At 61.4% G+C, this 57,671-nt stretch carries 48 protein-coding genes and 3 pseudogenes (2 of these 51 cut by a window edge); 25 read left to right on the plus strand and 26 right to left on the minus strand.

Annotation, left to right across the window (positions count from 1 at the left end):
• Positions 1–6: the 3' portion of a hypothetical protein gene (locus NYR97_RS04620; protein WP_316696875.1), read on the plus strand. The gene continues 537 nt to the left of window position 1, outside the view; only the last 6 of its 543 coding nucleotides appear in the window; the start codon falls outside the window, past its left edge; it ends in the stop codon at positions 4–6.
• Positions 7–243: 237 nt separating this feature from the next.
• On the opposite strand, the gene NYR97_RS04625 is transcribed toward NYR97_RS04620, so the two are convergent.
• Positions 244–2,118 (minus strand): GGDEF domain-containing protein, encoded by a 1,875-nt coding sequence (locus NYR97_RS04625; protein WP_316696876.1) that lies wholly within the window; start codon positions 2,116–2,118, stop codon positions 244–246.
• A 382-nt stretch (positions 2,119–2,500) separates the two neighbouring features.
• On the opposite strand from NYR97_RS04625, the gene NYR97_RS04630 reads away from it, so the two are divergent.
• Both NYR97_RS04630 and NYR97_RS04635 read left to right on the plus strand, forming a co-directional pair.
• Complete coding sequence (locus NYR97_RS04630; protein WP_210762878.1) at positions 2,501–3,592, plus strand: DUF1615 domain-containing protein; 1,092 nt, start codon at positions 2,501–2,503, stop codon at positions 3,590–3,592.
• A gap of 160 nt (positions 3,593–3,752) precedes the next feature.
• Positions 3,753–6,077: a S9 family peptidase gene (locus NYR97_RS04635; RefSeq protein WP_316696877.1), complete on the plus strand. Its 2,325-nt coding sequence runs from the start codon at positions 3,753–3,755 to the stop codon at positions 6,075–6,077.
• A gap of 317 nt (positions 6,078–6,394) precedes the next feature.
• Here the strand turns inward: NYR97_RS04635 and NYR97_RS04640 are convergent, their stop codons facing one another.
• Both NYR97_RS04640 and NYR97_RS04645 read right to left on the minus strand, forming a co-directional pair.
• Positions 6,395–8,365, minus strand: a complete 1,971-nt coding sequence (locus tag NYR97_RS04640) for an alpha/beta hydrolase family protein (protein WP_425613035.1) — start codon at positions 8,363–8,365, stop codon at positions 6,395–6,397.
• A 152-nt stretch (positions 8,366–8,517) separates the two neighbouring features.
• Positions 8,518–8,853 carry a DUF3817 domain-containing protein gene (locus NYR97_RS04645; protein WP_316696878.1) on the minus strand — a complete coding sequence of 112 codons (336 nt, stop codon included), beginning with the start codon at positions 8,851–8,853 and terminating at the stop codon, positions 8,518–8,520.
• A gap of 150 nt (positions 8,854–9,003) precedes the next feature.
• On the opposite strand from NYR97_RS04645, the gene NYR97_RS04650 reads away from it, so the two are divergent.
• The 4 genes and pseudogenes from NYR97_RS04650 to NYR97_RS04665 all read left to right on the plus strand — a co-directional run bounded on the left by NYR97_RS04650 (position 9,004) and on the right by NYR97_RS04665 (position 12,595).
• Positions 9,004–9,660, plus strand: coding sequence for a YiiX/YebB-like N1pC/P60 family cysteine hydrolase (locus NYR97_RS04650; protein WP_316696879.1), 657 nt, complete (start codon positions 9,004–9,006; stop codon positions 9,658–9,660).
• Positions 9,608–10,618, plus strand: a pseudogene (locus NYR97_RS04655) (alpha/beta hydrolase). Before NYR97_RS04650 ends, NYR97_RS04655 begins: the two are co-directional and overlap by 53 nt.
• A 251-nt stretch (positions 10,619–10,869) precedes the next feature.
• Complete coding sequence (locus NYR97_RS04660) at positions 10,870–11,811, plus strand: CPBP family intramembrane glutamic endopeptidase (protein WP_316696880.1); 942 nt, start codon at positions 10,870–10,872, stop codon at positions 11,809–11,811.
• Positions 11,812–12,133: 322 nt separating this feature from the next.
• Positions 12,134–12,595 (plus strand): DUF4126 family protein, encoded by a 462-nt coding sequence (locus NYR97_RS04665; protein ID WP_316696881.1) that lies wholly within the window; start codon positions 12,134–12,136, stop codon positions 12,593–12,595.
• A gap of 152 nt (positions 12,596–12,747) precedes the next feature.
• Here NYR97_RS04665 and NYR97_RS04670 read toward each other — a convergent pair.
• The 3 genes and pseudogenes from NYR97_RS04670 to NYR97_RS04680 all read right to left on the minus strand — a co-directional run.
• Positions 12,748–12,852, minus strand: a pseudogene (locus NYR97_RS04670) (VOC family protein); the annotation flags it as partial.
• 91 nt (positions 12,853–12,943) lie between these two features.
• Positions 12,944–13,918, minus strand: coding sequence for a glutathione S-transferase family protein (locus NYR97_RS04675; RefSeq protein ID WP_316696882.1), 975 nt, complete (start codon positions 13,916–13,918; stop codon positions 12,944–12,946).
• Positions 13,919–14,089: 171 nt separating this feature from the next.
• On the minus strand, positions 14,090–14,869 hold the full coding sequence (locus tag NYR97_RS04680) for an SPFH domain-containing protein (protein WP_316698025.1): 780 nt from the start codon (positions 14,867–14,869) through the stop codon (positions 14,090–14,092).
• Between the two features lie 421 nt (positions 14,870–15,290).
• Between NYR97_RS04680 and NYR97_RS04685 the strand changes: the two genes are divergently transcribed.
• From NYR97_RS04685 to NYR97_RS04715, 7 genes are all read left to right on the plus strand, one after another.
• Positions 15,291–16,877: an SDR family oxidoreductase gene (locus tag NYR97_RS04685; protein WP_316696883.1), complete on the plus strand. Its 1,587-nt coding sequence runs from the start codon at positions 15,291–15,293 to the stop codon at positions 16,875–16,877.
• A gap of 135 nt (positions 16,878–17,012) precedes the next feature.
• Positions 17,013–18,038 carry an alpha/beta hydrolase gene (locus NYR97_RS04690; RefSeq protein ID WP_316696884.1) on the plus strand — a complete coding sequence of 342 codons (1,026 nt, stop codon included), beginning with the start codon at positions 17,013–17,015 and terminating at the stop codon, positions 18,036–18,038.
• Between the two features lie 308 nt (positions 18,039–18,346).
• Positions 18,347–18,973, plus strand: coding sequence for a GntR family transcriptional regulator (locus NYR97_RS04695; protein ID WP_316696885.1), 627 nt, complete (start codon positions 18,347–18,349; stop codon positions 18,971–18,973).
• Between the two features lie 260 nt (positions 18,974–19,233).
• Complete coding sequence (locus tag NYR97_RS04700) at positions 19,234–19,374, plus strand: benenodin family lasso peptide (protein ID WP_316696887.1); 141 nt, start codon at positions 19,234–19,236, stop codon at positions 19,372–19,374.
• Positions 19,375–19,422: 48 nt separating this feature from the next.
• Positions 19,423–19,569, plus strand: coding sequence for a benenodin family lasso peptide (locus NYR97_RS04705; protein WP_104533192.1), 147 nt, complete (start codon positions 19,423–19,425; stop codon positions 19,567–19,569).
• Between the two features lie 40 nt (positions 19,570–19,609).
• Complete coding sequence (locus NYR97_RS04710) at positions 19,610–20,350, plus strand: lasso peptide biosynthesis B2 protein (RefSeq protein ID WP_316696888.1); 741 nt, start codon at positions 19,610–19,612, stop codon at positions 20,348–20,350.
• Positions 20,350–22,083, plus strand: a complete 1,734-nt coding sequence (locus NYR97_RS04715) for a lasso peptide isopeptide bond-forming cyclase (RefSeq protein WP_316696889.1) — start codon at positions 20,350–20,352, stop codon at positions 22,081–22,083. Before NYR97_RS04710 ends, NYR97_RS04715 begins: the two co-directional genes overlap by 1 nt.
• Positions 22,084–22,155: 72 nt before the next feature.
• Here the strand turns inward: NYR97_RS04715 and NYR97_RS04720 are convergent, their stop codons facing one another.
• Positions 22,156–24,234 carry an Atxe2 family lasso peptide isopeptidase gene (locus NYR97_RS04720; RefSeq protein WP_316696891.1) on the minus strand — a complete coding sequence of 693 codons (2,079 nt, stop codon included), beginning with the start codon at positions 24,232–24,234 and terminating at the stop codon, positions 22,156–22,158.
• A 69-nt stretch (positions 24,235–24,303) separates the two neighbouring features.
• The gene (locus NYR97_RS04725; protein ID WP_316696892.1) at positions 24,304–26,751 is read right to left on the minus strand and encodes a TonB-dependent receptor plug domain-containing protein; all 2,448 of its coding nucleotides are present in this window, start codon (positions 26,749–26,751) and stop codon (positions 24,304–24,306) included.
• Between the two features lie 440 nt (positions 26,752–27,191).
• Between NYR97_RS04725 and NYR97_RS04730 the strand changes: the two genes are divergently transcribed.
• A complete protein-coding gene (locus NYR97_RS04730; protein WP_316696893.1) occupies positions 27,192–27,452 on the plus strand; it encodes a helix-turn-helix domain-containing protein in 261 nt (86 codons plus the stop codon).
• Positions 27,453–27,563: 111 nt separating this feature from the next.
• On the plus strand, positions 27,564–28,364 hold the full coding sequence (locus tag NYR97_RS04735; RefSeq protein ID WP_316696894.1) for a hypothetical protein: 801 nt from the start codon (positions 27,564–27,566) through the stop codon (positions 28,362–28,364).
• 130 nt (positions 28,365–28,494) lie between these two features.
• Here the strand turns inward: NYR97_RS04735 and NYR97_RS04740 are convergent, their stop codons facing one another.
• The 10 genes and pseudogenes from NYR97_RS04740 to NYR97_RS04785 all read right to left on the minus strand — a co-directional run bounded on the left by NYR97_RS04740 (position 28,495) and on the right by NYR97_RS04785 (position 35,563).
• Positions 28,495–28,899 (minus strand): hypothetical protein, encoded by a 405-nt coding sequence (locus tag NYR97_RS04740; RefSeq protein WP_316696895.1) that lies wholly within the window; start codon positions 28,897–28,899, stop codon positions 28,495–28,497.
• A 76-nt stretch (positions 28,900–28,975) separates the two neighbouring features.
• Entirely contained in the window at positions 28,976–29,974 is a 999-nt protein-coding gene (locus NYR97_RS04745) for an XVIPCD domain-containing protein (RefSeq protein WP_316696896.1), read from the minus strand.
• Between the two features lie 11 nt (positions 29,975–29,985).
• Positions 29,986–30,561, minus strand: a complete 576-nt coding sequence (locus NYR97_RS04750; protein ID WP_316696897.1) for a hypothetical protein — start codon at positions 30,559–30,561, stop codon at positions 29,986–29,988.
• A gap of 307 nt (positions 30,562–30,868) precedes the next feature.
• Positions 30,869–30,937, minus strand: a pseudogene (locus NYR97_RS22385) (SymE family type I addiction module toxin); the annotation flags it as partial.
• 145 nt (positions 30,938–31,082) lie between these two features.
• Positions 31,083–31,571 (minus strand): hypothetical protein, encoded by a 489-nt coding sequence (locus NYR97_RS04760; protein ID WP_316696899.1) that lies wholly within the window; start codon positions 31,569–31,571, stop codon positions 31,083–31,085.
• 664 nt (positions 31,572–32,235) lie between these two features.
• Positions 32,236–32,526, minus strand: coding sequence for a SymE family type I addiction module toxin (locus NYR97_RS04765; protein WP_425613036.1), 291 nt, complete (start codon positions 32,524–32,526; stop codon positions 32,236–32,238).
• Positions 32,527–32,673: 147 nt separating this feature from the next.
• The gene (locus tag NYR97_RS04770; RefSeq protein ID WP_316696900.1) at positions 32,674–34,158 is read right to left on the minus strand and encodes an XVIPCD domain-containing protein; all 1,485 of its coding nucleotides are present in this window, start codon (positions 34,156–34,158) and stop codon (positions 32,674–32,676) included.
• Positions 34,159–34,173: 15 nt separating this feature from the next.
• Complete coding sequence (locus NYR97_RS04775) at positions 34,174–34,791, minus strand: hypothetical protein (RefSeq protein ID WP_316696901.1); 618 nt, start codon at positions 34,789–34,791, stop codon at positions 34,174–34,176.
• Between the two features lie 86 nt (positions 34,792–34,877).
• Complete coding sequence (locus tag NYR97_RS04780) at positions 34,878–35,294, minus strand: SymE family type I addiction module toxin (RefSeq protein ID WP_316696902.1); 417 nt, start codon at positions 35,292–35,294, stop codon at positions 34,878–34,880.
• Positions 35,291–35,563 carry an XAC0095 family protein gene (locus tag NYR97_RS04785; RefSeq protein WP_316696903.1) on the minus strand — a complete coding sequence of 91 codons (273 nt, stop codon included), beginning with the start codon at positions 35,561–35,563 and terminating at the stop codon, positions 35,291–35,293. The genes NYR97_RS04780 and NYR97_RS04785 overlap by 4 nt, the downstream gene beginning before the upstream one ends.
• A 378-nt stretch (positions 35,564–35,941) precedes the next feature.
• On the opposite strand from NYR97_RS04785, the gene NYR97_RS04790 reads away from it, so the two are divergent.
• From NYR97_RS04790 to NYR97_RS04810, 5 genes are all read left to right on the plus strand, one after another.
• Positions 35,942–36,667, plus strand: coding sequence for a hypothetical protein (locus tag NYR97_RS04790; RefSeq protein WP_316696904.1), 726 nt, complete (start codon positions 35,942–35,944; stop codon positions 36,665–36,667).
• Positions 36,668–36,705: 38 nt separating this feature from the next.
• Positions 36,706–37,272, plus strand: a complete 567-nt coding sequence (locus tag NYR97_RS04795) for a hypothetical protein (protein WP_316696905.1) — start codon at positions 36,706–36,708, stop codon at positions 37,270–37,272.
• Complete coding sequence (locus NYR97_RS04800; protein ID WP_316696906.1) at positions 37,265–39,745, plus strand: XVIPCD domain-containing protein; 2,481 nt, start codon at positions 37,265–37,267, stop codon at positions 39,743–39,745. The genes NYR97_RS04795 and NYR97_RS04800 overlap by 8 nt, the downstream gene beginning before the upstream one ends.
• Positions 39,746–40,132: 387 nt before the next feature.
• A complete protein-coding gene (locus NYR97_RS04805; protein WP_316696907.1) occupies positions 40,133–42,115 on the plus strand; it encodes an STM2767 family DEAD/DEAH box helicase in 1,983 nt (660 codons plus the stop codon).
• Entirely contained in the window at positions 42,112–42,765 is a 654-nt protein-coding gene (locus NYR97_RS04810; protein ID WP_486684779.1) for an STM2766 family helicase-associated protein, read from the plus strand. Before NYR97_RS04805 ends, NYR97_RS04810 begins: the two co-directional genes overlap by 4 nt.
• 62 nt (positions 42,766–42,827) lie before the next feature.
• Here NYR97_RS04810 and NYR97_RS04815 read toward each other — a convergent pair whose 3' ends face one another.
• The 7 genes from NYR97_RS04815 to NYR97_RS04845 form a co-directional block, all read right to left on the minus strand.
• On the minus strand, positions 42,828–43,133 hold the full coding sequence (locus NYR97_RS04815; RefSeq protein ID WP_316696909.1) for a DCL family protein: 306 nt from the start codon (positions 43,131–43,133) through the stop codon (positions 42,828–42,830).
• 2 nt (positions 43,134–43,135) lie between these two features.
• Complete coding sequence (locus NYR97_RS04820) at positions 43,136–45,673, minus strand: DEAD/DEAH box helicase (protein WP_316696910.1); 2,538 nt, start codon at positions 45,671–45,673, stop codon at positions 43,136–43,138.
• Positions 45,670–46,641: a HamA C-terminal domain-containing protein gene (locus tag NYR97_RS04825; protein ID WP_316696911.1), complete on the minus strand. Its 972-nt coding sequence runs from the start codon at positions 46,639–46,641 to the stop codon at positions 45,670–45,672. Before NYR97_RS04825 ends, NYR97_RS04820 begins: the two co-directional genes overlap by 4 nt.
• 93 nt (positions 46,642–46,734) lie before the next feature.
• Positions 46,735–49,422: a pyruvate dehydrogenase (acetyl-transferring), homodimeric type gene (aceE, locus tag NYR97_RS04830; protein WP_316696912.1), complete on the minus strand. Its 2,688-nt coding sequence runs from the start codon at positions 49,420–49,422 to the stop codon at positions 46,735–46,737.
• 421 nt (positions 49,423–49,843) lie between these two features.
• Complete coding sequence (locus NYR97_RS04835) at positions 49,844–50,845, minus strand: arabinogalactan endo-1,4-beta-galactosidase (RefSeq protein WP_316696913.1); 1,002 nt, start codon at positions 50,843–50,845, stop codon at positions 49,844–49,846.
• Between the two features lie 618 nt (positions 50,846–51,463).
• Positions 51,464–52,786 (minus strand): XVIPCD domain-containing protein, encoded by a 1,323-nt coding sequence (locus NYR97_RS04840; RefSeq protein ID WP_316696914.1) that lies wholly within the window; start codon positions 52,784–52,786, stop codon positions 51,464–51,466.
• Positions 52,783–53,382: a hypothetical protein gene (locus NYR97_RS04845; protein WP_316696916.1), complete on the minus strand. Its 600-nt coding sequence runs from the start codon at positions 53,380–53,382 to the stop codon at positions 52,783–52,785. Before NYR97_RS04845 ends, NYR97_RS04840 begins: the two co-directional genes overlap by 4 nt.
• A 282-nt stretch (positions 53,383–53,664) precedes the next feature.
• Here NYR97_RS04845 and NYR97_RS04850 point away from each other — a divergent pair, with 282 nt between their 5' ends.
• The 4 genes from NYR97_RS04850 to NYR97_RS04865 all read left to right on the plus strand — a co-directional run bounded on the left by NYR97_RS04850 (position 53,665) and on the right by NYR97_RS04865 (position 57,178).
• Positions 53,665–55,617, plus strand: coding sequence for a SpoIIE family protein phosphatase (locus NYR97_RS04850; protein ID WP_316698032.1), 1,953 nt, complete (start codon positions 53,665–53,667; stop codon positions 55,615–55,617).
• Positions 55,614–56,045 (plus strand): ATP-binding protein, encoded by a 432-nt coding sequence (locus NYR97_RS04855; RefSeq protein WP_023905273.1) that lies wholly within the window; start codon positions 55,614–55,616, stop codon positions 56,043–56,045. Before NYR97_RS04850 ends, NYR97_RS04855 begins: the two co-directional genes overlap by 4 nt.
• Complete coding sequence (locus NYR97_RS04860) at positions 56,042–56,461, plus strand: STAS domain-containing protein (RefSeq protein ID WP_210762859.1); 420 nt, start codon at positions 56,042–56,044, stop codon at positions 56,459–56,461. The genes NYR97_RS04855 and NYR97_RS04860 overlap by 4 nt, the downstream gene beginning before the upstream one ends.
• A 93-nt stretch (positions 56,462–56,554) precedes the next feature.
• Positions 56,555–57,178: an HAD-IA family hydrolase gene (locus NYR97_RS04865; RefSeq protein WP_316696917.1), complete on the plus strand. Its 624-nt coding sequence runs from the start codon at positions 56,555–56,557 to the stop codon at positions 57,176–57,178.
• Between the two features lie 189 nt (positions 57,179–57,367).
• On the opposite strand, the gene NYR97_RS04870 is transcribed toward NYR97_RS04865, so the two are convergent.
• On the minus strand, positions 57,368–57,671 hold the end of the coding sequence (locus NYR97_RS04870) for a GntR family transcriptional regulator (protein WP_316696918.1). Its footprint extends 416 nt past the window's final position; 304 of the gene's 720 nt are visible here — the last part of the coding sequence; its start codon lies off the right edge, out of view; it ends in the stop codon at positions 57,368–57,370.

Consider the following 57,671-nt stretch of genomic DNA (forward strand, 5'->3'; position numbering starts at 1 on the left):
CAGTAAGCACCACGGTATCGTCGGTGGCGCCTTGCGGACCGCGACACGTGGTCCGCAAGGCGCGATCGAGCCTTCTCGCTTCGCTTGACTCCACTGGTCACCTCACACGCGGGTGCACAACGCACTGCGATGAAAAACGTCATGCGGTTTAGAGTGGCATCGTTGCTCGATGCTGCAGCGCGACTGCAGACTCCAGCGATTTAAAAAGTGCGATCCGTAAACACGCGATCGACGCACGCACGCTCAGCACACCGCCCATTGATCGCGCCCTGCAGTCTTGGCTGCATACAACGCAAGATCGGCCTGGCTCAGCAGCACGTCCAGGCCGGTGGCGGCGGTGACACTGACCGCGCCCATGCAGAACCGCACCGGCTGGTCTGCCGGCAGGCCGGGAATCTGGATGGCGGCCACGGCGCTGCGCAGGCGCGCAAACACCGCAGGAATTTCTTCCGCGTTGCAGCCCGGCAATACCAGCAGGAATTCTTCGCCGCCCAGGCGGCCCAGGCGATCCTGCGTGCGCAAGGCCAGCTTCGAGGCGCTGGCGAGCGCCTTGAGCACCGCATCGCCGGTGGCGTGGCCGTGCACATCGTTGATCAGCTTGAAGTGATCCAGATCGATCAAGGCCAGCATGCATGGGATCTGCGAGCGCAACGCTTGCTCGATCTGCTGTTGCGCCTCGGAACGAATGGCGCGGCGATTGGGCAGGCCGGTGAGTTCGTCGCGCATCGCCAGCCGGGACAGCTGACGGCGATGGCGCGCACCGAAGGCCAGCACCACCAAGGCGCCCAGCAACAGCAGGCAGGCCGCACATAGGGCGATCCACAGCGTACGTTGGCCGGCTTCGCGCGCCTGCAAGGCCAGTTGCGCGGTCTCGCTGCGGCGGCGTAGCTCGGCGGTTTCGGCGCCACGGCGGGCATCTTCGTAGCGCGCCTGCAAGCGCAGCATCACGGTGTCGCGTTGGCGGTCCAGGCTTTGCGCGCGCAGCGTGTTGGCGCGTTGCAGTTCTTGATATGCCTCGGCATGGCGGCCTTCCGCTGCCAGCGCCTGGGCAATGGCATCGAGCAGTTGCGCACGCCGGCTCAAGGTCAGGTTCGGGTCATCCGCCGCCCTGGCCGCGACGATCTCGGCCCCCAGGCTGTCTGCCTTCAACACCGTCAATGCCTGCAGCAACACCGCATGACATGAGGCGATACGGCCAACATTGCCTTGTTTCTGCATCAGCGGCAGCGCCTCGCGCGCCATCGCCAATGCCGCATTCGCATCGCTGGTTTCGCTCAGGGCTTCGCTGGCGCTGGTCAATGCTGCGGCCACGCCGGCCTGATCGCCGAGCGCGCGGCTGAGCGCCAGAGCGCGCTTGAAATGCAGCAAGGCGGCCTCGGGTTGCTGCGCGGCCAGCGAAGTGCCGTATTCGTATTCGATCAAGCTGCGCTGGAAGCGTGCCGGCTGCCCGTGCAAGCGCGTCAAGGCATGCTGCAGATAATCTTCGGCTTCGCTGTCTTCTGCCATGCGCCCGCCGACACGGCTGGCCAGCGACCCCAGCTGAGTCAACGCGTCCAGCTCCAGGCTCAAGGTGTGCTCGCGCACCGCACACTGGTAGCTGGCCTGCGCCGCCTTCCATGCCTCATCGCTGCTGCTGGAGGCCAGCATGCTCCACATGTCGACCGCTTCCACTTCGCACAGCAGATCGTTGCGACCCAGTGCCCGCGCCCGCTGACGCAGGTCTTCCAGCCGCGTCACCATGCCGCGGTTGGGATTCTCGCGCACATCGCTCAGTGCCTGCACGGTATCCAGCCACAGCTGCGCCTGCGCGGCGTTGCCATGCAATTGCTCCAACACGGTACGCGCCTGGCTGAGCACCAGCTGGCGATGATCGTTGTCTTCCAGCGAGATCAGGATGCGCGCCTGGGCCAGCAAGGCCCAGAATTGCGCGTCGGCGTCGCCATTGCTGCGCGCCTGCTGCAAAAAGGTCTGGGCGGTCTGCAACGCGGCCTTGGGGTCGTCGATCGCGGCCGATTCGATCGCCTTCCACGGCTGCGGCTGCGCCCACACCACCGCGCTGCTCAGCAGTAATGCGATCCCCGCGAAGACCCGTTGCCAGCGTACCGCAAGGAGGCTCATCGGCGACTCATGACGGCGACAAGGCACAACGCGCCGGGACCGTGACCACGGCGTCACCTCCGACCCGAACCGGGCTTGCTGGTTGCTGTGGCATTTCAGGCACTCCCATGGGTGGACAGCGGTGGAATTGGGCGAGGTCGGCGTCTGCTTGAACGCGACATCGATGCAGCAACCGCTGCAATGATGACCGGCAGGCATGCCAGGCACCGTGATCGCGACGCTCCTGATCGAGCTCGTTATCGGCCTGATCGCACCTGGCTTGAATCGGAGCGACCGACGCAGCGAGCTGCCGGCATCCCGTGTGTGCCGCTGTGTGCCGGTCCCTGTCCGGCAGCGACGTAAACTGCCGCACGGCAGCCGCCGCCCGAGATCTGGAGACGCCGTGACATCCTGCTTGCCCCGCCTGCTCACGTTGCTTGCCGTCGCCTTGCTGGCGGCCTGCGCCACCCAGGCCCCGCGTGCGCCGCAGCGCACTCCGGACGCGGTCAAGGCCGATATCGCCCGGCGCCTGCCGGCCACACTCACCGATCGCGCCGGCTGGGCCAACGATGTGTACGTGGCACTGTCCTCGCAGGGGCTGGACACCAGCCCCGAGCACATCTGCGCGGTGCTGGCGGTGACCGAGCAGGAGTCGACCTATCAGGCCAATCCTGTCGTTCCCAACCTGGGCAAGATTTCACGCGCGGAGATCGACCGCCGCGCCAGTGCGCACCACATTCCCGGCTTCATGGTCGACGCCGCCCTGCGCATCGACTCCCCCGATGGCCGCAGCTATGCCACACGTATTGCCAGCGCGCGCACCGAGCAGGAGCTGAGCAAGATCTTCGAGGACTTCACCGGCAGCGTGCCGTTGGGCGCGCGCCTGTTCGACGGGCTCAATCCGGTGCACACCGCCGGGCCGATGCAGGTGAGCATCGCGTTTGCCGAGCAGCACGCCGAGCGCTATCCGTATCCACCGGGCGACTCGATTCGCCATGAAGTCTTCAGCCGTCGCGGCGGGCTGTGGTTCGGTACCAGACATCTGCTCGGGTATCCGGCCAGTTACGACGCACTGCTGTATCGCTTCGCCGACTTCAACGCCGGTTGGTACGCCAGCCGCAATGCCGCCTTCCAGGCCGCGCTGAGCAAGGCCAGCGGCATCGCGCTCGCACTGGACGGCGACCTGCTCACGCCCGGCGCCAGCCTGGAGGCACCCGGCGGCACCGAACGCGCCGCGCGCGCTCTGGGTAGCCAGCTGGCGATGAGCGACCGCCAACTCCGCCGGGCATTGGAAGCCGGCGATACGGCCGACTTTGAGGACACCGATCTGTATCGCCAGGTGTTCGCGCTGGCCGAGCGCAGCGCCGGCAAACCGTTGCCGCGCGCCATATTGCCGGGTATCACCCTGGAAAGCCCGAAGATCACCCGCACGCTCACCACCGCCTGGTTTGCGCAGCGGGTGAACGAGCGCTGGAAGCGGTGCATGGGCAGGTAGCCGCACCTGCCGCAGGGCGCGCGGCATCCAGCGCACCACGCCTGACACCTTCGTTCCGCGGCAAGGCACGACGTTTGGCAGGGTCGCATGCCCTGCCCGCACACGTAGCATGCGAGGTTGCACCGCCGTTGTCGGCGCGCGCCCTTTTGATGAGGTCCACATGCCCACACCGTTGCCGTTGCGCCACCTGCTCACCGTCCTGTTGTTCGCCCTGCTGCCTGTCGCCGCCAACGCGCAGGCGCCCAGCGTGACCGAGACCGACTACGCGCGTGCCGAACGCCTGATCTACTACGCCGCACAGCCCCTGGTCGATCATGCCGCCACGCGCGTCACCTGGCTGGATGCCACGCATGTGGTGTACGTCGACCACGACGCCAAGGGCGACCGCCTGCTGCAGCTGGACATCGCAACCGGCAAGAGCGCGCCGCTGTTCAAGCCCGCAGCGCTGGCCGCCTCGCTCAACACCCTGCTCAAGACCGGCGACAAACCGCTCAAGGCCGCCACGCTTGCGCCCAAGGTCAGCCTCAGCGCCGATGGCCGCTACCGCTTCAGCCTGCGCGACACCGCGGTGCTGTGCGATGCGCGTGCGCGCTGCAGCAAGCTCTATGCGAAGGACAAGGCAGAGCCGGGCGTGCTGTCGCCGGACAAGACCCGCGAAGCGTTCATCCGCAACTGGAACCTGTGGGTGCGCGAGCTGGCTACCGGCAAGGAGACCCAGCTGACCCGCGACGGCGTGGAAAACTTCGGCTACGCCACCGACAACGCCGGCTGGCAGCACAGCGACAACGCCATCGTTGCGTGGTCGCCGGACTCGCGCAAGATCGCCACCTTCCAGCAGGACCAGCGCAAGACCGGCGACATGTACCTGGTCAGCACCAAGCTCGGGCATCCGGAACTGCAGTCCTGGAAATACCCGATGGCCGGCGACAAGGACGTGACCATGATCGAGCGCGTCATCATCGACGTGCCCAGCGCCAGCGTGGTGCGGCTGAAGATGCCCGCCGACCAGCACCGCTCCACGCTGTGCGACGACGTGAGCTGCTCGCCGGGCCTGTGGGACGATGTGAAATGGGCGCCGGACAGCAAGACCCTGGCGTTCGCCTCGACCTCGCGCTTCCACAAGCAGGTCTGGCTGCGCATCGCCGATGCCGGCACCGGCGCCGTGCGCACCGCCTTCGACGAAACCGCCAAGACCTATTACGAAAGCGGCCAGGTCGCCGCCAACTGGGCCTACCTGCCCGGCAGCAACGAGGCGGTGTGGTTCTCCGAACGCAGCGACTGGGGCCAGCTGTACCTGTACGACCTGGCCACCGGCAAACCCAGGCGCGCCATCACCAGCGGCGAAGGCAACGTCACCGAACTGCTGCGCGTGGATCCGGTGACGCGCACTGCGTGGTTTGTCGGCGTGGGCCGCACGCCGGGCGTGGACCCGTATTACCAGCAGCTGTGGAAGGTGAGCCTGGACGGCGGCGAGCCGGTGCTGCTCACGCCCGAGGTCGCCGACCACAGCATCGCGCTGGCGCCCGATGGCAAGCGCTTCGTCGACACCTATTCCACCTCGGTCACGTCGCCGGTGAGCGTGCTGCGCGATGCCGCCGACGGGCGCACGCTCAGCACCATCGCCACCGCCGACATCAGCCGCCTCAAGGCCGCCGGCTGGGTGCCGCCGGAACCGATCACGGTCAAGGCGCGCGACGGCAAGACCACGCTGTATGGCCTGATGTTCAAGCCGACAAACTTCGATCCCGCGCGTAAGTACCCGGTGATCGACTACGTCTACCCCGGCCCGCAGACCGGCTCGGTGCGCGGCCGCAGCTTCCTGGCCGGCCACGGCGACAATCAATCGTTGGCCGAGCTGGGCTTCATCGTGATCGCCATCGACGGCATGGGCACGCCGTGGCGCTCCAAGACCTTCCACGACACCTGGTACGCCAACATGGGCGACAACACCTTGCCCGACCAGGTGGCCGCAGTGAAGGAACTCGGCCAGCGCTACCCGTGGTTCGACACCAGCCGCGTGGGCATCTGGGGCCATTCCGGCGGCGGCAACGCCTCCACCGCCGCGATGCTGCGCTACCCGGAGCTGTTCAAGGTGGCCTGGTCGGAAAGCGGCAATCACGACAACCGCGGCTACGAGGACGACTGGGCCGAGAAGTATCACGGCGAACACATCGTCAACAAGGATGGCACGTCCAACTACGACGACCAGGCCAACGCCACCCACGCCAGCAAGCTCAAGGGCCGGCTGATGCTGGTGCACGGCACGCTGGACGACAACGTGTCGCCGCATCTCACGTTGCTGGTCGCCGATGCGCTGATCAAGGCCAACAAGGACTTCGACATGCTGATGCTGCCCAACGCCAAACACGGCTACGGCGAGCTCACCCCCTACGTCGCCCGCCGCCGCTGGGACTACTTCGTGCAGCACCTGCTCGGCGCCACCCCACCGGCGCAGTATCAAATGAAGCCGATGCCGGAGAAGTAAGCGACGCTGCAAGCGGCATCGTCGGCCATCGACGGTGCCGCGCTATCGCGCAGTTGAACCGGGAGTGCAGAGAAAGCGGCGGCGCAGGCAGCCTGCGCCGTCGTACAGCATCGGTCCTGGGCAACACCAGACCTCCAAGAACCGTAGGAGCGGACCCGGCCGCGACGCCTTACCCGCGCACGCAAACGCCGCAACATCGCATCGCAAAAGATGCAGGCGCGCACACCGCAGTTGACGCATCAAGCTGCATGCATCATCACTGCAGGCACGCTCGATCACGCGTTCCATCAGGCAACACCCGATGAAACCTACCCCCCTTACTTCGCGGTCCCGCCACCCAGCTGCTTGCTCAAGAACGCCAGCAAGCGCGTGTAGTACTCGCGTCGATGCGCCTCGGTGTAGAAGCCGTGGCCCTCGTTGGAGAAGTACAGCGACTCCACCGGTACGCCGACCCCCTTCAAGGCGCGCTCCATGGCCTTGGTATGTTCGATCGGCGCGCGCTCGTCCTTGCCGCCGGCCGCCAGAAACACCGGCACCTTGATCTGCCGTGCCAGCGTCACCGGCGAGCGCGCGGCCAGGGTGTCGCGTGCGCCCAGCCAATCGACCGTCCAGTTCCTGGCCCAGCGCGCGGAGCGCCCGGTATCGCGCGCCATCATGTCCAGATCGTAGACACCCACATAGCCGGCCGCGCAGCGATACAGCGCCGGCTCCTTGGCCACGCCCATCAGCGCCGCATACCCGCCGTAGCTGGCGCCATAGATGCAGATGCGCGATGCGTCGGCAATGCCTTCGCCGATGGCCCAGCGGGTGGCATCGGTGACATCGTCCTGCATGCGTCCGCCCCACTCTTTGGCACCGGCCTGGGTGAACGCGTAGCCATAGTTGGCCGAGCCACGGTAGTTGACGCGCAGCACCGCGTAACCGGCTGCCGCCAGCAGCTGGGTGTCGTCATCGAATTCCCACTTGTCGAAGATCCCGAACGGACCACCATGCGGCATCACGATCAACGGTCGCGGCGTGCCGGCTTGCACATGCAATGGCTGGGTGAGATATCCATGCAGCAACAGGCCATCGCGCGCGTTGAAGCTCACCTGCCTGGTCGCCGGCACGCCATCGGGCGCAAACCATTCGCGGCGACTGAACACCCGGTCGGCCTTCTTGCTGACCGTGTCGAACAGGTAATAGTCACCGTTGTTGCGATCGCTCCACACGTACACCAGCACCAGGCGGCGGTCGCTGGTGGCCGAGGTGATGTAAACCGCGTTGCCGTCGAAGGCTTTTTCCAGGCTGCGGTACAGCCTGGCGGTGGGCGTTGTTTCGTCGAAGAAACGATTGCGCACGCGATCGCTCATGTACGACGCACCGATCGGCGTGGTGCCATCCAGATCGCGCAGGATGTGGTACGGGTCCACGGTATCGTCGTGCAGGAGCGGTGTCGTCTTGCTGGTTGCCGGGTCCCACGCCACCAGCACATCGGTGCCGGCGGCCTGCTCCACCTGCAGGTAGGCGCGGTTGCCATCGGCGGAAAACCCCAGCGGAAACTGGCGCTGTTTGCTGGTGGCGGCATCGTTGATCAGCCGCCACGGCGCATCGTCGCTGTCGCGGTAATACAGCTTGCTGACGTTGCTGATGTCCAGACCGTTGGCAAAGCGAATATGCCCCTGCTGGTCGGTCACAAACCCCGCCCGGCGTACCGGCGAGGTAGCCACGGTCGTGCGCCGGCCGGTCTGGATGTCCAGCTTGTCGATGCGGACGTTGGGATCGCCCACGAACGGAACCGCCGACACCAGGATGTTGCGCGCGTCGCCTGGCAAGGTATCCAGCATGTGGGTGGCCGGGTCCAGTTCCATCTTCAACTGCGCGCCGTTGATGTCCGGATTGGTGCCGTACGGACTGGCCAGCAGGCGGCCGTTCTTGCCGTTGGCGTCAATGGCATGCAGCTGGCCGATCGCCACCGGCTCGTCGCGCGAGCCCAGCCGCTGCGCCATCGACACCACGATGCGCTCATCGCTGGCCCACCAGAAATCGTCCACCACGCTGTTGACGCCGCCGGTGACCTTGGCCGTGGCCACCTTGTCCTGCCGCCGCACGATGCCCAACACGGTGCGATCTTCCAGCGGCATGGTCAGTGCGAAGTACGCACCGGACGGCGAGATCTTGATCCGCTCGAACTGGTCGCTCTTGAGATACGGCGCCAGATCCACGGTTTCCGGCGCGCTCTGCGCGTATCCCGGGCTCGCCACTCCCCACGCCAGCACACTCAGCACGCCCATCATCCAGTCACGCATATCGCCCCTACGATCTGTCCTTGAGAGGCGCATGGTGGCAAACGAGCGCTGCCGCGTCCATGCCCCCATCATCGCAATCGGCGATGGGGCATGCCTGCGATTGGCTGGCGTGATGCGCTCGACCCTGCTGCGGCCGATGCGCATGCACCACCTCAACCTACGGACGGCGGCCGCTGGCCAAGCAAACCGATGCGCCGGAACCATAGTTCCAGCGGCACCGTGACCAGCGGCGGCAGCGCGGCCAGCAGGCTCAGCGCCCACGCCCACCACGGCCAGCGTAGCCGCAACGCGGCAAGCACGCTGACCGCCACATAGAACAGGAAGGCCGCGCCATGCAGGCGCCCGAACAGCCACACCACCAGCTCGGTGGTATGGGTGCCGTACTTGAGCAACATGCCGAGCAACAGTCCGGCCCAGGTCAGCCCCTCGAAAAACGCAGCCACGGCAAACAGCCGACCCATCGGCGACAACGCAGAAGAAACACGCATGCAAGACTCCAGACGGACAAGGATTGCCGCGACGCGATGGCGGCGGCGACGCCCGCTGGCAGCTGCATTCTACAGAGCGATCAACGCATCGGCAGCGCGCCGCCGTTCTTGGCGATAATGGTCGCCCCTTGCACCACCTGCCGGCCTCCCATGCGCACCCTCTTCCTGCTTGCCGTGCTTGGACTGGCACTGCTGCCCGCAACCTCTATCGCAGTGCAGCTACAGGATGGCGATCTGCTGTTCGTCACTGCGGCCCGCACCGGCCTGAGTGGCGCCATTGACGATGCCACCGCCAGACAGGATGCACCCAGCTTCGATCATGTGGCGCTGGTCGCCCATCAAGGCCACACGCAAGTGGTGCTGCATGCCGACGACAAAGGCTCGCGGCAGCAAGCACTGAGCGACTTCGTCGACGAAGCCAACGCCAAGCATCGGCAGATCAGCGTGTATCGGCTCACCGAGCCCTATCGCGCTGCGATCCCCGACGCCATTGCCCAGGCACGGCGCATGCTCGGCAAGCCATACAACGAGACTTACGTGCAGGTCGACAACAGCTACTACTGCTCGGACTTCATCGAACGCGCGTTCCGTGCACATCACGTCTTTGCACTGCAGCCGATGAACTTCAAGAACCTGCAAACCGGCAAGATTTCAACCTATTGGACGGAGTTCTATCGCAGCAAAGGCATGGCGGTTCCGCAGGGCTTGCCCGGCACCAATCCCAACGACATGGCGAGCGCGTCCGCGCTGACTGATGTTGGCCGCCTGCAAGACGGCCAAGTGCGGCCAGGAGACCACGTTGAGTAAGTTACTGCTGACAGGACTATTCACCCTATTGCTCGTTGGCTGCACCGATGCGCCGCAGACGCCGCCGGCCAAGGTTGTGGAGCAGCAACCAACACCAGCTCCCGCAGCCGCTGCAAAAGCCGCGATTCCAGGCGGGTAACGTGGTGAAGGCAAGCCGTATGAAATGGTCGACAGTCAGGTCTGGGATGTCCCGGATCCGGCCTCCGGACGCAACTACCAAGTGTTCGTCGCGCTGCCTCGCGGCTACGCGGACAACCTGGGCCGTCGCTATCCAGTGCTTTAGGCGACCGACGGCGACTACGCGTTTCCGGTGGTGCGACAGATCGCACGCCGCTTGAATGGCGAAGGCCCGGCGATCGAAGATTTCATTCTGGTCGGGCTGTCGTACGCGGTCGGCGATGAGCCGATGCCCAGCCGCCGGCGCGATTACACGCCCACACCCGAGGATGGTGAAGGCGCTCCACCCGCTGCGACACATGGCAAAAGCGCCGCCTACATCGCCTACCTGCGTAATCACGTGCTGCCGTTCGTTGCCAAACGCTATCGCACCGACGAGCACAAGCGCCTGTACTACGGCCACTCCTACGGCGGCTTGCTGAGCACGCAGATCCTGCTCCAATCGCCCAAGATGTTTTCCGGCTACCTCCTCGGCAGCCCGTCCTATTGGTACGGCGAGCACGCGATGATGGCGTTGGAGGCCGCATCCGCAGCCAAGCGCAAGGATCTCCCCGCGCAGGTCTATCTGTATGTGGGCCAGTACGAGCAACGGCGTTACCACCAGAACTACGACATGGTCACCGATGCACAGGCCATGGTGCGGCGCTTGCGCGCACGCGGCTATGCATCCTTGCAGATCGAACTGGAGGTGCTCAACGACGAAGATCACCTGAGCGTTGCGCCACGCGGCATCACGCATGGGCTGAAGCATCTGTTGCGTGACAGCGTCTCACCCACCTGAAACCGGGCGCCGACGCGCGCGAACGTATCGTGGTGCTGACAGCCAAGGCCAGAAAGATGATCCCCGCATTGCAACGGCAATGGGCCGCGACAAATGCCGCAGCCGCGCAGCTCGATGCAGAGCTGTCGGTTCCACTCTCCAGCCTCCGCGGCCAAGCGATCGCCGCCGTGCATCAATGCCCGTTTTCGGCACGCATTGACGCGGCAACCGCCGCCCTGCTCCGCCCACCCACTCTCTAGCAACCACACCACATGGAGTCGTACATGCACGCACCACTGCAACCGGTTGCCGGCCGTTCCTTGATCGGGAACGGACCCACGACGCACCAGATCGAACTGGGTGATCGCAAGTTTCTGCACCCCGGGCGCCTGCGTTGGCTCCGGGCGATTGGCTGGGCGGTGGCATTGCTTGTCGTGGTTGCCACGCTGGCGCCCATGGCCGGCAGGTCCGTCGGCGGCCTGTTCCGCAAGGACTCCGGCCCCTTGCAGTTGGTCGCCAGCCTTGTCGGTATCGCGGTCGGGCTGGGTGTCTATGTGCTTGCGGTGCGCCTGGCGGAGGGGCGGCGCGCCAGCGAGCTCGCCGTGCGACCGATGCTGCCCCAGCTGATCGTCGGCCTGCTGATCGGTGCGGCCATGTTCGCCACGGTCATGGGCATCATGGCGGTGTTCGGGCTGTACGACATCCAGGCACTGGGCATGGCGCCGGCATGGACGGCAGTCCGCAAGGCCTTGCAGGCGGGCGTGATCGAAGAGTTGATGTTCCGCGCCATTTTCCTGCGCCTGATCTGGCGTGCGTTCGGCCCCTGGATCGCCTTCGCCGCGTCTGCCGCGCTGTTCGGCTTCGGCCATATCGCCAATCCGCACGCCACGGCCTTTGCTGCGATCTGCATCGCGCTGGAAGCCGGCATCCTGCTCGGTGCGTTCTACGCCTTGACCGGCCGGGTCTGGATGTCGATCGGCGTGCATATCGCCTGGAATTTCACTCAAGGCTATGTCTTCGGTGCAGCCGTGTCGGGCACCGACATGGGCCCGGCGATTGCCCGTAGCACCGCTCGCCCTGGCATCGCCGAATGGCTCACCGGCGGCCCCTTCGGCCCGGAAGCATCGCTGCCGGGCGTGCTGGTGTGCCTTGCCGTAGGCGTCACGGTCCTGTGGATGGCGTGGCGTGCGGGCAAGCTTGCAAAGCAACCGTAAGTGCGGAATGCACCCATCATGCCGCCTTGCTCACCAACTGGCGGTACGGCCGCCGTCAGTTTCGGTCAGCGCCAAGAGGCTCAAGACCCGGGCGTGTCCCTATCGGTCTGATCGCGCTGCCTGAGCGTCCGCGACCACTCCCACGCATCGCGTGACGCCAAGGCCGGCACTGCATGCCCTGCCCGGGTGCCTGCACATTGCAGGTACCACCTTGCCATCTCGCACACATGTGACGTCCTAGGCTTTGCGCTTCCACTCACGTCAGCGCTGGCTGCAGGATCCCAACCTGCACCGACTGAAGCGCATCACTGCAGAGGTCCACATGTCCCTGATTCATTCGATCCTGATGGGCGCGGTTGCAGGCATGCGCTCGATGACCCCGCTGGCTGCGGTCGCCAATGCGGCCCGCACCGGCAACCTCCCCGCCAACAACGGCGCACCGAAGCTGCTTGCCAATCCGCTCGCATCGGCCGGCATGCTCGCGCTCGCCGGTGGCGAGCTGGCCGGCGACAAGATGAAGACCGCACCCGACCGCATCGTGCTCCCCGGCATGATTGCCCGCATCGCCACCGGCGTGATCGTCGGCACGGCGCTGGCGCCACGCGAGCAACGCGGCATCGCCGCACTGCTCGGTGCCACCACTGCCGTCGCTGCGGCCTATCTCACCTTCAACGCACGCATGCGCGCAATCGAACGCTATGGCCAGACCAGCACCGGCGTGGTGGAAGACGCCATCTCGGTGGGTGCGGCAACGTTGATCGTGCGTAGCGCTGCCAAACGCTGAGCATTTGGCCGTAGGCAGTACATACGGTTTTGCCGCGACCGCGCTTCGGTCAACGCGGTTGCGGCCATGCTGACGCGTAACCCTCCCACCGCTAGAGCGACTCAAGCAGGCCGGTAGATCGCACACAGCTTGTGTTGCCATCTGGATCACGCATTGACCAGCGGCGCGGGAGCACCGAAGACGCCGCCGAGTACCGCATCGTAGAACTGCATGGATCGCGCAATATCGTTCGATCCCACCATCACATGATTGAGCACGCATCGCTCCTGCTCGTATACAAGGCGCGCAGCTTGGTGCAAGCCACGCGGCAGCGTGCCTGAGTGCGGCGGCGCGCGGCTGGGAGATACATCAACCACCACGCCCATGCGGCGCATCCAGATCCAGCACCGGCCCCATCGGAACGATGCCGGTGGGATTGATCATGTCGTGGCTCTGGTAGTAGTGATTCTTGATGTGCTGAAAGTCGACCGTGTCGGCGATACCGGGCAGCTGGTACAGCTCGCGCAGAAAACCGGACAACTGCGGATAGTCGGCAATGCGCCGCAGATTGCATTTGAAGTGCCCCACATACACCGGATCGAAACGCACCAGCGTGGTGAACAGGCGCCAGTCTGCTTCGGTAAGTTGGTCGCCGCACAGATAGCGTTGCTGGCTCAAACGCGTCTCAAGCCAATCCAATGTCTCGAACAACGACACCACCGCCTCTTCGTACGCAGCCTGCGTGGTCGCAAAGCCTGCCTTGTACACGCCATTGTTGACGGTGTCGTACACGCGCGCATTGACTGCATCGATCTGCTCGCGCAACGGCTCGGGGTAGAAGTCGCCGTCTGCAGCGCCAACCTCGTCGAACGCGCTGTTGAACATGCGGATGATGTCGGCCGACTCGTTACTGACCACCGTATTGCGCTCGCGGTCCCACAGCACCGGCACGGTCACGCGCCCTGAGTAGTGAGGATCGGCTTTGAGATAGACCTCGTACAGATGCTGCGCATGATCAATCGCATCGCCCACCACACCCGGGCCCTGCGCGAAGGTCCAGCCGTGCTTGCCCATCAGCCAATGCACCACGGAGACGTCGATCATCGCCTCCAGGCCTTTCAGCCGACGAAAGATCAACGTGCGGTGCGCCCAAGGGCAGGCCAGCGACACATACAGGTGGTAGCGCCCAGGAGCGGCCCGAAAGCCGCCCTCGCCGTGCGGACCCGCACTGCCATCGCGTGTCACCCAGTTACGAAATCGCGACTGCGACCGTTCGAAACGCCCCTCGCTCTTGTCGGTGTCGTACCAGCCGTCTTGCCACTTGCCGTCGACCAACAGGCCCATGGTGTCTTCTCCCACAACAACAGTAAGAAGCAACCCTAGCTCACCCGATTTGGAGAGTGCGTGAGCAGCCTTGCTGGCTTGGGCAAACGCACCAAGCCATGCGCTGTTGAATATCGAAGACACGCAGCAAGGCAACAAGCGCGTTGGCTTGCCGTCTATCAGTACCGCACGCTATTTAGCAATCACAGATGTGCCGGACGGCACCATGTAACACGCCTGCGCCTTTTTGCAGGCCTCTGCATTGAGCTCGGCGATCTGGCTGGCGAGGTACTGCTCAGGCGTCAGCCCCATGCGATTGCGGTAGGCGTTGTCGGCATCCGCCTTGGCGACCTGTTCCTGCTCGCGCTGCCGTTCTGCAGTCGTCGCCTCGACCAGGGTTTTGACTCGCTGCTGCTGCGCAGCGGTGAGATTCATCTGCTGCAACACATCCGGATTGGGACGCGCACGGCCAAGCGTGATGTTCTGAATCTGGATCGGCAGGCCTTGTTGCTTGACCAACGCACTCACGTTCTGTGTGACCGCGTCGTCTATCTTTTTGGCGGTGTCCGGATCGCTCATCATCTTGGTCATGTCGTAGCGCTTGACCTGATCGCGCACGATGGAGGCGTACTGGCTGGCGACATTGTTCTTGAACCAATCCTGCCCGAAACCGGACAACAGCAATGCTGGTGCCGTGATTCGATACTGGATCTGGGTAGAGAAGTCCAACAAGATGTTGTCGCTTGAAGAAAAATCATCGAATGCCACCTGCACGGTTTGCGGCGTCACATCGATATACGAAGCAGAGGTGGTCAACCAGGTATAGGTCCGGCCAGGATCGCGCACGTCGTCCAGGCGGATGCCGCCCTTGCCGAAGAACATGGGTTTGTCCACCAATACAGCCTGCTGCCCCGGATCGGGTGAGACGACGGTACAGGCGCACAACAAGCCAGCTAGCGCAGCGGCCAGCACAACATTTTTCATCGATGTCCCCTTGAACGGTCGGGCGTCAATGCCCTTCCGGTGTGATGCGAAAGATTATCCATTCTTCGACGCGACCGCATCCAGGCTGCACTCGATCCCCACGCGCTGCCGAAGGCGGCCCTGGCAGACGAATGCAATGCTCGCCAGGGCGCCCGCAAGCAGCGTGGCAAGTTGCCCCAACCGGTCAGATGCACCAACAGCACCGGTTGCGTCGACAACTGCAGTCTGGCCTGGCACCCCATTGGCGTCGACACCCCAGGATCGGCGAAAATAGCCGCCAGCCGGGCGCTCCGGCCTGCTGCAGCAGGGTCCCGGGCCGTCGCGGTCGCTGGTCCAGCTGTCCATCGCGGTCCGCCATCAGCTGCCCGCTGCGTTCGCTTCGCTTTCTGCCGCTCTTTTCGGATCCATCTTGAACACCAACGCCCCGCCCCTGCCCGCCGACGACCTGCCCCTCACCGACCGCCTGCGCGTGGCGCTGGACCTGCTGGAGGCCATCGAAGCCGACCGCAGCGTGCTCGACGCGCTACCCGAGGCCGACCGCGTGCGCCTGCACCAGGTGGTGGCCAAGGTCTATCACCCCGAGCCGAAGGCGCGGCGGCAGCTGCTCAAGCAGCGCGAGCGCGAGCGGCATCAGGAGAAGGTGCGCAAGGCCGAGGCATTGCTCGAACAACGCGGCATCCGCGCACTGCGACGCAAACCGGTGTTCAGCACGCCAAACGTCTTCCCGCCACATGCCGCCGGTCTGCACGACGCGCACAACGGCGAGAACGCAACCGCCACGCCGGAGCCGATGCATTCGCCCGAGCTGCGTCATTGCTACGTGTGCAAGCAGAAGTTCACCCAGCTGCATCACTTCTACGACCAGATGTGCCCGGCTTGCGCAGAGCTCAACTTCTTCAAGCGCACCGAAACCGCCGACCTGCGCGGCCGTGTGGCACTGCTCACCGGCGGACGGGTCAAGATCGGCTATCAGGCTGGCTTGAAGTTGTTACGCGCCGGGGCCGAGCTGATCGTCACCACGCGCTTCCCACGCGATTCGGCCGCGCGTTATGCGGAAGAGCCGGATTTTGCGCAGTGGGGCCATCGCCTGCAGGTATTCGGCCTGGACCTGCGCCACACCCCCAGCGTGGAAGCGTTCTGCAGCCAGCTGCTGGCCACCCGCGAAAGGCTGGATTTCATCATCAACAACGCCTGCCAGACCGTGCGCCGCCCGCCGCAGTTCTACGCGCACATGATGGCCAACGAGACCGCCGCGCTGGATGCCCTGCCCGACACCGTACAAAAGCTCGTTGGCCATTACGAAGGCCTGCGCACGCCCGAGCTATTGCGCGAAGCCTCGGCCACCGCGCTGCCGGCCGTGCACGGGCGCGGCCTCGCCGATGCCGATGGCCTCACCCGCGCCGCCGAGCTGTCGCAGGTCGCGTTGCTGGACGACGAGCTGGTGGGCCAGGAACATCTGTTCCCCGAAGGCCGTCTCGATCAGGATCTGCAGCAGGTCGATCTGCGCGGCCGCAATTCCTGGCGCCTGCTGATGGCCGAAGTGCCATCGGTCGAGCTGCTGGAAACGCAACTGGTCAACGCCATCGCGCCCTTCATCATCAACGCGCGACTCAAGCCGCTGATGCTGCGCACACCCGAGCGCGACAAACACATCGTCAATGTCTCGGCGATGGAAGGCCAGTTCTACCGCAACTTCAAGACCACCCGTCACCCGCATACCAACATGGCCAAGGCCGCGTTGAACATGATGACGCGCACCTCGGCGGCCGATTATCAAAACGACGGCATCCACATGAACAGCGTCGACACCGGCTGGGTCACCGATGAAGATCCGGCCGACATCGCCGCGCTCAAGGTGCAGCAGGAACGCTTCCACCCGCCGCTGGACATCGTCGACGGCGCCGCGCGCATCGTCGACCCGATCATCCACGGCGCCAACACCGGCGAGCATGTGTGGGGGCAGTTCCTCAAGGACTACGCGCCGACGGATTGGTGAGGGCTTTCAGTCGCCAGGCGCCTGGACCGGTGCCTGACGCAAATGTTGCCGCCATGTGCACAACGGCCGAGTTCCCTTGCCATCGCATTGACCGTGTCACCGATAGCGTCGGGGCCAATCAACCGAGACGCACACATGACAGAGCACGGCAAGCCAAACCCGATCATCGACACCATTTCCAACGTCATCGGCGCCATCCGTGCCGACGACGATATGCATGAGTTGGCCAAGGCCCACGATGCGCTCGAACCCAAGGCCATCGAGAAACTGACGCCTGCCGAAGCGCGGCAACAGCCGACGATCGCAGACGCGGTCAAGAAGCTCCTGCAGGACCAGGGCAAGACCGCCGACCCCGAGGTGCTGGTGCCCGGCGTCAAGCGCACCTCTCACACTCTGGAAACGCCAACAGGCAATCTTCCCGCGTTTGTCTACACCCCACAGGGTGGCGCTGCACTGCCGGTCATCGTCTACTTTCATGGCGGCGGTTGGGTGATCGCCAATGCCGAGGTCTACGACGGTGGCGCGCGCGGGCTCGCCAAGGAAACCGGCGCCATCGTGGTCTCGGTCGATTATCGCCAGGCACCCGAACACACGTTCCCCGCCGCCTGGGACGACGCACTCGCCGCCTACGAATGGGTGCTGGCAAACGCGGCAAGCATCGGCGGTAATCCGCAGCGCGTGGCGCTTGCAGGCGAAAGCGCTGGCGGCAACCTGGCGATCGCCACCGCTGTGGCTGCACGCGACAAGGGACTGCAGGCACCGACGCATATCCTTGCGGTCTACCCGGTCGGGCAGACCGGCAGCCTGCATACCGAGTCCTATATCGAAAACGCCATTGCCAAGCCCTTGAACAAGGCCATGATCGAATGGTTCGTAGGGCACCTGATTCGCAGCGACGCCGACAAGCAAGACACGCGCCTGGACCTGGTGAACGCAAACCTGCACGGCCTGGCACCGGTGACCATCATCAACGCCACCATCGACCCGCTGCGCAGCGACGGCGCCAAGCTGGAAGACGCACTCAAGGACGCCAATGTGCCGGTCGAACGCGAGGTTTACACCGGCGTGACGCATGAGTTCTTCGGCTGCGCGGCAGTGATTGCCAAGGCGAAGGCAGCGCAAGAATACGCAGGCAAGCGGCTACGCGAGTCGTTTCGCTAAACAAGGTACAGCGTTAAACAAGGCACAGCGTTGGGTACGGCGGTTGTGCGTCGCGATGGCAAGGACAGATAACGTAAAAACCCGAGGGCCGCCCTGGCATACCAGGCGGCCCTCGGGTTTTTGGGTCTCAGTTTGTGCGTTATTAAAACTATTACTGTCGGGACAGGGTATTGGCTCGAAGCCTGCCTCGTGCGCGGCACGATGCGACAAGCCTGGGACTGAAAGGACCACTGCAGCAACTTCCTGCTGCTGCGATTGCATGTACGATCCAGCCAGGGGAGGAGTCGCGGCCAGACAAGGAGTTCGTCATGAGTGAAGTTCACTCCAAACGTGCAGTTGCCTATGCGCAGGTCAGGCGCGCACTGCAATCCGGGCGGTATCCGCCCGGCCAGCGCATCGACCCGGCAAAGCTGGCCACCGAGTTAAAGATCAGCCCCACGCCGGTACGCTTTGCGTTGTATCGCCTGGTCGGCGAAGGCCTGGTCATCGATCACGCACGCTATGGCTTGCAGGTGCCGCTGCTCACCGAGGTCGCGCTGCGGGATCTTTACGACTGGATGGATCGCCTGTTGCTGATGGCCTGCGATATCGGCTTTGCATCGACGCCGCATGCCCCTGGCGAGTTGGAGCCCAACACCGCACCTGCGGACGTGGTCAAGCAGACCTGGAAGCTCTTCGACGCCATCGCCCATGCCACTGCGTATTGGTCGCTGCATCATGCCGTCAGGCAGACCAACGACAGGTTGGCACCGGTGCGACGTGCCAAACATGGCCTGCTCGACTCTCTCGAAGAAGAACTGGCAGAGCTCACGCTGCACTGGCAGCAGCGCGACCTTGCCGCGCTACGCATAGCGCTACACGCCTATCACGCGCGCCGCATCCAGGCCGTGCCGCGCATCGTGGCGGTCATGCATGAGCGCAGCCGTCAGGTTTGACAGCCCGGCCACGGACTGTCGCCAGCACCAGGCCTTGTAAGATCCACATGCTGTGCTGGCGCACCGCCGGCAGCGTGCGTCTGATGTGGCTTGAACGGCGCGATGCGACGTCACCGCCAAGCTTGCACGGTCATCTTCGATGGCGGTCACACGGTGAATTTAATTATGACGGTGTCACGACTTAATCATTTGAAAATCAACAAGCCCGTTTCCTAACGTGTCTGCGTCATGGAGCCCCATGACGCAACCAGGAGACAGCGATGAACAGCAACGACACCATCCACAGCGATGCATCCAACGAGACCACGGTGCTTGGCGTTGCCAGCACCGACACCAAAGGCGGCCCGCTCGCTGGCGAAGAGATCGGCGGCTTCAATGTGCCTGGCATTTCCGAAGAGTGAACCCGAGGCGTGCCTGAGTGCACGCCTCTCCCACCAGGAGTAGAGACCATGGATACCAGCAACAACGACGCGCACACCACGACGTTTGGCCAGGATCTCATCGTGCTTGGGATCGCAAGCCTGGACACACAGGGCGGGCCATTGGCAGGCGAAGAAATGGGTGGCATCACCACGCTAGGCATCAGCCAGGACTAGGCACTGCCAACGCGCGGCAGTCGCCACTCGGCAAGTGCCGATGAGCACTTCCCAGGCCATGGGGCGCACTCCAACGGTGCGCCCCTTCTCTCTCCAGGACAACGCCATGCGCCGCTACATGTTGCGCGACGACCTATCGTTCTGCCGCATTGGCGAGCGCCTGGTGTTCCTGGATGTCGGCAACGACCGCTACTTCCGTCTGCCCAGTGCACAAGAACACTCCCTGCTCGCCTACCTGGCGCAAGACCCGGTGTCGGAGCTGGAGATCGACGACCTTGTCGAACGGGGACTGCTGGTGGAACGGTCGCAGGCCACCGCCGGCCCGCAGCCTTCCGTCATACCTGTTGCACGTAGCGCGATGGAAATGTCCATACCAGCGCAACGACCACACCTGTCTGACAAGCTCGAGGTGCTGGCACTTGTGCTGTCCACACGCCTGGTATTGAAGCGCAGCCCGCTTAGCAGGGTACTTGGCAGCCTCTCCGCTGGAGCGCAGCGCAAGCGGGCGCAGCAAAGCTCGGTCGCCCCGCTCGAGCAACGGCTCACTGATGCGGCATCGGTCTTCAGGCACGCACGCGTGTGGGTGCCGGTCGAGATGCGCTGCCTGCTCGATTCGGTCGCGCTGGCAAGATTCCTGCGTAGGCGCCAGCTCGATGCCCGGATTGTCTTCGGCGTCGCACTCGATCCGTTTTCGGCGCATTGCTGGGTGCAGGCTGGCGATCTGGTCTTGAACGACACGGTGGGCAACGTCCACGCGCATACCCCCATCCGGGTGGTGTGATGTACCGCTACATCGCCTTGCTCAATCATCCGCAGACACACCACGATGGCGACCGCGCCGGTGTCGATGAGGCGCTGCGACAGATCGGGTTACTGCCACGGCTACGCACTGAATGCATCGATCTGTATGCATCAGACGACACGTCCGTGCTCGACCTGCCTGGTGGCGGCGCACTGATCGGCCATGTCTTTTCGCGGCGCGACAACGCCCCCTTGGTGGACGGCGCATCGTTGCATGGGTTGTCCGCAGCACAGCGGACGCGGCACCTGATCGACACGCACTGGGGCGAGTACCTGCTGTTGCATGCACCGCACGCGGATCCGAGCGCCATCACCGTCATGCGCGAGCCTTCCGGCGGCGTGGCATGCGTCTACGCGCTACAGCATGGCTTCATCACTTCAGACATCTCGATCGCCACGCATGCGGGTGTGTACACGCGTGAGATCGACTTGGACGCCATCGCCCATCATCTGCACTACCCGCACCTCAAGACCGAGCGCACCGGGCTTGTCGGCGTACGCGAATTGCTGCCGGGCAGCCAGCTGTGTCTGCATTCCAACCGCAACAGTGTCGAACAGGTCTGGAACCCCTGGGATTTCGTCGCAGCATCGCAGCGCCGGCATGACCCGTTCGACGCACAGGCACAGGTGCGTCAGGCGGTTGCCTCCAGCGTCACCTGTTGGGCGCGGACCGATGCGTCCGTGCTGCTGGAGCTCTCTGGCGGCCTGGATTCTTCCATCCTCGCCGCATGCCTGAAAGACACCACCGCGCGCGTGGCATGCTGCAATCTGGTCACGCCGGTGCCTGGTGCCGACGAGCGGCACTATGCCCGGCAGATGAGCGATCTGTTGGGCACCGAGCTGATCGTGCGGACACTCGGGTTCGACGCTGCACCCGTCGATTTCGCACCGCCGGCACATGCCGTCGCCCCCAGCACCTGGTTTTTGCAGCATGCCTCCAACGCATTGAAAGAGACCATCGCCGAGCAGCTCGCCGTCAGCAGTTTCTTTTCCGGCGGTGGTGGCGACACCGTGTTCTGCTACACCAGAACCGCAGCACCAGCTGCAGACGCCTTCCGAGCGCGCGGCCTACGCGCCGGCATGCGTGCAATCCACGATCTCGCCGAACTCCATCAATGCACGCTCTGGAAAGCAGGCAGGTTGACGATGAAGAAACTCCTCGCCAAGGCCGGCCCGCCGCGCAAGCCGGAGCGATCGTTTCTGCCGAGCACGCAGGCTGAGGTTCGGTTGCAATCGCATCCCTGGTTCGATGCCCCGCCCGGCAGCCTGCCCGGTGACCGCGAACGTATCTTCGATCTGGCCGGCACCCAGGTGTTCCGCGATGGACTGGCGCGCAGTGCATCGTGGCACCTACGCATGCCGCTGCTGTCGCAACCGGTGGTGGAAGCCTGCCTGACAGTGCCGAGCTGGATGTGGATCGCTGGCGGCCGCAATCGCGCCGTCGCACGCGATGCGTTTGCCGATGTGCTGCCTGCGCAGATCCTGCATCGTCGCAGCAAGGGCACCTTCATGAACTACTCCGGCGCGGTCTATCGTCAGGGCAGGCAGCAGATCCGCGATTATCTGCTGCATGGTCGACTCGAAGGCCAGGGGCTGCTGGATGCCGATGCGCTGCGCCACCATTTCGACCACACACTGGCCGACGGCGACCACAGCGTCATGCGCATCTTCGACCTGTGTGCGGTCGAGAACTGGGTCCGTCATCAAGGCTGATGTTGCCTGCGCTGCGTGGAAGCATGCCGTGTGCGTGGCAACGTATGCCACGCGCAAGCGGCATCACGCACGCTAATCGCCACGTGCCGGCAGTGCCGCCTTGATTGCACGCCAGCGCGCGTACTGCGCGGCCTTTTCCGGCGCAGCGTCCTGGTAATCCTGCAGCCAGAAGCGGAACCAATCTACATTGCGCGCATACACCGCCAACTTGTGCTGCGGCTGAAACTTCTGGTGCGGCTCGTTCGGAAACACATACAGCTCGGCACGTTGCGCACGCAGCAGCGGAATAACGTAATCCAGTGCGTACAGATACTCCTGCTCGGAATGCTGGAACAGGATGGGCGCGCGAATCCGCTCCAGCTTGAACGCCGGCGACAGCGCCTTCCACCGCTCGGGCGTCTGCTCCGGTGCGCCCAGGCCCCACATCTCGCGTAGTCCCTTGAGGAAGGGCTCGCCCTTCATGCTGCCGAACAGGTAGTACGTCGGCGACACCACCGGGTTGGCGACCGAGGCGGCGGCCAGCAGGTTCGATTCGGTGGCCGTCCACAAGGTCACCGCACCACCGAAGCTCAGCCCGCCCATGCCCACGCGCATGGGATCGATACCAGCCTGCGCTGACAACAACGCCACCGCACTTTCCACTGCCGCCAGCCCCTCGCCGTGCCGTTCCACCGCATCCATGGTGTAGCCGGGCAACTGGTTGATGCACAGCGCTGCGATGCCCAGCTGCGCCAACGCGGCCAGCGGCCACTCGTCGCCCATGCCACCGCGCACGAAGCCCGGGCAGCTGTAGTAGGTGACGAACAACGGCAGCTTGCCCGCGCCGGTACCGTGTGCCGCGAAGAACTGGCCGCTGTACTGCCGCCCACGTGCATCGCGCCACTGCAACAGCCGTGCGGGCGTGGCACGCGCCATGTCTGCCGCAAGCTCCGCATTGGGATCGAACAGCACCTGCCGCGCGCCATCGTCCAGGCCGATGCGCTCCAGACGCGGCGGGCGATCGGCGTCGGCGGTCACGCACACCAACGCAGCGGCCGATGCACCGCAGTGTGTGGAGGAATCGCGTCCGCCATTGATCAGACCACGCCCCTGCACCACCGCATGTACCTGCCCGGTGGCCGGATTCCAGCGCTGGATGGATTGCGCCAGGCCCAGCGCAGGATCGGTGATGGTGAACAGCACCTCCGCGCTGCCCGGGCGCCACAGCACTGCAGTGATCGCCTTGCCCACGCAGGCCGCCGCCGTGCAGCGCACGGCCTTGCGCGCATGTGCACCGGGCAACACCGACAGCGCCACCTGCGGACGGAATAGCAGGCCTTTGCCATCACCCACACGCGACAGCACCGCCACAGCCCCTCCAGGCGCACGCACGGATTGCCACACATCACCGTCGATACCGCGCAGCACACTGACGGGCGGTTCCTCCGCGGGCACCTGCGCGGCAGCGAGTGGCAGCGTAGTTGCCGTCGCCAGATCCAGCGCCACCCAGTGCTCCGGCACATCCGCCGACAACCCGGTGCGATCGAACCACACCGTGCCGAAGCGCTGCGTGGCCAGGCGTCCTTCCACATTGCCCGAGCGGAACAGGCCTTGCCCGAGCGGCACCGTCTCGTCGATGCGGATGCCCTGCGCATACTCGTCCTGTTCGGCCGCCATCACCTGCGCGCGCGTGGCACCGACGCGGTAACGCAGCACCCGCCCCTGCGCGTCCAACGCAAACTCGCGCACGTCCGCCGCATCGCGCGTCACCGCGTACGCGCCGGAGCCGTCCGCCGCCGCACGCCACACCGCAATCACCCCATCGCTTAAAGCGCGGTAGTACAGCCAGCGGCCATCCGGCGACCACAGCACCTTTGCAGGCAACGCGCCACCTGCCGAATCGCGCAGCGGCACGCCGCCATCGGCAACGCGTCTGGGCGCAGCATCCTGCAGGCCCTGCACATACCAGGCGCTGTCGTAGGTATTGCGCTGCACCGATGCCTGCTCGGTGCGAAAGGCCACGCTGCGGCCATCCGGCGACAGCGTGGGGCTGCCGATATCCACTACCTCCAGCAATCGCTGCGGCGATACCGTCTGCGCGTGGCCAACGCACGTACCCGCCGCCATCAGCACGCCTGCAAGCAGCAGGCGCCATGGTTTGTGATTCGTCACGCATGCACTCCTCTCAGCAACGCTCAAGGACCATCGCCTGCACATCGGCTGCCGCTGGCAGCCGATGCATCACCAGTGCTTGGACACCGACACGCTCACGAAGCGACCAATCGCCGAATAGTTGGTGGAGTCGTACGGCGCCACGTACAGCGGCGAGGTCACCCGATACAACGGCGGATCGCGGTCGAAGGCGTTGTCCACCGACACCCCGAATTCCAGCCCGGCCCACGCATCGCGGCGTGCGCCGGTGGCGTAGCGCAACGCCATATCGAATGTGGTGAACGATGCCGACTCCACCCCATCGGCGCGGTTGCGCACCCCGCTGCGGTAGTTGCCGAACAGCGAGGCAGTGAGCCCGCCCTGCTTCCACACCGCGCCCACGCGGCTGCTCAGCGTGGGCGGGTTGAACAGCGTGCCGGCCAGATCGAACGCCGCTTGCGTGGGCAAGGTCTGCTGCGTGCTGTCCAGCCAACTCGCCGAGCCGCGCAAGGTCAGCGCGCCGCGCGCCAACGCCACCCGGTAGCTGCCGCTCAGGTCCACACCCTCGATGTCCTGCTGCGCCACGTTGGCGTACTGCGTATAGATGATCGCCGCCACCCGGCTCGGGTCGTAGGCGACGCCGGCAAAGTTGGAGAACCGGCTGGCGAGGGCGATCACATCGGCCTGCGCCTGCGGCGTCGGCGTGCGGTCCACGAACGGCGCGTAGATCGCATTGCGTAGAGCCTGGCTGGCATTGGCGATCGGCTGCAGCACGCGGTTGCTGTAGTCCACCCCGAACCAGGTCAGCTCCGCCTCCAGGCCATCCAGCGCCTCGGGATGCCAGGCCAGCGAGACCGAGCGGGTGATGGCGCGCTCCGGCTGCAGATCCTGGTTGCCTCCATCGGCCACCAGCACCGTGGTCCCGGCGGGAAAGCCCACCCCGCCGAACGCGCCCGGCTGGAACAGCCACGCCTCCTGCACGTAGTTGCGCTCGAACAGCGTGGGCGCCTTGAACGACTTGCCCCACGAGGCCTTGAGCGTCACATCGCTGCCAGGCGCATACAGCACACCGAACTTGGGCGTGGTCACCCCGCCGAAGCTGCTGTAGTCCTCCCCGCGCACCGCCGCCGTCAGCGTCAGTCGCTGCACACCGGGCACGCCCTGCGCCGGGCCCACCACTGGCAGGTTCACCTCCGCATAGGCGAAGCGCGCGCTTTCGCTGCCGTCGATCGTCTCCACGCCATTGACGTGGTTGACGTTGCGGAACGTGTTGCTGCGATACCCCACCCCGGCGGCCAGGCGCGCATCGCCCGCCGGCAGCGCGAACAGCGGCCCTTCGGCGCCCAGTTCGTAGCTGCGGCTGTCGTTGCAGTAGCACAGGTCGGTCACGCTTACCGCACCGCTGGCCAGCGCCGTTTCCTGGCGGTATTGATCGTGCTTGCTGTTGCCGTTGGTGGCACCTAGCGTCAGCGTCCAGTCGCGGGGCAACCACACCACCAGGCTCGGCGACAGCAGCAGGCTGGTGGTGGTCGGCGTGACCCGGCTGTTGCGGCCACTGACCGCGTAGAGATGCAGCTGGTCACGCTCGCTGCGTAACGCGTCCAGGCGCAGCTCCGCGTTATCGCCCAGCGCCTGGTACGCGCTGAGCAGGCCGCTGCGCAGATCGCTGCCGGGATACAGCGTGGATGGGTCGGTGAGTTGCGTGGTGTAGCTGCGCTGCCGGCTGTAGATCGGGTCTGCCGAGACGTCCTGGTAGGTAGCGATCAGCCCACCACTGCGCCAGGTGGTGCCGGCAGTGACGCTGTATTGCCGAGAGGTGAGCCCGCCTTGCGTGGCCCGCCCGAAACGCGTGCCGACGGTGACCCCGTCGTAGTCGCACTTGAGGATCACATTGCCAACGCCACCCACCGCGTCCGAGCCGTAGATCGCCGACGCACCGTCGGCCACGATCTCCAGCCGCTCCACCGCCTCCACAGGGATCGCACTGATGTCCACCGCCTGGGTGAACCCGCCATAGGCCAGCCGGCGCCCGTTGAGCAGCGTGAGCGTGGCATCGGCGCCCAGGCCGCGCAGGTTGAGGCTCGCGCCGCCGGTCATGTTCTGGTTCGCGTTGCCGGCCCCGGCCAGATTGCCGCTCAGCACCCCCGGATTCTGCCCACCGGAGAAGTTCTGCGGCACGCTGCGGATCACCTCGCCCAGATCGCCGAAATCCTCTTCGCGGATGCGCGCCGCATCGATCGCCATCACCGGCGAGGGCACCGCACCGCCCTTGATGCGTGTACCAGTGACTTCGATGGTCTCCAACTCGGTGGCGGCTGCTGGCGTCGGTGGAATCGCCGCAGGTGCCGGTTCGGGAGAGGTGGCAGCCGCCGGGTCGCTGGTGCTCGCCGACGCGGGCGCCGGAATGCCGGCCGCAGCTGTCCGATCTGTTGCCGCTGCCTGCGGTGCCGCGGCCTGTGCCGTCGCCGCACCTGCCGCCCCGCTGCTCACAGCGAACAGGGCGAGAGAAATGGCGTCGCGTAACGTGCGTGTCTTCATGGAGCGTCCTTTGGCTTGCCTGGGTTGGCCCCGCCGACAGCGCACTCCGGTCGACCCCGGAGCGCGCAGCCAGCCGAGCAAGATCGGTCCTGCACCTGACTGCCGAAACAAAGCGCCGCCATGCCAGCGGGCAATGATTAGTATTGCTAACTGTTTGTCATACGATCAATCATCGCGCACGCAAAGCACCTCGGTGCCCACCCGGGCCCGACACGTCATCACTGCGCAAGTTGTTGCACTTCCCCTACTGCCTGCTGTGCTCCCGACGCTCTACGTCAGCGCCGTCAGCGCCACTGCAGGCATTGCCACAGCTACGTTTAACGTAGCCATCACGCCAAGACTACGTTTACCGTAGTATCGAAGTCAAGCCCGCTTTCGGAAGCTTCCGTGCATCGAAGTCCGGGACGCGCACACTCTTGGTTGAGAAACGACAGCTCCCCGTGTACAGCCGCCGGCTACGCGAGGCGCGCCAGGTCTACGGCCTGTCGCAGCGCAACCTGGGCATCAAGGCCGGCCTGGACGACTTCGTCGCCAGCACCCGCGTCAATCGCTACGAAACCGGCGTCCACCAGCCCGACCTGCAGACCATCCAGCGGCTGGCAAACGCCCTCGACGTACCGGTGGCCTACTTCTATGCCGAAGAAGACGATCTGGCGCAGATGATTCTGGAGTACCAGCGGCAGGGCAAACCCGCACCCTGAAACGGGTGGATATGGGCCAGAAGAATGGCCGCGGGTGTGCCGGGCGCGGGATCTTCAGGCAACTAGGCATTCTCCGTCACCCCGTGTCCTCCAGGAAGCCAGAGCAGACGCATGGATCGGAAGAACAAACTCCCACGTCTGGCGAAGGCATGGCTGGCATGTGCGGCACTTGCCACAACGCTATGCCCGGCGCAGCCGCACGCCAGCGTGCCCGGCTCCGCGCCGATCTCGGACAACCCCGCAGCAAGCGTCGCTCTTGCGCCCGGCGAATACATCACGGAAAAGGGATGGGGGCATCTGCTGCTAACCAAGCGCAATGGATCGCTATGGTTCTCTTTGGAAAGCACCACTGGCCAATCCATGTGCTTTCTGGAAGGCGTGATCGATGGACGCCAAGGTATTGCCATAAGCGACACGGGCCCCACGGACTGCAGAGTGCAGTTCGCAGAGACTGCCGAAGGTATCGACGTGACAAGCCCCACGCCGGTCGAGTGCAAGTCACTCTGCGGCTATAACGGCGGTTTCGAAGCACCTTACCTGCGGGCCAAAGAAGGCTGCGGCCGCAACGCCCTGGCACGCATGCGTGCGGCATTTCAGCAGCGATACGACCGCAAGGACTACAAGACGGCATTGACCACCCTGTCTCCGGTACTGGCGCAGTGCGCGCCGACACTGGAATGGGGAGAAGAGGGAGATATCCGCAATGACCTGGCAATCACGCAGTACAAGAACGCGCTGTATGCGCAGTGCCTGGAAACCTTGAATGCCTATGCCGAAGACGCAGCAGCAGAAGACGACGCAGTGATGGAGAACTGGCCACCGGTGCTTGCGGATCGCTATCTGACAATCGTGCGCGCAGCGCGAACCAATCTTGCGTTATGCAGGAAAGGGTTGGACAGGCAAAAAAACTAGAGCATTGAACTTCAAATTCAACCGATAACACGTGGCGTGCGGCTCAGCTCATCGCGATGCAAACATGCTCCCTGCGCAACCTCACGTCTGGCGTCCGCAGATTCGCAAAGTCGACCACACCTCAGCCTCCCTAGGCCGCCTTCTGAAACTCGATAGGCCCTTGGTAGCCCGGATACTTCTTCTTGATCAGGATGTGATCGGATGGCGTGACACAGCTATCTTCCAGGGAATTGGCCACATGTGCCTCATCCACGAAGAACTCCTCGTAAGGCAACGGCAGCACGGACGTTTCCCCGCCGCGATCAAATTTTAGCAGCAGGCTGTCATCGCGCTCGAAGCACAGCGTCTTCCAAGGGAAATCGGTCAACTTGCCGGCTTCGACGACCGCCGAGTCCTTGCCGGCCAGCAGCGTCACAACATGTTCGGAGAACTGCTTCTTTGAAATCGGCGGCTCGGTCATGGCGCATCCTGCAAAGGTGGCAACGACCACTGCGGCCGATGCCGAAACGTAAGAACGGAAGATAGCGAATGGCATACGGCGCGGCTCCTTCCTGCGGTAGAGCGATGTTTTACCAAAAGCACGCTGCGTACGTATACCGGCGTATCAGACCTCACACCATCCGAGGCGGCGGAGTGATCGACTGGTCGCGTTGCTGCTCTTGCTGCTGGGACTGTTGCTGCCGCTGCGTTTCACCCAAGGACTGCAATTGCGCCAGAGACTGCTCTACCGGCTGGGCGATAGCGTCGTTCGTCTTCATGTGCGCCATCTTGTGTGCGGGATCGTTCAACGCGCCTTCCACAACGAACACGTTCTCGCCTTGTCTTACGGACTTATAGCTCTCGCTCAGGACGACATGATCGATTCGAGACAGCCCGTTCTCTTTGGCTAAATACGCGCTGCTCGCTGCCAGCCGGGCGCTGTTGTCGTCATACTCGCGGCCGAGGCCTTGCTCGAGGCGGCGAACGGCCTGTTCTGCTTGGTGATGCAGCGGATCTGTTGGCAGCACTCTCGCAAGCTGCGCGGCTTCCTGTAGCGGAGATACCTGCTCACCGGGTGGCTGCGCTTCACCAATCACCTTCTGCCACCATTGCTGCTCAGGCTTCGGGTTGCTGTGCTCCTTATTCAACTCGCTCTTAGGCATGGGAGCAGGAATACTCTTGATGTCATCTACATTATCTACGGGGCTGAGATTTCCCTCAAAATCCCTATCGAATCCGTCTTTTGTCTTACGGTGCAGCCCAGCCTTATTGAGCGCATCCCAGGTGAAATCGATGCAGCTATTCTTATCACCGTGATACTCCATATTAAATCCGTGCTTAGCCGGATCCTTGCCAAATTCCTTAAGCTTTTCGTATTGCTCCTTATCGATCTCTATCGTTCTTGAATAGTAAGGATCCCTGTAGTTCTTAACATCATCGCCAGTAACCTTCCCCGGCCCAACGGATTCGCCATGCCTTGCTGGGGCGAATCCATAGCTATTAGAACTTGTGCCATCATCGATCGCGTAATAAACATGGCCCGCAACAGAGGGTTCTTTATCATATAGGAGCGGCGTCCCAGCGGCAGCCACATAGATGGTAACCGTATAGTGTTTTCCATGATGCTCCATGCCACCTCTCCTTACTTTCCTTTGTTGATGTAAGCAATCAGAAGTTGCGCATTTGTCTTAGCTAGCTCCTCAGCATTACGAGTAATGTGTAATTTTAGTCGGTAGCGTCCTGCCTGAAGTGAAGTACTGTAAGCAAAGGCAAGCTCCTCAGACGGCACCTCCAAAGAGGCCAGACCAGCCTCCTCCATGGTGGCAAAGTCCGCATCCATTGAGAATAGGCGGGGAGACAACCCATCTGCGGCAAGAGCAACAGATGTTTCCTCGCCCCTTCCGACACGCTGACCGCGTTCCAATGGCACTATCGCTGACCCGGCGGGTTGAACACGTTCCAAGCGCACTACTGCCGCGACATCGGCGCGCTTCAGCCGATCGGCGATGTCAGCTACCGCGCCTGGATCATTTCCATTCAGTAGAATTCCTATGAAGACCGGAGGGGTTGCATCGTCCGATTGCGCAGGCACGTCAAATTCGAGTTCCACCTCCCCATTATCAAATTGGGCAAGGCTTCGCACTAATGGTATTGCGGTTCGCATATCTGCTTGCTCCTTCGCAAGGTGCGTATTCGCGGTAGCGGTAGATGACTGCATGTTGCAACCTGCGCTAAGCCCTACGATGAGTGACATGAGCAGAGTGCGTATTCTGTGCTTCGCGATGAACACTGTATCTCTCCCGTGCAAGCTGCAGCAGTTGGTGGCCAAGGGTAACGCCGCCCATACTCCATGTCATGCTCAACATTTTACGATCACAGGAGCAGTCGGCGAGCGCTCGTTCCGCGCTGGCCTGAGTGCGACGCAAGTGACATCCGGCGCCCGGGTCAATGTACGCCTGCCGTGTTGCGCCCAGTTACCTACGCGATCTGCCCGATGCCGGAGACACCTCTACCGGTGCCACCACCTACATCAACAGCTGCCCCTCGCTGGCGGTGATATGCCGCTTGGTGCCGATCGCAAAGCCCAGCCATAGCCAATCGTGGCCCGAACATCACCGACATCCTGGGAGCGCGCGTGCAAGCTTTCTGTGAGCTTCACCAGATCGCCAGTGAGCGCGTTGTATTGCTCTTGGGTGAGCACGCGATAGTCGATAGGCATCACCGATCTCCTATCCAAAACTACATTAAATTAGAGTAATCCCCGATCTGATTGCAGATCTCTGCTGGCGGATTACCCACCTTCACGACTCTCCGCTTTCCCTCTGCGGCCTTGTCCTTCGGCGCGACGATACGGTAAACAAGATACAGCCCTTGCTGCGCCTCCCAGAGGCCGAATGTTGACATCTCCGAGAAGCGATAACTTGCCCCATCCGACTGGGCCGCCTCAAAGCTACATTCCGCATACGAGCCCCATCCACAACTAGCATCCAAGCGCTGCAACCCACCGCGCCCACCCAGATCAAAGCGATAGGACCGCCCGTTATCGTCTTCGGAGACCTGTGCATTGACTTGTATAGCACGGGTCGCACCTGCACTCCCCCATCCACGTGACTGCTCACAAAGCGCGTCGCCGGATAGAGCACTGATGTCCGCGCCAGCGGATACCGCCGCACATCCTGTGATGAAGAAGAGCGCGAGCGTCACGCAGCCAACAGACTTTATTTTCATGAGAATTCCTTGCGTACGAAGAAAACCATACAGCAATCGACCGTTAGCACCGACAGCCACGTAAGGTCTTGGGGCGACTAGAGCACTAGAAGATCTGAGCTTTCATTCCCATCCGACATGATGGCCTCCCTGCTCCCGCCGACCTAGCTAGATCATTTACACCTACGATACTGTCTGACTAATTCGCCGTCGGAAATGACCAGATGCTCGCCCTTCAAGACGTACAAATTATCAGCTCTTGTCTCTGGCGCGACATCTGTGGTTGCGGCAATAGCCCAAGCATGCGGATTGGTAGAAACCAGCCTGACTGAGACTGGCGTCTCCTGGTGCTCGTACCCAAGCAATCGGGCGGTCTCGATGTGTATGGGCGAATCCGAATCAGGATTTACAGGCAGCTTGCAGGATTGTGGGCCCAGGTTCCATACCCCATGGAGTTCTGTGGGATATGCAACAGGTTGACGCGCCTTCGTAGCAGGCACCGCGCTACAGCTAAGCACGGGAAGTGCTACTGAAAGGAAAGCAATCAACATCCGCCTATCTGGCCCACCCCGTGGCCATGTAAGGCCCGAGTTTTCATCTTCCTTCGCGTCGTTATCATGAAGCTTCCTTGGTCGGGACGGTTGGCGTGTTGCACCACGATACCGTGCCTGCGACTTCGTTCCAGCTACCGTCGCGCCCTGCGCGATGCGGCAGGCACCCCCACCGGCGCCAAGACCTCCATCAACAACTGCCCTTCGCTTGCAGTGATACGCAGCTTACTGCCGATAGCGAAGCCCAGTTGCTCCAGCCATAGGCCGCTGAGGCGGACGTGGGGCACGTGCTGGTCGCCGGCGTGGTCATAGGCGCCGCGGTAAAGGGTGTAGCTGACGGTGCATTGGCGCGGGCGGCGGGCGCGGCGGGGTGCATGCAAACGGCCGGGGCCTTGCGGCGTTGTGTCCGGCTCGGGCGGCAGCATCGGTGGCGGCTTGGTGCGGTGGGGTTCGGCGATGATCTACTGCACCGGCTTGGGTGCCACGGGGAGCGGACGGGCGCAAAAGCAATTAAAAGAAATCATCTTTTCCGTGAATTGATCAGTCCTCTGCAAGCACGTCCGCGAGTGATTTCAACGCGTCATCGTTGGCCCAGGCGGAGTGACTGCCTGTTGCGATTGCTCAGGCGCTTGCTGCTGCTCTCGCGCTTGGGATTGGGTTTGATTGATCGATTGCACCCGCTCGAACGACTGGCTTTCAGGCGTTTGTACCGCAAGCACAGTGGCCATGTCGGCACGGTGGTGCGCTGGGTCGCTCTGGGTGCCCTGGACCAGAAACACTTTTTCTCCGGCCGCCAGCTTGTCTGTCGGGTTATTGAGCAGCACATGGTCAACACGCGAAAGGCCTTCTTCCTTCGCCAGCACGAGCAAGCTGGCCGTCATGCGCTGACTTGACGCATCCCACTCCCGGCCGTGCTGCGCGTCGAGTTTCTCCACGCCACCTTTGATCTGCTGATACAGCGCGTGATCCTCGTGACCAGCATGCGAGGGGGAAAGCTGAGCAGATGGCGCCTGCAATGGCGCTTGCGGGTCGCGCTCCCGCAACTCCTGTTCCAGTTCGCGCGCGGTGATCGGCGAGACGTGCAGATGGGTGTCTTTACTGTGCTGAAACAACCCAGCCTTAGGTGGCTGGGAACTACTATCGAGGTAAGGCATCGGGCGGGTATCGCTACCCAGGTCGATACCATTCCACTCCAGCACATCTTCTTTAAGTTTAAGACGCTGCAGATTGAAAATCATCGGTTGCTCAGGCGTTCCTGGTGGCGTCTTGTTGTAATGGCGCTCATAGATGGCTGCGGTACCGATGACCCAAGGGCCATAATGGTTGGGGTAATCAGAGAGACCGTCCTGCCCGATCTGGGTGTCCTGCGCAGACTTATCAAAGTAGTTGGTTCCCATCGCCTCTACGTTCGCCGGGGTGGCTGACATGGTCAGATCCTGGTTCAACGACAGGTTGGGCTTCAAGGTATAGACAAGACCTTGGCTTCCAGAACTAGTGTCAATGAAGTCACGCATTCTTCCCGGGGCAGCGCGATAAATATCTTCCAAGGTTGGCTGCGGCACGCTACCCTTGACTCTGCTCACTGTCGCATTCCAGCCTGCAATCTCCGCACGTGACTCATCCTCCCGATTGGTGGAGAGCACCTTCTCAGCAGCAGCCGTGTAGTCATGGGTACTGCGTGCAATTGTGCGGGCTTCGCTCATGAACTGCTGTCTTGCGCCCTCCGCTTTTGAGCTGAAAGCACCATGCTGCAACTCGTGCCCAAGCACGAACGTCAGATCGCCGCTCGCCTGGGCGGGAACTCCTGATGGAGTTGCCAGTTTTGCCAATGGCACCTGGATGGAGTGGCCTAAAGGGTCGAATGATCCTCCCATGTGAGGATCGGTAAGGGGCTGGAAACTGGAAACAAGCTTTTGATCGACAGCCTCATTGAGTTGGCGCGCGAGCTCCGGCGAATCAGCGAACAGCTTTTTCAGCTGATCAACGTGCACCTTGGTGACGCCGGGTGCATGTCCGAAATCATCTACAACCTTCAACGCATCAGGACTGAGTGCCATGTCCGCTCCCTGGAGTTATCGGATGTAGACCCATTCGACACACTTGTGCGCCACCAACTCCTGAGGTTCGGCAGCTTCGCCCCGCGGGAAAACCTCGATGCGCATCCCTGGGCGGGTGAAAAAGTCGCTCATCCACCTGCCGTCTTCCACGACGTTGCGCTCTCGCGCGAACCCCATTTTTTCCAATTGCCTGGTAAAGCTGTCGAAGTCGAGACGGCATATCTCGGTCATCGGCGGTGAAGCGCCAGCCGTATTGCGATCAAACCGAAACTCGAACCATCGCCCATCGAGCTTGGTCTCCTCCAAGCCAAAGCCATAGCTCCAGTCATTCGTCAGCACGCCGAACGCGCGGTAACGGCGATCGTCGTCCTTCACGTTGTGAACCGCCTGCCCCATCGTCGACGAAAGGTACTCCGGCGTTAGGTCGGAGATGGTTTTGCTCCCTTTGATCAACTCCAGCAATCGGGAAAGCAAACCTTCTGCAGTGGGTGCGGCCGACGACGCGTGGGTGGGACTGGAAGAAGTCATGGCATGTGTCTCCGTGACGGTTGCCGGGGCGGGGGTGGCCGCCGTGTGGGCGCATGCGCCCAGAGCGAGGGTGGCGAGCAAGGCGTAGAGAGGCCGCGCGATCATGAAGCGTCCGTTGTGCGCTGGTGTGGCTGCGACGCTAGTGGCATCCGGCATCGAGGTCAATCGCAAGGTCTCTGGCGGCCGTAGCGTCACCGCCGCACGCTGCGCGCCTTGGCCGGCACCTCCACCGGCGCCACCACCTCGATCACTAATTGCCCCTCGCTTGCACTAATCCGCAGCTTGCTGCCGATGGCAAAGCCCAACTGCTCTAGCCACAGGCCACTGAGGCGGACGTGGGGCACGTGCTGGTCGCCGGCGTGGTCGTGGGCGCCGGGGTAGAGGGTGTAGCTGACGGTGCATTGGCGCGGGCGGCGGGCGCGGCGGGGTGCATGCAAACGGCCGGGGCCTTGCGGCGTGGTGTCCGGCGCGGGCGGAAGCATCGGCGGCAGCTGGGTGCGCTCGGGTTCGACGATGACCCACTGCACCCGCTTGGGTGGCGCGGGGCGCGCACGTTGACGGGTGGGCCGTGCGGTGGCGGACGCGTTGGGTGGGCGGCGCCGTGTCATGGCGCCTCCGGGTGGCGAGTGTTGGTGGCGGGTGCAGCGACGCACTGCTGCAGCGCCACGTCGATGCGCGCGGCCAGGCTATGCAAGGCCTGCGACAACACACCGGGTTGGCTGAGCAACTGCTGCGCGGGATCGTCACTGGCCTGCTCAGTAACTGCGCGTGCGGCCAGCCGCCGCAGCACCTCTCCTACATCCCACAGCAAGCCGTGTGCGGAGGCTGGCAACAAATAACCCGGCATAGATGCCGGCATGGATGGTGCGGTAGACATGGCAACGCCCTCCTGGAACAACCCAAGAACCGCCGCCAACGGCGACGGGATGTCGGGAGGTTCGAAACCGCTCATAGCCGGCGGGCGTATTCCCCTTGCGGGTGTTGTATTAGCCGCCCTCCCGACGCAGGCATCGCATCGGCTTGTACCTGTAGGATGCAGGCACAAAAAACCCACCGGTTTGACGGAGGTGGGTACCGCTATGAGGGGAGTTTCGACGCTCCTTGGGCCTAGATTGCGAGTGCAGCGTGTGCGTGTCAATAGCAATTGAGGAGGATGTTTGACGCGTTTGAGTAGCGTGCTGCCACACCATCGGCAGCTGAGGAATACTGACGATCACAGCCGTTGGTTGAATGCGCGATCCCCGAGGGAAGCTAGATGAGTTCAATGGATGAAGTAGCGGCGGAACACAGCGTCGACACCGATAGAGAAGCGATCAAGCTCACAGACCCGAGCTTTCCATCGCTCTCTGCGGCAATGGCCCATTACGCACAGGTGACTGAGCAGAGCCGCGCCGGCCCAGTCGAGCGGTGGAGCTTGGCGATCGGCTTGATCGGTGCGGGCGTTGGGATCTTGGCCGGCACATTGCTGAGCGGCAAGGTAGGTGTGTACTTAGCCGCCACGGGCCTGGCGGTTGAGTTGGCAGGTTTTCTGGTCTATGGCGTGCTCTCGTTCAAACGCGAGTGGCCGAGCTTCCGCCGCCCCTACGCGGATCACGCAGAACTGATGGAGCGGGAGTTCCACCAGTATCAATTGATCGTCGCGTCGCTTAGGAGCTTCCCACTGGAACAACGGCGTCGGCGCGAGGCATTCATGCGTGATCGTCGCACCAACATGCACGACCGCTTGGGATTATTCACCGGTGGCATGGAGAAGCTGGGCTTCATGCCTGTCCTGCTTGCCCTCTATCTGCAGCTGAAAGACTGGCGTTTAGGCGACTGGACGGTACTGAGCAAGATCACCCTAATCCAGGGCGTGCTGGCCTTAACGCTGCTGTTTGCCTTTGCGATGTCATGGCATCTCATTCGCCTACGTATACGCGTGCAGTCGTACGAGCAATTATTGGCTGAGGCAAACCGGCAAGATGGCGCGTCCAGCAATTAAGCGGCCGCCAAGCACGACATGCCACTTGTGGTGCAATAATGAGCGACCATGTCGTACCGACACCGCACCCTTCGTGGCTTGCCCTTGGCACCGGTGCAGCAAAACGAAAATTACCTATTGATTCCTTCGACAAGCCGCATCACCTACGACCTAACAAGAAAGGATTTGATATGTCATCGACATTTGAATGGGTAGATTTCCCCGAGGGTCGGGCACGTTTTTCTGGAGGAATCCGTGGATTTGATGAGCTAGGCCATGAAACATTCTCAGTAGAGATTGATCAGGCTGAGGTTTTTGGAGAGCTGGACCAGAAGTGGCTGGAGGATAAAGTCCACTTCAACATTCACATCATTAGCTTTGGATATCTAGATGAGTTACAGGTTGGCATGCCGCTCCCCTCTTTTTCAACCAGGGCGTTCACACTCGACCAGCTAGAAACGGTCAAGCTTTTGGTCAACAGGCTAATAGCGGCAGGTTTGCAGTTCGAAGACAGGCCGTCCGTGCTGAGGGAGTCAAAGAAGTCATTCTTTACCGGCAAGGTTATTTTCGAGCAAGATTGGGCCCTAGTGGATTCGGCTGCTTCGTTAGGACTCAGCAATGAGTGACTATAAAACCGATGTGGAACTGATTAAGCAATCCAATAGCCTGGAAGAAATAGCAAGCATTGCTAGAAAATACGCTGCCACAGCAGAAAGCGAAGGCGGAATCCTCTACAGCAGGAAAATTGGCGAAGTTTCCTCTGAAATCGCAGCTGTTGAATTATCCAAAAATACCGGACTTCCCGTAATAAATGACACACCACGCGCGCAATTTCTGTCTGACAGACAAGTCCTTACTGCAATCAAAGATAAAACCCAAGATATCTTTGAAGATCTGGGCCAGGATGCGACAGTAGCGAAGAACTCCGCAAGCTCATTTTTATACGGAGATCCTGACGTCCCATCGCAGAACCCGACATCACTGTCAAGGTGCCTATGGGGTGAAGCATCCCACGAGTTCGCGAGTTCGTTGCGTGGCGATATCAAAGTCGTTGCTTCTGCTGCCAACCTCGAGCGCGTCTTTGGACAGGTCGAAGTACCGGCCGTGCTGAATAACCCTAATGTCACTTCGCTAGGCGGAGAACCCATTCCCAAGTTGCAGGCGCTGTACGCACAGGGTGGCGCAGGCGCTGTGCTGCCGGAGGTGCAAACGCATTTTATCCAGGCTGTGCCCAAAGGCATCTTTGTTACGCCTGAGAGCATCGGAACAGACATCAAGGATGTCACTTTCTCCCGGGAATTCGCAGAAAGCTTTGAATTGAAGCAAACACACTTCAAGCCCTCCGCAGAACTCAGTGCCTCCGGCATGGTCCGCGCACCGACCGGGCTTGATGTGCCAGCCGCGAGCCTTGCGGAAACAGCGCTTACCGCAGAAGCAGCAGCGTCACGCAGGCTCTCTCCCGGCACCGTCCGTGGGCTGGGCGTTGTGGGCGCAGCGGCGGCGGTCTACGACCTGGGCGGTACGGCAAGGAACACCGAGCGGCTGGACGCGCAGGGCAACAGCACTGCGGCCGATGCAGAGGTCACTCGCTACGCCACGCGCAATGTGGGTGCCGTCGGCGGGGCTGTGCTTGGCAGTAGCGTAGGTGCAGCGTTAGGCGTGGAGTCTGGCCCGGGTTTGCTGGTCACGGGTGCGATCGGCGGCATCGTTGGCGCGGTGGGCGGCGACAAGCTGGCCGATGTGATCAATGACCATCGCATTTCCCACCAACAAGATGCACAAGGCAATACGTGGCACCTTGAGAATCACCAAACCGGAGAACGGTGGGCGCGTGACATCAGCACTGGCGAGGTCGATCCCGCTGCAATCGCCTTTGGCGAGGCCGGCGTGCCGCTCTTCAAGACGCGGACCGAAGTTGCCACGCCGGAAGTCGCGGACTTACTGACCTTCAAAGCATCTCGTACGTCTATCGAGCTGGCACTCGGCTCGCCGCCGCAGAATAAAGATCCCTACACCCAACCCGCCAACGAGCACGACACGCGCAGCCTGCGCGAGTCACCGTGGATGCACAACGCGAATACGCAGCAGTGGACGCGCAAGGTAGCCGATGGCCTGATCGATCGCACCATGAGCACACACACCGAAACGGCGAGCCCTCAGCGTGCGTCGCAACTCGATGAAGCTTCGCAGCAAATCATCAAGCAGAACGCGATGCACACGCCAGCAGCGATGGCCGCGCACTACAAGGAGACCTACGAGCAGAATGGCTGGGAGCGTCACGCCTACATGCCCGCCGCAGTCCATGACGCACTGAAGCATCCCGGCCGGATCGTCGGCTCAGACGGCGACCTCTACGAACGTGGCAAAGATGGTCAGTGGACCCATGACGGTATGCTCTGGGACAGCCACGCCAAGGGAAATTTAAAGCAAGAGCTTGATGGAACCTACGCAGCCCAGACACTGGGCACACAGCGTACGGCTGCACAGCCGGTGGCACAGACTGCTGACGAACCGATCAAAACGCTAGAGACGGTCCATGTCACTGCGCCGCGGACGCAAAGCCACGACAACGCGGACACCTCTTCGAAGAAGACTCAGGAAGACACAGATGTACGCGGCCATAGCGCCCCCGCACGGCCGCAAGCCTCGGGCCCACAAGATCCGGATCATCCCGATCACGCCATGTTGAAGCAGATCCGCGAAGGCGTGGCCAAGGTCGATGAGAGCGTGGGCAAGCCGTATGACGAAATGAGCGAGCGCGTCAGCCGCTGCCTGCTGGCCGCGTGCAAGGACAATCGCGAGCGCTATCCAGAAGCAGGCAACACCTCGCTGGCTGCGAACGCGCTGCAACGTGTGGATCACGTACTGATGGGCCAGAACGGCAACCTCGTCGCGATTGAAGGACGCGTCGACGACCCAACACACAAGCGCGCAGCTGTCTCTATCGACCAAGCAATTCATATGCCTCTAGAGCAATCGGATGCAAAGCTACAGGCGGCCAATCAAGCGATCGCCCAAGAGCAAACGCAGACACGACAACAGGAATTGGTACGAAGCCAGCAGCAAGATGCCCAGCAATCGCCACGTATCAGCGTCTGAGCACTGCGCACCACATCTAATTGTTACCGGCAAAGAATCCTAAGTCTTGTCATTTTGCTCCCATGTCATCATGACTGCCGCCTATGCGCGGACTCTGCAGTTCCCCCCACTTCCACACATGAGTGAATCTACAGCCCTTTAGAAAAATGACTCTGACGTTCTTTTAGAGCCCTGCTTCATTCGGCGCCCCAAAATTTCCGTTGCTCGCGCATGACGCCAATCCCCTCGCGCGGTTCCACAAACCACGAATTGACGCTAATCTGCACCGACACCTGCTAGGAGCCACCAGTACTTGCCAGTCCCGCTCGCATAAGAAGCGAACCATAAACTAGCTTAAATACTGATACTCCACAGCAGAGCCTTCAATCAAATTAAACGAGCTACATCATGAGTGATTACTGCTTTTACGCCCCCGACGCTCAGGACTTGGTTGAACGCGCCGGACTTGGAGCGCACATAGAAGAATTTGCGACGCGACATAAGAAACAGACTTATGTTCTTCGTAAGCCGCTATCTAAAGACGATGCCACGTATGAATATGATCACGCCGTGATCATATTTTCGGCCGGGATGCACCCGTGCTTTATCGACCTCAAACATGACCAAGAAGCCCTGGAAGAATATGCCGATGATGTATTCGAAGACATATCGTTCCTATCAGAGAAATTTAGATATAGAGAAAAAATAGGACGGAAGAAGTCATGGTCGCCTTTATTCCATTATAGAAATAGTGACAATGTAGACTTGCATGAACTAATTATTGAAAAACCGACAGATGCAAGAGTTGTCGATCTCATAACATCCCTGGTTGTTGGTAGCATCAACGATATTAGCAGAATAAATCTTGAGGCTCGCGATCTCTTAGAGGTGGTGAAGTCTAAAATCATCCTATTCGACACAGATCAAACCAGTTTTGTTTTTAGATCTGGGGGAAGCAAAAGACTTTCCATTCAAGGCCTTGCCGGATCCGGCAAGACTGAATTACTGCTCCACAAGATTAAAGAAATTTATTCCAGAGACAGCGAGGCCAGAATAGCATTCACATGCTTTAATAAGATTCTAGCCTCGTCCATGAGGAGAAGAATTCCTGATTTCTTCGATTTCATGAGAGTTGAACGTCAGATTGAGTGGAACAAGAAACTATTTTGTTTTCACTCATGGGGGAGCGGAAAAGAGCCTCTTTCTGGAATGTACCGCTACATCTGTCACACTTACGGAATCCCATTTGGAAGCCTCAGCGCCGGTCCGTTTGATTCGCTTTGCAAGCAGGCCATAGTAGACATTAAGGCTGCAAACAGCGATAACAAGAAGATCTTTGATTATGTATTTATTGACGAGAGCCAGGACTTCGGCAGTAGCTTCCTTGAGTTATGCGAGTTAGTCACGGCAAAGAAAATTTTCGTCGCTGGAGATGTATTTCAGAATATTTTTCGACCGATTGACGACCGTGTTCATCGCGCGGATATGGTTCTAAAAAAATGCTACCGAACAGACCCTACTAACCTTATGTTTTCACATTCGCTGGGGATGGGGCTTTTTGAGCATCCGGTATTGCGCTGGCTAAAACCAGACGAATGGGATGCATGCGGCTATGACTACCGAGGGCTGGGAGAGAGAGCATATCTGTCACGAGATCCATTGCGACGATTCGAGGATATCCCGTCTGGCTTTAGGAGCACTGAGATTCATCAACTGCCTCGCAATGCCACGATTTCGTTAGAGATTCTAGGACTGATTGACCAAATTAGGGAGAGACACCCGACGACAGAAGAAGGTGACATTGCCGTAATTTTTCTCGATAAAGATAGTTACATTTATGATGTTATCTCCGAGCTGAAGGTTCATGTTTTTCGCAAATTCGGGTGGGATCCAAACGTCTCATTTGAGACAAAAGAGACTGATCCAACTAGATTCTTCATATCCAATGTAAATAATGCGAAGGGCCTAGAATTCCCCTTTGTCATCTGTGTTGCAAGGGACTTAAATAGACATCCATCGTTTAGAAATGCACTTTACACGATGATGGCTCGGTCCTTTCTAGAAAGCCACCTTGTAATCACCAGCTTTGCAGATCCCGTAACCGTAGAATCTTTGAAACGCGGCCTCAACTCTCTGTATGATAATGGCTACCTAGATGTACGAATCCCTACAGAAAATGAGATGGCACAGCAAAAGGACTTCTTGGTACTCGAAGAGCAAGCATCGATTGAAGATATAGTGCGTCGGTTTTGCGTAGGACGAAATGCAAGCCCCCGTTTGATAGGTAAGCTCACGAGTCGGATGAACATGATTCTCGCAGAATCCGATTACGATGAGGATTACGTCAACAGCTTGCTCGAAGTTGAATACTCTAGGCACAGACAACTATGACATCGTTCTTCTTTAAGGAAATTCCGACTTACCACTTGACTAAATTCCGCGCAGTACGACATGCCCTCGATAACATAGAAAACCTCATCAACCTTGCAGAAATAATTAACACGTGCTCCCACTGCAGATGTGAGTCCGACGACGAAAACTATGATCTAGCGATATTTTCCGGAAATTTTCGTCGTACCTTGATCAGAAGTGGCAACGGCTATTTTTCAATGGCCATTCCATTTCAGATTATTGACGATGGTGCGTCAATATCTTTTAATTTTGACTTAATATCAGAACCAGTCAGCGGGCGTCTTGTTTCTTTTTTGAGGAACGCCAGTTTGACTTGGCGGGAGAATCCAACTCCGGATGATGTCTCGCTATCACTTTGCGACAGTTTCGGCATCGATTTCTTGGAGGCAATAAATTATTGCAATGCGTTTATTTTTCTACTAACCGAGGATCATGGTTATTTTAGATTTGATGATGATCCAGTCAACGAAAATGGACATATACATCCACGCTTTCATTATGACTTCTTCTATACAAACTCAGCCTCCGTGAAGATTGGCAGTCCAAAACCCAGCGATGTCGTTTCGTTTTATTCCCTGTGTGACGCGTCAATCGCCAAAAGATATCTTCGAGATCACGGAGCCGATTGATGATGCGATATATATTTGGAAAATCACGGTACTAGCAAGATAACCGCGCAGCCCATGTCATCCTAATCCCATTTTCCCGTTATACAGCGCTTGTAGCTAAACCCAATCTGCTGGCCGTCCAACCGCACGACGCCAAAGCATCTGGAGCCCTCTTCAGATCTCATGACTACGAAATGCTCGATCCCGGGCCCTATTTTCTTTATTACGTCTCGATGCATGCCTAATAAAGCATTAACGTCGCCTGCGTCAGCATCAGACAGCTTTTCGTCAACTTTGTAACGCCAGAGTATCTTTGAAAAGAATTCAAGAGCATCACCTTGCTTCTCGAAATTATGAATGCCGACGGTTACTGGCTTTTTAACTCCCATCCCTAAACCTCCGACGTAATTGTTGCTCGCAGCTCTGCGACTTCACGGGCAATGACTGGGGAAAATCTAAGCAGAGAAAGATCAAGAATTGCAATCTCATTCTTGGCTAGAGGCACTGTCAGCTCAGAGTTCGGATGCAGCTCCGCTAGCGCAGCGGCAGCAATTCTTGAGAGACCTATCTCTACAAAGGAACGGGCAGTGAGGCTTGAGACCCCTAACTCAAGAGCCAGTGAGAAGTCGTGTATCTGAGATCGTAGGTCCACAGGCGCAACATGTCGAATAATATCGACGTAAGCGCGACCGAGCTGGACCCATTTAAACCTCAGTTCGTCCTCAATGAATTCAAAAGCCGTCCTAACGTATCCGTCGACGCTTGCTTTTTTACGGGTCGCCTTAGAACGCTTACTTTTCACCCATTTCGAAACCAGGACCGGATATGGAACACCACGCATCCATTGCAATGCATAGTTGGCTACGAAAAGACCGTACTTCTCTACCTTGTAGCCTAAGACTTTATCGGCCATAAGATTAAATATTCTTGAGTAAGTTTTAAAAGCACGCTCCTCGCCCGGGTCACAAGGAATGTAGCGCTCTAGGTCCCCTGCATCTTTTAGAGAGTCCAGCGAGCAACGCAAGCGCGCCATACCATGCGGGTCAACCGTCCAGTTTGCTTCAATAATTGATGCTGGCAAGTTAATTAAGTTAATAGAACTAGAGCCAGCATCGGCGAGTCTCTTCTGAGTATCAATGCTCAGGCCGGAAACACGTCCTAGCAACTCAACGAGCGTTCCTTTTGCAGATCGTGCAATGATGTAGCCGGCCGCCGCTCGGATGCTCGCGTCGTCTTCAGCACTTATGCTCTGGAATGGCTCACCCTTCACAGCCAGTTCGACATTTTCGGCATGCTGGCCGATAGTGTCAGAGAGAGCTGACGTTACGCGAACCCTCACCATGTTATCGAGAGGGCTGGTTTCCCAAGAATTGTAATCAACCAAAAATACATTGCCGACGACATCCTGATTGAGTCGCCCGGCCCTTCCTGCGAAATTCCATATCAACGCCGGATCTAACTGAACCCCTTTTCCGCGAGTTGGAGTGTTCATAAAAACATTCCTAGCAGGTAGATTCACCCCTTGGAACAAGGTAGTTGTACAAACCAAGAATTTTATTGCTCCACTTTGGAAAGCAGACTCAATTGCCTCACGCAGCAACGCAGGCATCTTTCCATAGTGAAATGCAACTCCGTGGCGCACCATGTCAGCGAGTCCGTACTCGGAATGGATATGCTCTCTGATAAAAGCATCTAACTCAATTAGCTCATTAGAATTGCTTTCATTTAGTCCGATGGCCAAACTTCTTGCAAGCCTCTCCGCATCTGCCGGACCAGTTGCGTACACCAAATTCCCACCCTCTGATCCAAACTCCAACGCAACTGCTGCCAACCTTGTTTTTGCCGAGGTGACACCTCGAGTTATTCGCGCGCGGCCTAAACTTATTTGCTTTCCATCTTCAAGCAGACCTAGTTCCAACTCGTGAGAGTTTCCCGGTACCGCCGTCACAACTATGCGGTTTTGAAGCACGGGTGAAAGAGCCGTCTCATTAACTGCTACATCGCTTATACCTGTAGTCTCCATCGCCGCCTCGAATCCCGTAGCCCCCGGAGACAGCAGTAGGACTTGACAGGATGGAGAGCGATCTCGAACACGTTGGATGCAATCCTGAAGAATCATTCCGCGAGAGCCGTCGGCCAGATTCTGCGCTTCATCTACAATGAGCACGTTCGGCGATATCGAGCTTACTGATAGGAGCGCCGACAAGCGTTCCTGTGTCAAGATATAAATTTGCTTTGGACGCCCACTTGCGTCCGCTGCAGGTACCGTGGATACAGCAACATCTTGATGCCCCCCAAGGCGGGACATCAACTTACGACTTACCTCTGCAAGCAATGCTCTCGTAGGTGCAACGTAGACGATCAAAGTCGAATCAGACTTTTTCACTCGATCACATAAGTACTCAAGCACAACAAAAGACTTACCTGCCGACGTGGGAGCAGATATCGAAGCAGTCCGCAGGTAAGGGAGCATGCTCCACACTCGCATCTGAAAATCAGTCAGAGCTTTACGGGAATCAGAGGCACTTACAGTGTTCAGTTCAGCAAGGAGATGAATCTGCAGCTGATTGGCCAAGGATAGATAATCGACAGGCCTGCTACGACTTATATAATTGACGCCAGGAAAGTTTCCAATCTGGGAAAGAATGGCAAGGGATGCGGAAAAATTTTCTTCTGATTTACTAACAAAAAGAGCACTCAATGCGATTGCTTGTGCACGCGAAAGTGAAATCTCGTCACTAGCTTGAGCAAAGACAGAAGCGCAGTAAAGAAGGCGATTCACGGCCTCCTCGTGGATTACCATGTCTAAGGAAAAATCTGCGCCGTGCATTGAGCCGCGAGCACCGGCAGCTCTAATGTCATTAAAGTCACTCCAGAACTCTGGATGCTGAACTATTCTCTCCGTCAGTTGGTCTGCGAATTCGGTCATACCGAAACCCCTTCGACGAACATTTTTCTTAAGGCATTCTTGTCTGGAACAGCGACCAGACAAACCCTACAATCCGATGGTGCCAGCCCGTAGCTACTAAGCTTCTCAGCCAAGTCTTTTTGATACTTCGCATGCTTTCCTGAGAATTTTGACGCAAAAAAAGCTTCATGCTGAGACGGAGCAGTCGAGTCAGACTTTGGAAGCTTCTGGTTGAATTCTTTCTCGGGATAGCAAATCACGCCTACTGATCGCTCGATTCTTTGAGACTTCTTACTGCCGTAGACATCGAAGTAATCGAGCGCCAAATCCCTCTCTTCCTTGTCAAGTGAGTCAAGGTTACTGAGATCGGTGACTATGCTGTATTCCAGGAGGTACTGCTTTCGCTTTGGCGCAAACTGAGCAGCTGAGTCACAGTAGGCACTCATGCCGGCTGCTGCAGTCTCTGAGAGCTTGGATTCGAGAAAATATAAAATTAGAACCCCATCTTCGAATCGCGCATGTATACCATCGAGACCGTGTACGGGCATGTTCGCGCTGGTTTTCAAAGCCATCTTCGATGCGACTTGGAAAGCTCCGAGCCATTCTTGAGCGACCAAAAATGCTAGGAGCTCCCCTATCTCGCTCGCGCGCCCTGGATGCGCGGAATCAAATTCGATAAACTTTTGGCGCGCTTCAAGGACCAATCTATGCAGGGGAGAGAAATCAGAATCACCCGCTGCCGCAAGTGCGGACCTTCGCTTTTTAAGGGGTATTACATAATTAACAATTTGGGTCGCTAGAAATTCGGCAAGTGCCTCAAGATCGGCTGAGTCTTCTCGAAACCTGGCGAATAACAAGTCTACCTTTGGGTGACTTTCGCCCGCGGCTCCGCAATCGCACTTGGCTAAGAAATTCGAGACATTAGAACTTTGCTCCAACTTCTTTAGCGCGGCCTCTAGCTTATCAACGTCGTCAATGCTACTTCCCACGGCGGCTCTCTCCCTGATGCACGCACTCTATTCGAATTTACAGATTGGAAGTAAGAAAAGGCGGCTTAAAAGCCGCCTTTTCTTCTCAATCCATCAAACCCCAACAGGATTCGCCTTCTCCGTATCAATCTTGTACTGCTTGATCGCCCGGGCCACATCCTTCCCGGTCATCTTGCCATCCTTCGCCAGCGCGGCAATGGCCGCATGCGCGATGTAGTAACGGTCCACTTCGAAGAACCGGCGCAGATTCGCACGCGTGTCCGAGCGACCGAACCCGTCCGTGCCGAGCACGGTGTAGGTCATCGGGACGAAGGCGCGGATCTGGTCGGCGAAGGCGCGCACGTAATCGGTTGCGGCGATGGCCGGGCCCTGGCGGCCTTCCAGCAGCTGGGTGACGTAGGGCTTGCGCTGTTCCGCCTCCGGATGCAGGCGGTTCCAGCGTTCTACGGCGTAGCCGTCGCGGCGCACTTCGTTGAAGCTGGGGCAGGACCAGATGTCGGCGGTGACGCCGAAGTCCTTGTCCAGCAGCTCGGCCGCGGCAATGGCCTCGCGCAGGATGGTGCCGCTGCCCAGCAGCTGCACGCGCAGCTCGCCCTTCTTGGGCTTGCCGGCGTCGGTGAGCAGGTACATGCCCTTGATGATGCCCTCGGCTGCGCCGTCCGGCATGCCGGGGTGGGCGTAGTTCTCGTTCATCAGGGTGATGTAGTAGTACTCGTCGATCTGGTCTTCCATCATCGCCTTCATGCCGTGCTGCATGATGACGGTGACTTCGAAGCCGAAGGTCGGGTCGTAGCTACGCACGTTCGGGATGGAGCCGGCGATGACCTGGCTGAAGCCGTCTTCGTGCTGCAGGCCTTCGCCATTGAGCGTGGTGCGGCCGGCGGTGCCGCCAAGCAGGAAGCCACGCGTGCGCATGTCCGCTGCCTGCCAGGCGATGTCGCCCACGCGCTGGAAGCCGAACATGGAGTAGTAGATGTAGAACGGCAGCATCGGCACGTCGGAGACCGAGTAGCTGGTGCCGGCGGCCATCCACGAGGCGATGGCGCCCGGCTCGCTGATGCCCTGCTGCAGCACCTGGCCGGTCTGGTCTTCGCGGTAGTACATCAGCTGGTCGGCATCGACCGGCTTGTACTTCTGGCCGAACGGGGCATAGATGCCGATCTGGCGGAACATGCCTTCCATACCGAAGGTGCGCGCCTCATCGGCCACGATCGGCACGATGCGCGGGCCCAGTTCCTTGTCGCGCAGGGCGATGTTGAGGCTCTGCACGAACGACATGGTGGTGGAATAGCTGCGCTCGCCGCTGTCCTTGAGCAGGCGCTCGAACTTGTCGAGCGTGGGCGCCACGAACGACTTGCTGGCCTTGGGGCGGCGCTGCGGCAGGAAGCCGCCGAGCACGTTGCGGCGTTCCTTGAGGTACTGCACTTCCGGGGAGTCTTCGCCGGGGTGGTAGAACGGCACCTGGCCGTCTTCCAGCTGGGCGTCGGTCACCGGAATGTTGAAGCGGTCGCGGAAGTGCTTGACCGCCGCGTCGTCCAGCTTCTTGGTCTGGTGGGTGGGGTTGAGCGCCTCACCGGCCGAGCCCATGCCGTAGCCCTTGACCGTCTTGGCCAGGATCACGGTGGGCATGCCCTTGGTGTTCACGGCCTGGTGGTAGGCGGCGTACACCTTGTGCGGGTCGTGGCCGCCACGGTTCAGGCGCCAGATGTCGTCGTCGGACAGGCCGGCGACCATGGCCGCGGTCTCCGGGTACTTGCCGAAGAAATTCTCGCGGGTGTAGGCGCCGCCGAAGGCCTTGCAGTTCTGGTATTCGCCGTCAACGGTTTCCATCATCAGCTTGGTCAGGACGCCATTGGTGTCCTTGGCCAGCAGGGCGTCCCAGTAGCCGCCCCAGAGCAGCTTGATGACGTTCCAGCCGCCGCCACGGAACACGCCTTCCAGTTCCTGGATGATCTTGCCGTTGCCGCGCACCGGGCCGTCCAGGCGCTGCAGGTTGCAGTTGACCACGAAGATCAGGTTGTCCAGGCCTTCGCGGCCGGCCAGGGCGATGGCGCCGAGGGTTTCTGGCTCATCAGACTCGCCGTCGCCGATGAAGCACCACACCTTACGGTCGGACTTCTCGATCAGGCCGCGGTTTTCCAGGTAGCGCATGAACTGCGCCTGGTAGATGGCGGCCAGCGGGCCCAGGCCCATCGACACGGTGGGGGTCTGCCAGAACTCGGGCATCAGCCACGGGTGCGGGTAGGAGGAGATGCCCTGGCCGTCCACTTCCATGCGGAAGTTGTCCAGCTGGTCCTGGCTGATGCGGCCTTCCAGGAAGGCGCGGGCGTAGATGCCCGGGGCGCTATGGCCCTGGACGAACAGCAGGTCGCCCGGGTGGGTGTCCGAGGGCGCGCGCCAGAAGTGGTTGAAGCCCACGTCGTACAGCGTGGCGCTGGAAGCGAACGAGGCGATGTGGCCGCCCAGGTCGCCCGGCTTGCGGTTTGCCCGCACGACGGTGGCCATGGCGTTCCAGCGGATGATCGAGCGGATCTTCCACTCCAGCGCGGAGTCGCCGGGGTTCTTGGCCTCGTTGGCCGGTGCGATGGTGTTGACGTACTCGGTGGTGGGCGAGAACGGCAGGTAAGCGCCGGCGCGGCGGGTCTGTTCGACCATGCCTTCCAGCAGCTGATGGGCGCGCTCAGGGCCTTCGACGTCGATGACGGCCTTGATCGATTCGAGCCACTCCTGCGTCTCGAGCGGGTTCGGATCGTTGTGCAGCACTTCGTTCAACCAGTTCATTAGCGCTCCCGGGGGGACACACCCCGCGGGTGTGTCGACATCGTGAATTCGTGAACCCCCAAGTGTACCGCACGCACCTGTTGCCATTCCTCGCTACGGGGGCGTATGGAATGGGACGGTGTCGTGCGGTGAATGCGTTGGTGGCGGATGCCACGCATGCGGCCGCTACTGGTGTACGACCAAAGGATGAGGGTCGCCACGCGGCGGAGCCGCCGCATGCCCCCTTCTCCCATCGGGAGAAGGTGCCCCGCAGGGGCGGATGAGGGTACGGGGCGAAGCCTGGTGGAGGTTGGGTGCACGAGGGCTTCGCCCCGTACCCTCACCCCAACCCCTCTCCCGACGGGAGAGGGGCTTTATCACCGGCGCCGTTGGTATGCGAGGCGGCGGATGAGGCGGCGAGTGGGTAAGCAAACGAGGCAGGTCAAAACGCCTGCAGCGCGTCGGTCAGCTGGCCGTTGTTGTTGACCGCGCCCATGGTGTAGCCCTGCCAGCCGGGGTAGGCGTTGGGTTCCCAATAAAACACGCCGAGCACCCGCGAGCCGATGGCGTTGCTGCGGCTGAGCAGGTTGGTGAGCATGGCGCGGGTAGTGGCGGCCTGCTGCCAGTCCATGCCGACCTCGGCTACCACCACGTCGCTGCCGTAGCGGGAGATCATGTCGCGCATGTTGGTGTCCAGGCGGTTGTTGTAGTCCTGCCAGCTGCCGACCGGGGGGTAATGCGACATGCCGATGACGTCCCACTTGCCGCCGGCCGAGCGCAGGTTGTCGAAGAACCAGCGGAAGTTGGCGTTGTCGTAGCCGTTGGCCAGATGCACGATGACCTTGGCGTTGGGGTACACCGCCTTGGTGGCGTTGTAGCCGCTGTTGATGAACTGGCCCAGGTTGGCGAAGTTGGGCGTCTTGCCCTCGTTCCACAGCATGCCGCTGTTGATCTCGTTGCCCACCTGCACCCAGCTGACGGTGATGCCGTTGTCCTTGAGGTACTTGAGGATGCCCTGGGTGTGGCTATAGACATCGGTGTTGAGCTGGGCGACGGAGTGGCCCGCCCAGGCGGCCGGCTTGGTCTGCTTGCCCGGGTCGGCCCAGCTGTCGCTGTAGTGGAAGTCGATCATGATGCGCATGCCCTGCGCGGCGGCGCGCTTGGCCTTGTCGAGCGTGTCGCGGCCGTCGTTCCAGCCGCCGGACGGGTTGACCCACACGCGCAGGCGAATGGCATTGCCGCCCACGTCCTTGAACAGCTTGATGAAGTCGGTGGTGTTGCCGGACGCATCGCGAAACACCTGCGGCGGGTTGGCCGCGGCCTGCTGGTTGAGCCAGCTGACATCGGCGCCCTTGGCGATGCCTTGCGCGCCTGCACTGGCACTGACGAAGCCCAGCAGCAGTACCAACAGCAAGCGGCTATAACCCTGACGAAACATGCTCATGAAACCCTCTCCCTTGATCGATGGATGTCGCGCCACGCGGCGCCTTGCCTGATCCCCCTGAATCTCACTGCGTGCTGTGCAGCGAAGCGGGCAATGCCGCGACAGCCACGCACGTTGCGAAACGGTGGGGATTCAAACACGGCACTGCAACGCGGTTGCGCTCGCTATAGGTGCTGGGCGATTGCGGCATAGTTCGCGGCGGAAAAAACCTTGCGCCAGCGAACTGGCACTATTTTCGCCAGCGCGATGTTGTGCGGGTGCAACAGAAAAACGGCGCGGTACTGCGCGAGGCATCTGATGCTGGCGCTCTGTCGCCGCAACGACACGCATGGCCGACCGTCTGCGACCGCAATGACCCTGAGCCTGATCAGACGCGGCAACGCGCAGGCCTGCCGGCAATAGGGCACGCTGCCGGAAGCGCAACTCCTGATGCCCTGCTTGTTCGGCGCACTCAACAAGCGCTCGCCGGAGGATCGTAGCGATCCAACAAAAAACGCCGGGCAAGCCGGCGTTTTTGGTGCAACGTGCGATGGAAGCAGTGGCAGGTTGAAGCGGCACTGCGTCACGCAGGCCGGTTGGGCGAATGAACACCACCGGGCCGCCAACGCATGACCGCACTCAACTCATCGCGCGGGCGCCCTGCTGCTGTTGCTGGGTCTGCGACTGCTGTTGTTCCAATGCCACAGACTGGCGTGCGGCATTTTCTGCAACGCGCTGGCTGCTCTGCTCCAGCGGGGTGTTGATGGCGCTCATCGTTTCGACGCTGACACGCAGCTGCGCGGGGTCGTCGGCACGGCCCTGCACGGCGAAGGTGCGCGCTGCATCGGGGCTCATTACCACCTCGTCGATGCGCTTGCCGCCGATGGCATGCATTTCCGATGCGAGCGAGCCGGACAACTGGGCGCTGTGCTGATCGGGCGTGCGCCCGGCACGCGCGTCCTGCGCATGCACGCCACGCTGCGCATCCTGGAACAAGGCGTTGCCCACATGCCCGGGCTGATCGATGCGCAGCGAGGTGTGGTCGTTGCCGTGTTCGCGCGCGTCGCGCTTGGCGGGCTCGCCCGGGGCGAGCGGGCCGCGGATGGCGTCCACCGCATCCTGGCCGAGGCCGCGCGCGCTACGCGTCAAGATGGTGGTGCCGGTGCGCAGCCCATCCACATCGTTGCGGTATTCGTCGATCATCCGCGCGTTCTTTTCGGCCAGCGGGCGCGCGTTGGGATCGGTGAGCGCCGAATGCTCGCCCAGGAAGTTGCCCAGCTTGTGCGCGCCCAGCGAGTTGCCGGCCGCCACCAGCGGGTAGTCCGGAATCAGGAAGTTGGCCTTGCTGTTGCTGTAACCAGCGCCATTCAACGTGGTGATTTCATCCGGCTTGGCATAGATGCGCACCTGCCCGAAATGCGGCGAGGCCGCGCTGACCGGATCGGACGCCATGACGTGGTTGATCACGCTGTTGCCGCCTTCCGGAATGCGGTAGCTCAGGCTGGCTGCGCCGTACGAGTTGAAGGTTTCGCCCTTGAGGTCGTAATGGTGCGCGGAGACCTGTGCCAGCGCACCGCCGAGGGAGTGGCCGGTGACGGTGACTTCGGGTGCGTGACCGGTTCGCTTTCCCGCAATTTCCGCATAATCGAGCGCGTGTTTGGTCAATGCCAGCGCATCAGCTGCTTGCGGATTGGTCCGCGAGGTGACCATCGCCGCGTCGGTGAGAATGTCCTTGGCCGCACCTTCGGTACCCCGATGCGCGACTACAATCTCGCCACTGCCTTCGCGGCGGTAAATCGTGCCTTGGTAGCCAGTGGACTTGTTGTTGACGTGTTCGAGAACGGCGTAACGCTGCCCCTCAACCGTGACGATCTCTTCCTGTCCCGGCGCACGCCGACCTACCGCGCGATCCTTGTAGGCGTCTTCAGACAAGCCCGCATATTGCGGCGATGGAATGCTCATGGCGCAACTTCCTTGGCAGCCAGTGTGATGGTGAAGAGATTGTCGCGGATCTCAGGCTTGAATTTGTCAGGAGTCAGTTCGCCCACGTCAGGAAAGTCATCCATTCCTGAGCTCGGATAACCCTCTCTCCAGTAATACTTTGTCTGCGGCTGCTGCGCCGTCACCGTCTTGCCTTCGATAAACGACAAAAAGCGCGTCTCTTCTTCGGCACCGGTGGCCTTGAGCAGCACGCTGGCACCGCTGAATTCCCAATGGCAGACGCCGCGGCCGTAGTAGTCCTCGTCCTGCATCAGGTCCAGATAGACGGTGCCGCGGTATTCGGTGTCGGAGATCTTCTTGAGCGCGAAGTCTTCCTGGCTGGTGATGCGCCCGGCGGTACCGGTCTCGGGCTGGATCTTGCCGCATTCGGCTTCGTTGCTGACGTCGTATTGCGCCGCACCCTGGACCAGGCCGAAGGCACCGGGCGCCTTGTCGAGGGTGAGCGTGACCTCGAAGGCCTTGCGCGGGCTGGGATTCAATTTGGCAAGGCCGCGACCGCCCGCCTCCACGTCGGCTTCTGCAGTGGCCTCGGTTGCGGGGGATGTGGTCTGGGTCATGCTGGTCTCCGGGGCGTTACAGGCCGTAAGCAAAAGGGCCAGCAGGCTCGGTGTGAGAATCAGGCGCAAGGCCGGCCTCCATGGCGATAAGGGGGCTCAATCTAGTCCGCTTGAGCCGGTGGGGTCAATTTACGGCAGCCGACGTGAGGCAGTTGTTGCCGCCGGAAAGCTGCCATGATTCGACCTGTCCGCTAGGGGGAGCGCGTTATCGCCACGGGGTTCACATCGCCAGCCGACAACGTGGCCGTCACCCCGCGCGTGCACTGGCGGCGCAGCCTGCGTATGCGCGTGTTGCTGGCCGCCACCGCAGTGCTGGTGCTGCTGCTGGCGGTCCTGGGCACGGTGTTTTATCTGGGCGCACGCGCCGAATTGGTGGAGGCGGCGCGCACCGAAGTGGATGGCTTGACCGAGCAGACCGCGCGCAGCCTGGCGGCGATGCTGGATTCGGTGCAGGTGAGCGGCCGCACATTGGCCGCCAGCAGCAGTGCGGTGGGGCTGCAGCCGTTCAATCTGCGTGCGTTGCTGCTGGCCACGCTCAGTGGCGACCCGGATATCGGCGCGGCGCGTTTGATCATCGAACCGCGCACGCAAAAAGCCGGCGACAGCGGGTTTGTCTGGTACGTGCATCGCGATGGCACGCGCGTGCTGGAAAAATCGGTGCAGGAGCTGGGCGACGACTACCGCGCGATGCCGTGGTATCTGCGCACCCAGCGCGAAGGGCGCGCGTGGTGGTCCGAGCCGTACATCAACACCAACGGCGGCAGCGAGTTGTACACCAGTTACAACCTGCCGCTGCGTCGGCCGGGCGATGCGGTGGATGCGGCGCCGGTGGGCATGGTGAGCGTGGATCTGCCGCTGCAACATCTGCGCGCCATCATCGACCAGCTGCCGCACGACATCAGTATCCGGCCGATGCTGTTGTCGCCGGAGGGGATGGTGATGTTCAGCCCCGACCCTGCACTCAATCTGCATGACACGCTCGCGACCTACGTGGCGCGTTCGCGCCCGGATCTGGCACCGCTGCAGCGCGCAGTGGCGGCGGGTCAGCCGATCTCGTTCTCGCACACCGCGCCCGATGGCGAGCGCTTCCTGACCCATAGCGCAGCGGTGGGGCGCAGCGGCTGGACCTTCGTGCTGTCCGCATCGGAAAACTACGTGCTGGCCGGCCTGAACTGGCTGGCGGTGTGGGTGGCGTTGGCGGCGTTGTTGGGCGCGGCGGTGTGGTGGTGGTTGATGGGGCGGATCACCCGCACCTTGACGCGGCCGATCGAGGAATTGACCGATACCGCCGAGCATTTTCGTCGTGGCGAATTCGAGTACCCGCTGCGGCATATCGAGCGCGATGACGAAGTGGGCGTGATGGCGCGTGCGTTCGACAGTGCACGCGGTGCGATCCGCGACCATATCGCGCAGATCGGCGAGATGACCTCCGCGCGCGAACGCATGTACAGCGAGCTGCAGATTGCGCGCGAGATCCAGCAGGCGATGCTGCCGTCCGGGCGTACCTTCGATCGCGCCAATTCGCATCTGGAAACCTGCGCCTGGCTGGAACCGGCCAAGGCGGTGGGCGGCGATTTCTACCACTTCATCGAGACCGAGCCGGGGCTGTTGTGGTTTGTGGTGGGCGATGTCTCCGACAAGGGCGTGCCGGCGGCCTTGTTCATGGCGCGCGCCGTGAGCGTGCTGGAAATCGCCGCGCGCCGGCACACGCGCCCGGACGCCATCCTGATCGCCGCCTCCACGCGGCTGGCCGAGAACAACGAGCCGTGCATGTTCGCCACCGTGCTGTGCGGGGTGATCAATGTGGTGAGCGGCGAGTACTGGCTGGCCAGCGCCGGGCACGAGCCGCCGCTGTTGATCGACCTGGATGGCACGGTGCGGCCGTTGCCGCTGGAAACCGGTGCGCCGCTGGGCATCGAGCCGCAGCTGGCCTACCCGGTGCTGCAGGGCCGCATGAGCGCCGGGCAGACCCTGCTGGGGTATACCGATGGCGTGACCGAGGCGATGGACGAACACGGCGCCAGCTACGGGCTGGAGCGGCTGCTGGCCGCGCTGCACCTGCGCCGTAGCGCGGCGGCACAGTGCAAGGCGGTCATCGACGACATCGCCGGCTTCACCGGCCAGGCCGATGCGTACGACGACATCACGCTGCTGGCGATCCGGCTGCGCCAGGAGCATGCTGAGCCGGTGGCAGACGCTGGCCGGGACGGTCCCGGAAAGGCAACGACCGGATGAAGCTCGAACTGGCCATCGCGCCGTCGCTGGCCCAACTGGCCGGCGCCAACGACGCGCTGGAAGACTCGCTGATGCGCGAAGGCCTGCACGAAGCGCGCATCGGCCAGGTGCGGCTGATCGTGGAAGAACTCGGCTGCAACGCGCTCACCCACGGCCAATGCGCCGAACAACCCTTACGCCTGCAGCTGCAGCTGGACGCGCAGGCGCTGGTGCTGGAGCTGAGCGACCCGGGCAGCGCCTTCGACCCGCGTGCACTGCCGGAACTGGAGCTGGACGCCGCGCTCGACGATCGGCCGATCGGCGGATTGGGGTTGTTTTTGGTGCACCAGTTCGCCGATCACATCGACTACCGTCGCGATGGTGCATATAACGTCGTGCGTATCACCTTGCTGCATCCGTACGCCCCTGTCCCCGAGGCACTGCCATGACCACGCTCGCCATCCAGATCGACCCGCCGCAAGACACCCGTCAACGCGTGATCCTGACCGGGCGCCTGGACTCCCACACCTACCAGGACCTGGATGCGGCGCTGTCGCCACTGCTGGGCACCAGCATCGTCACCCTGGTGCTGGACCTGACCGCGCTGGAATACATTTCCAGCGCCGGCATCCGCAGCATCTTCAAGGTGCGCAAGGCGCTGGCGACCCATCAGGGCAAGCTGCTGGTGACCAACCCGCAGCCGCAGATCCGCAAGGTCTTCGACATGGTCAAGGCGGTGCCGCTGAGCGATGTGTTCGCCTCCACCGAAGAGCTGGATGCGTATCTGGCCGCGATGCAGCGCAAGGTCATCGAACAGCACGCCGACGGCGACAACCCGATCCAGCCGCACTTCGCCGAAGCCTGAGTTTGATCGCCTGCGCGCACATGCAGTGACGTGTGTGCGTATGGCACTTCAGCGGCATTGGGTAGGCTATGACGCCCTGCTACTTGCGTTGCAATGCCTGCACTGATCATCTTCGATTTCGACGGCACCCTGGCCGACTCGTTCGGTTTCTTTTTGAGCACGCAGCGCGTGCTGGCCGAGCGGCACGGTTTCCGTGCGGCACAAGCGCACGAGGTGGAGGATGCTCGCCGGCTGAGTACCCGAGAGCTGTTGAAGGCCTCCGGGCTGCGTGCCTGGCGCGTGCCGCTGGTGGCCGCCGACTTTATCCGCCTGATGCGCGCCGCCCCGCCGATGGCGTTGTTTGCCGGCATTGCCGACGTAGTGGAGACGCTGCATGCCAGCGGCACGCGCCTGGCGGTGGTGTCGTCGAACTCGGTGGAGAATGTGCAACGCGCCTTGGGTAAGGACTTGAGCGCGAAGTTCGCCGTGATCGACGGTGGTGCGCATCTGCTGGGCAAGCAACGCGCCTTGCGTCGTGTACTGCGCGCCACCGGGTATAGCGCGAGGCAGGCGGTGTATGTGGGCGACCAGGTCGCCGACTGGGAAGCGGCGCAAGTGGTTGGGTTGCCGATCGCTGCGGTGGCGTGGGGCTATGCGCACCCGGAGGTGTTTGCCGGGTTGGCTGGGACGCAGTTGATTGAACGTGTGGACGGGTTGCTTGGGTTGGGTGTGCAGTAGCCTGGTTTTTCAATGGCCGGGATTTGGGATTTGGGATTTGGGACTCGCAAGAGCAAGAGCTTCCCGCCGCTACGTGCGGACGTACCCTCATCCGCCCTTCGGGCACCTTCTCCCGGGGGGAGAAGGGTACGAGCGTCAGGTGCTACTGGGGTCAAGCCAGCTGCTTTTCAGCGGTTCGCCACGGCGGCTCTACACCCCGCCGACCCGCGGCAAGGGTGCCGGCACGTTCAACATGCCGCCCGCTGCCACATACGCCGCCAAGGCCTGCCCCTGGCTCAACAGATGCCCATGCATCGTGCGCTCTGCGCCCTCGGCATCGCGACGCCGTACGCACTCCATCAATGCACGATGCTCAGCCAGCGACTGCGCCATGCGTCCCGGCGTCAACAGCTGGCGGCCGCGATGCATCTTGAGGATGCGATGCAGATCGTGGGTGACGCGGATCAACCACGGATTGCCGGCGTACTGCTGCACGGTTTCGTGGATCAGATAA

It is taken from the genome of Xanthomonas hydrangeae (genome assembly GCF_032697525.1).
Taxonomy (GTDB): domain Bacteria; phylum Pseudomonadota; class Gammaproteobacteria; order Xanthomonadales; family Xanthomonadaceae; genus Xanthomonas; species Xanthomonas hydrangeae.

Coding starts and splice junctions, on each gene's coding strand:
- NYR97_RS04725 (WP_316696892.1), bottom strand. CDS start 26,751: ATGAAGACACGCACGTTACGCGACGCCATTTCTCTCGCCCTGTTCGCT.
- NYR97_RS04750 (WP_316696897.1), bottom strand. CDS start 30,561: ATGCAGTCATCTACCGCTACCGCGAATACGCACCTTGCGAAGGAGCAA.
- NYR97_RS04710 (WP_316696888.1), top strand. CDS start 19,610: ATGAGCACTTCCCAGGCCATGGGGCGCACTCCAACGGTGCGCCCCTTC.
- NYR97_RS04805 (WP_316696907.1), top strand. CDS start 40,133: ATGAGTGATTACTGCTTTTACGCCCCCGACGCTCAGGACTTGGTTGAA.
- NYR97_RS04840 (WP_316696914.1), bottom strand. CDS start 52,786: ATGAGCATTCCATCGCCGCAATATGCGGGCTTGTCTGAAGACGCCTAC.
- NYR97_RS04865 (WP_316696917.1), top strand. CDS start 56,555: ATGCCTGCACTGATCATCTTCGATTTCGACGGCACCCTGGCCGACTCG.
- NYR97_RS04645 (WP_316696878.1), bottom strand. CDS start 8,853: ATGCGTGTTTCTTCTGCGTTGTCGCCGATGGGTCGGCTGTTTGCCGTG.
- NYR97_RS04820 (WP_316696910.1), bottom strand. CDS start 45,673: ATGACCGAATTCGCAGACCAACTGACGGAGAGAATAGTTCAGCATCCA.
- NYR97_RS04800 (WP_316696906.1), top strand. CDS start 37,265: ATGAGTGACTATAAAACCGATGTGGAACTGATTAAGCAATCCAATAGC.
- NYR97_RS04760 (WP_316696899.1), bottom strand. CDS start 31,571: ATGAAAATAAAGTCTGTTGGCTGCGTGACGCTCGCGCTCTTCTTCATC.
- aceE (WP_316696912.1), bottom strand. CDS start 49,422: ATGAACTGGTTGAACGAAGTGCTGCACAACGATCCGAACCCGCTCGAG.
- NYR97_RS04715 (WP_316696889.1), top strand. CDS start 20,350: ATGTACCGCTACATCGCCTTGCTCAATCATCCGCAGACACACCACGAT.
- NYR97_RS04855 (WP_023905273.1), top strand. CDS start 55,614: ATGAAGCTCGAACTGGCCATCGCGCCGTCGCTGGCCCAACTGGCCGGC.
- NYR97_RS04650 (WP_316696879.1), top strand. CDS start 9,004: ATGCGCACCCTCTTCCTGCTTGCCGTGCTTGGACTGGCACTGCTGCCC.
- NYR97_RS04635 (WP_316696877.1), top strand. CDS start 3,753: ATGCCCACACCGTTGCCGTTGCGCCACCTGCTCACCGTCCTGTTGTTC.
- NYR97_RS04860 (WP_210762859.1), top strand. CDS start 56,042: ATGACCACGCTCGCCATCCAGATCGACCCGCCGCAAGACACCCGTCAA.
- NYR97_RS04665 (WP_316696881.1), top strand. CDS start 12,134: ATGTCCCTGATTCATTCGATCCTGATGGGCGCGGTTGCAGGCATGCGC.
- NYR97_RS04835 (WP_316696913.1), bottom strand. CDS start 50,845: ATGAGCATGTTTCGTCAGGGTTATAGCCGCTTGCTGTTGGTACTGCTG.
- NYR97_RS04745 (WP_316696896.1), bottom strand. CDS start 29,974: ATGGAGCATCATGGAAAACACTATACGGTTACCATCTATGTGGCTGCC.
- NYR97_RS04625 (WP_316696876.1), bottom strand. CDS start 2,118: ATGAGCCTCCTTGCGGTACGCTGGCAACGGGTCTTCGCGGGGATCGCA.
- NYR97_RS04700 (WP_316696887.1), top strand. CDS start 19,234: ATGAACAGCAACGACACCATCCACAGCGATGCATCCAACGAGACCACG.
- NYR97_RS04640 (WP_425613035.1), bottom strand. CDS start 8,365: ATGCGTGACTGGATGATGGGCGTGCTGAGTGTGCTGGCGTGGGGAGTG.
- NYR97_RS04740 (WP_316696895.1), bottom strand. CDS start 28,899: ATGCCATTCGCTATCTTCCGTTCTTACGTTTCGGCATCGGCCGCAGTG.
- NYR97_RS04770 (WP_316696900.1), bottom strand. CDS start 34,158: ATGGCACTCAGTCCTGATGCGTTGAAGGTTGTAGATGATTTCGGACAT.
- NYR97_RS04785 (WP_316696903.1), bottom strand. CDS start 35,563: ATGTCTACCGCACCATCCATGCCGGCATCTATGCCGGGTTATTTGTTG.
- NYR97_RS04690 (WP_316696884.1), top strand. CDS start 17,013: ATGACAGAGCACGGCAAGCCAAACCCGATCATCGACACCATTTCCAAC.
- NYR97_RS04705 (WP_104533192.1), top strand. CDS start 19,423: ATGGATACCAGCAACAACGACGCGCACACCACGACGTTTGGCCAGGAT.
- NYR97_RS04815 (WP_316696909.1), bottom strand. CDS start 43,133: ATGGGAGTTAAAAAGCCAGTAACCGTCGGCATTCATAATTTCGAGAAG.
- NYR97_RS04775 (WP_316696901.1), bottom strand. CDS start 34,791: ATGATCGCGCGGCCTCTCTACGCCTTGCTCGCCACCCTCGCTCTGGGC.
- NYR97_RS04790 (WP_316696904.1), top strand. CDS start 35,942: ATGAGTTCAATGGATGAAGTAGCGGCGGAACACAGCGTCGACACCGAT.
- NYR97_RS04695 (WP_316696885.1), top strand. CDS start 18,347: ATGAGTGAAGTTCACTCCAAACGTGCAGTTGCCTATGCGCAGGTCAGG.
- NYR97_RS04780 (WP_316696902.1), bottom strand. CDS start 35,294: ATGACACGGCGCCGCCCACCCAACGCGTCCGCCACCGCACGGCCCACC.
- NYR97_RS04660 (WP_316696880.1), top strand. CDS start 10,870: ATGGAGTCGTACATGCACGCACCACTGCAACCGGTTGCCGGCCGTTCC.
- NYR97_RS04845 (WP_316696916.1), bottom strand. CDS start 53,382: ATGACCCAGACCACATCCCCCGCAACCGAGGCCACTGCAGAAGCCGAC.
- NYR97_RS04675 (WP_316696882.1), bottom strand. CDS start 13,918: ATGGGCCTGTTGGTCGACGGCAAGTGGCAAGACGGCTGGTACGACACC.
- NYR97_RS04810 (WP_486684779.1), top strand. CDS start 42,112: ATGACATCGTTCTTCTTTAAGGAAATTCCGACTTACCACTTGACTAAA.
- NYR97_RS04735 (WP_316696894.1), top strand. CDS start 27,564: ATGGATCGGAAGAACAAACTCCCACGTCTGGCGAAGGCATGGCTGGCA.
- NYR97_RS04765 (WP_425613036.1), bottom strand. CDS start 32,526: ATGCTGCCGCCCGAGCCGGACACAACGCCGCAAGGCCCCGGCCGTTTG.
- NYR97_RS04795 (WP_316696905.1), top strand. CDS start 36,706: ATGAGCGACCATGTCGTACCGACACCGCACCCTTCGTGGCTTGCCCTT.
- NYR97_RS04850 (WP_316698032.1), top strand. CDS start 53,665: ATGCGCGTGTTGCTGGCCGCCACCGCAGTGCTGGTGCTGCTGCTGGCG.